58 protein-coding genes (2 of these 58 running past the window's edge) are annotated in these 57,671 nt (G+C 61.6%); 42 read left to right on the top strand and 16 right to left on the bottom strand.

What is annotated here, in order from left to right:
- The 3 genes from V4529_06700 to V4529_06690 all read left to right on the top strand — a co-directional run.
- On the top strand, positions 1-39 hold the 3' end of the coding sequence (locus V4529_06700; GenBank protein MES2358019.1) for a tetratricopeptide repeat protein. It extends 1,101 nt beyond the left edge of the window; the window shows 39 of its 1,140 coding nt (coding positions 1,102-1,140); its start codon lies off the left edge, out of view; the stop codon is at positions 37-39.
- Positions 36-1,145, top strand: coding sequence for a hypothetical protein (locus tag V4529_06695; GenBank protein MES2358018.1), 1,110 nt, complete (start codon positions 36-38; stop codon positions 1,143-1,145). The genes V4529_06700 and V4529_06695 overlap by 4 nt, the downstream gene beginning before the upstream one ends.
- A 117-nt stretch (positions 1,146-1,262) precedes the next feature.
- Complete coding sequence (locus tag V4529_06690) at positions 1,263-3,890, top strand: pitrilysin family protein (protein ID MES2358017.1); 2,628 nt, start codon at positions 1,263-1,265, stop codon at positions 3,888-3,890.
- A 17-nt stretch (positions 3,891-3,907) separates the two neighbouring features.
- Here the strand turns inward: V4529_06690 and V4529_06685 are convergent, their stop codons facing one another.
- On the bottom strand, positions 3,908-5,440 hold the full coding sequence (locus tag V4529_06685; GenBank protein ID MES2358016.1) for a hypothetical protein: 1,533 nt from the start codon (positions 5,438-5,440) through the stop codon (positions 3,908-3,910).
- Between the two features lie 221 nt (positions 5,441-5,661).
- Between V4529_06685 and V4529_06680 the strand changes: the two genes are divergently transcribed.
- Together V4529_06680 and V4529_06675 are read left to right on the top strand one after the other, a co-directional pair.
- On the top strand, positions 5,662-6,198 hold the full coding sequence (locus V4529_06680; protein MES2358015.1) for a CDP-alcohol phosphatidyltransferase family protein: 537 nt from the start codon (positions 5,662-5,664) through the stop codon (positions 6,196-6,198).
- An 84-nt stretch (positions 6,199-6,282) separates the two neighbouring features.
- Entirely contained in the window at positions 6,283-6,867 is a 585-nt protein-coding gene (locus tag V4529_06675; protein MES2358014.1) for a hypothetical protein, read from the top strand.
- An 87-nt stretch (positions 6,868-6,954) separates the two neighbouring features.
- Here V4529_06675 and V4529_06670 read toward each other — a convergent pair whose 3' ends face one another.
- Together V4529_06670 and V4529_06665 are read right to left on the bottom strand one after the other, a co-directional pair.
- Positions 6,955-7,227 carry a hypothetical protein gene (locus V4529_06670; GenBank protein MES2358013.1) on the bottom strand — a complete coding sequence of 91 codons (273 nt, stop codon included), beginning with the start codon at positions 7,225-7,227 and terminating at the stop codon, positions 6,955-6,957.
- 58 nt (positions 7,228-7,285) lie between these two features.
- Entirely contained in the window at positions 7,286-8,161 is an 876-nt protein-coding gene (locus V4529_06665; protein MES2358012.1) for an alpha/beta hydrolase, read from the bottom strand.
- Positions 8,162-8,180: 19 nt separating this feature from the next.
- On the opposite strand from V4529_06665, the gene V4529_06660 reads away from it, so the two are divergent.
- Together V4529_06660 and V4529_06655 are read left to right on the top strand one after the other, a co-directional pair.
- Positions 8,181-9,026 (top strand): thioredoxin domain-containing protein, encoded by an 846-nt coding sequence (locus V4529_06660; GenBank protein ID MES2358011.1) that lies wholly within the window; start codon positions 8,181-8,183, stop codon positions 9,024-9,026.
- 10 nt (positions 9,027-9,036) lie between these two features.
- Entirely contained in the window at positions 9,037-9,471 is a 435-nt protein-coding gene (locus V4529_06655) for a vitamin K epoxide reductase family protein (protein ID MES2358010.1), read from the top strand.
- 22 nt (positions 9,472-9,493) lie between these two features.
- Here the strand turns inward: V4529_06655 and V4529_06650 are convergent, their stop codons facing one another.
- Together V4529_06650 and acs are read right to left on the bottom strand one after the other, a co-directional pair.
- Entirely contained in the window at positions 9,494-9,871 is a 378-nt protein-coding gene (locus V4529_06650) for a hypothetical protein (GenBank protein MES2358009.1), read from the bottom strand.
- Entirely contained in the window at positions 9,868-11,832 is a 1,965-nt protein-coding gene (gene acs / locus V4529_06645) for an acetate--CoA ligase (GenBank protein MES2358008.1), read from the bottom strand. The genes V4529_06650 and acs overlap by 4 nt, the downstream gene beginning before the upstream one ends.
- Before the next feature lie 68 nt (positions 11,833-11,900).
- Between acs and dut the strand changes: the two genes are divergently transcribed.
- The gene (gene dut, locus V4529_06640; GenBank protein MES2358007.1) at positions 11,901-12,422 is read left to right on the top strand and encodes a dUTP diphosphatase; all 522 of its coding nucleotides are present in this window, start codon (positions 11,901-11,903) and stop codon (positions 12,420-12,422) included.
- Between the two features lie 18 nt (positions 12,423-12,440).
- Here the strand turns inward: dut and V4529_06635 are convergent, their stop codons facing one another.
- On the bottom strand, positions 12,441-13,091 hold the full coding sequence (locus V4529_06635; protein MES2358006.1) for a metal-dependent hydrolase: 651 nt from the start codon (positions 13,089-13,091) through the stop codon (positions 12,441-12,443).
- 266 nt (positions 13,092-13,357) lie between these two features.
- Here V4529_06635 and V4529_06630 point away from each other — a divergent pair, with 266 nt between their 5' ends.
- Complete coding sequence (locus V4529_06630) at positions 13,358-14,689, top strand: citrate synthase (GenBank protein ID MES2358005.1); 1,332 nt, start codon at positions 13,358-13,360, stop codon at positions 14,687-14,689.
- A 121-nt stretch (positions 14,690-14,810) separates the two neighbouring features.
- On the opposite strand, the gene V4529_06625 is transcribed toward V4529_06630, so the two are convergent.
- The gene (locus V4529_06625; protein ID MES2358004.1) at positions 14,811-15,239 is read right to left on the bottom strand and encodes an OsmC family peroxiredoxin; all 429 of its coding nucleotides are present in this window, start codon (positions 15,237-15,239) and stop codon (positions 14,811-14,813) included.
- Between the two features lie 214 nt (positions 15,240-15,453).
- Between V4529_06625 and V4529_06620 the strand changes: the two genes are divergently transcribed.
- Positions 15,454-16,098 (top strand): hypothetical protein, encoded by a 645-nt coding sequence (locus V4529_06620; GenBank protein MES2358003.1) that lies wholly within the window; start codon positions 15,454-15,456, stop codon positions 16,096-16,098.
- A gap of 498 nt (positions 16,099-16,596) precedes the next feature.
- On the opposite strand, the gene V4529_06615 is transcribed toward V4529_06620, so the two are convergent.
- Positions 16,597-17,877, bottom strand: a complete 1,281-nt coding sequence (locus V4529_06615; GenBank protein ID MES2358002.1) for a VWA domain-containing protein — start codon at positions 17,875-17,877, stop codon at positions 16,597-16,599.
- 38 nt (positions 17,878-17,915) lie between these two features.
- Here V4529_06615 and V4529_06610 point away from each other — a divergent pair, with 38 nt between their 5' ends.
- The 3 genes from V4529_06610 (at position 17,916) to V4529_06600 (ending at position 21,181) form a co-directional block, all read left to right on the top strand.
- Complete coding sequence (locus tag V4529_06610; protein MES2358001.1) at positions 17,916-19,139, top strand: MFS transporter; 1,224 nt, start codon at positions 17,916-17,918, stop codon at positions 19,137-19,139.
- Positions 19,140-19,222: 83 nt separating this feature from the next.
- Complete coding sequence (rpiB, locus tag V4529_06605; protein ID MES2358000.1) at positions 19,223-19,654, top strand: ribose 5-phosphate isomerase B; 432 nt, start codon at positions 19,223-19,225, stop codon at positions 19,652-19,654.
- A gap of 195 nt (positions 19,655-19,849) precedes the next feature.
- A complete protein-coding gene (locus V4529_06600) occupies positions 19,850-21,181 on the top strand; it encodes a ferric reductase-like transmembrane domain-containing protein (protein ID MES2357999.1) in 1,332 nt (443 codons plus the stop codon).
- A gap of 26 nt (positions 21,182-21,207) precedes the next feature.
- On the opposite strand, the gene V4529_06595 is transcribed toward V4529_06600, so the two are convergent.
- Entirely contained in the window at positions 21,208-22,587 is a 1,380-nt protein-coding gene (locus V4529_06595) for a DHA2 family efflux MFS transporter permease subunit (GenBank protein ID MES2357998.1), read from the bottom strand.
- 141 nt (positions 22,588-22,728) lie between these two features.
- Between V4529_06595 and V4529_06590 the strand changes: the two genes are divergently transcribed.
- From V4529_06590 to V4529_06550, 9 genes are all read left to right on the top strand, one after another.
- A complete protein-coding gene (locus tag V4529_06590; protein MES2357997.1) occupies positions 22,729-23,184 on the top strand; it encodes a cupin domain-containing protein in 456 nt (151 codons plus the stop codon).
- A gap of 119 nt (positions 23,185-23,303) precedes the next feature.
- Positions 23,304-26,276 (top strand): M14 family zinc carboxypeptidase, encoded by a 2,973-nt coding sequence (locus V4529_06585; protein ID MES2357996.1) that lies wholly within the window; start codon positions 23,304-23,306, stop codon positions 26,274-26,276.
- Positions 26,277-26,390: 114 nt separating this feature from the next.
- Positions 26,391-26,597, top strand: coding sequence for an AbrB/MazE/SpoVT family DNA-binding domain-containing protein (locus tag V4529_06580; protein MES2357995.1), 207 nt, complete (start codon positions 26,391-26,393; stop codon positions 26,595-26,597).
- Positions 26,594-27,007, top strand: coding sequence for a type II toxin-antitoxin system VapC family toxin (locus V4529_06575; GenBank protein ID MES2357994.1), 414 nt, complete (start codon positions 26,594-26,596; stop codon positions 27,005-27,007). Before V4529_06580 ends, V4529_06575 begins: the two co-directional genes overlap by 4 nt.
- A 162-nt stretch (positions 27,008-27,169) precedes the next feature.
- Positions 27,170-27,802, top strand: coding sequence for a hypothetical protein (locus V4529_06570; protein MES2357993.1), 633 nt, complete (start codon positions 27,170-27,172; stop codon positions 27,800-27,802).
- Positions 27,803-27,816: 14 nt separating this feature from the next.
- Positions 27,817-28,365, top strand: a complete 549-nt coding sequence (locus tag V4529_06565) for an AraC family ligand binding domain-containing protein (protein ID MES2357992.1) — start codon at positions 27,817-27,819, stop codon at positions 28,363-28,365.
- A gap of 152 nt (positions 28,366-28,517) precedes the next feature.
- Positions 28,518-28,946 (top strand): DUF1801 domain-containing protein, encoded by a 429-nt coding sequence (locus V4529_06560; protein MES2357991.1) that lies wholly within the window; start codon positions 28,518-28,520, stop codon positions 28,944-28,946.
- Positions 28,947-28,977: 31 nt separating this feature from the next.
- Positions 28,978-29,415 (top strand): methyltransferase, encoded by a 438-nt coding sequence (locus V4529_06555; GenBank protein ID MES2357990.1) that lies wholly within the window; start codon positions 28,978-28,980, stop codon positions 29,413-29,415.
- A 121-nt stretch (positions 29,416-29,536) separates the two neighbouring features.
- Entirely contained in the window at positions 29,537-29,926 is a 390-nt protein-coding gene (locus V4529_06550) for a VOC family protein (protein ID MES2357989.1), read from the top strand.
- An 89-nt stretch (positions 29,927-30,015) separates the two neighbouring features.
- On the opposite strand, the gene V4529_06545 is transcribed toward V4529_06550, so the two are convergent.
- From V4529_06545 to V4529_06535, 3 genes are all read right to left on the bottom strand, one after another.
- Positions 30,016-30,861 carry an alpha/beta hydrolase gene (locus V4529_06545; GenBank protein ID MES2357988.1) on the bottom strand — a complete coding sequence of 282 codons (846 nt, stop codon included), beginning with the start codon at positions 30,859-30,861 and terminating at the stop codon, positions 30,016-30,018.
- Positions 30,862-30,960: 99 nt separating this feature from the next.
- A complete protein-coding gene (locus tag V4529_06540) occupies positions 30,961-31,449 on the bottom strand; it encodes an SRPBCC family protein (protein MES2357987.1) in 489 nt (162 codons plus the stop codon).
- Positions 31,427-31,792: a metalloregulator ArsR/SmtB family transcription factor gene (locus tag V4529_06535; protein ID MES2357986.1), complete on the bottom strand. Its 366-nt coding sequence runs from the start codon at positions 31,790-31,792 to the stop codon at positions 31,427-31,429. The genes V4529_06540 and V4529_06535 overlap by 23 nt, the downstream gene beginning before the upstream one ends.
- A 413-nt stretch (positions 31,793-32,205) precedes the next feature.
- Here V4529_06535 and V4529_06530 point away from each other — a divergent pair, with 413 nt between their 5' ends.
- From V4529_06530 to V4529_06490, 9 genes are all read left to right on the top strand, one after another.
- Complete coding sequence (locus V4529_06530) at positions 32,206-32,550, top strand: HigA family addiction module antitoxin (GenBank protein MES2357985.1); 345 nt, start codon at positions 32,206-32,208, stop codon at positions 32,548-32,550.
- A gap of 64 nt (positions 32,551-32,614) precedes the next feature.
- Positions 32,615-33,094: a cupredoxin domain-containing protein gene (locus V4529_06525; protein ID MES2357984.1), complete on the top strand. Its 480-nt coding sequence runs from the start codon at positions 32,615-32,617 to the stop codon at positions 33,092-33,094.
- Between the two features lie 93 nt (positions 33,095-33,187).
- The gene (locus V4529_06520) at positions 33,188-35,125 is read left to right on the top strand and encodes a multicopper oxidase domain-containing protein (GenBank protein MES2357983.1); all 1,938 of its coding nucleotides are present in this window, start codon (positions 33,188-33,190) and stop codon (positions 35,123-35,125) included.
- 109 nt (positions 35,126-35,234) lie between these two features.
- Positions 35,235-35,453: a DUF3185 domain-containing protein gene (locus V4529_06515; protein MES2357982.1), complete on the top strand. Its 219-nt coding sequence runs from the start codon at positions 35,235-35,237 to the stop codon at positions 35,451-35,453.
- 135 nt (positions 35,454-35,588) lie between these two features.
- Entirely contained in the window at positions 35,589-35,753 is a 165-nt protein-coding gene (locus V4529_06510; GenBank protein ID MES2357981.1) for a hypothetical protein, read from the top strand.
- A 345-nt stretch (positions 35,754-36,098) separates the two neighbouring features.
- Positions 36,099-36,680 carry a dihydrofolate reductase family protein gene (locus V4529_06505; GenBank protein MES2357980.1) on the top strand — a complete coding sequence of 194 codons (582 nt, stop codon included), beginning with the start codon at positions 36,099-36,101 and terminating at the stop codon, positions 36,678-36,680.
- A 160-nt stretch (positions 36,681-36,840) separates the two neighbouring features.
- Positions 36,841-37,473 (top strand): DUF4440 domain-containing protein, encoded by a 633-nt coding sequence (locus tag V4529_06500; GenBank protein MES2357979.1) that lies wholly within the window; start codon positions 36,841-36,843, stop codon positions 37,471-37,473.
- A gap of 238 nt (positions 37,474-37,711) precedes the next feature.
- A complete protein-coding gene (locus V4529_06495) occupies positions 37,712-38,257 on the top strand; it encodes a dihydrofolate reductase family protein (GenBank protein ID MES2357978.1) in 546 nt (181 codons plus the stop codon).
- Positions 38,258-38,362: 105 nt separating this feature from the next.
- Entirely contained in the window at positions 38,363-39,667 is a 1,305-nt protein-coding gene (locus V4529_06490) for an aminotransferase class V-fold PLP-dependent enzyme (protein ID MES2357977.1), read from the top strand.
- Positions 39,668-39,721: 54 nt separating this feature from the next.
- Here the strand turns inward: V4529_06490 and V4529_06485 are convergent, their stop codons facing one another.
- Positions 39,722-40,114 (bottom strand): nuclear transport factor 2 family protein, encoded by a 393-nt coding sequence (locus tag V4529_06485; protein ID MES2357976.1) that lies wholly within the window; start codon positions 40,112-40,114, stop codon positions 39,722-39,724.
- Between the two features lie 185 nt (positions 40,115-40,299).
- Positions 40,300-40,950: a hypothetical protein gene (locus V4529_06480; GenBank protein ID MES2357975.1), complete on the bottom strand. Its 651-nt coding sequence runs from the start codon at positions 40,948-40,950 to the stop codon at positions 40,300-40,302.
- 256 nt (positions 40,951-41,206) lie between these two features.
- On the opposite strand from V4529_06480, the gene V4529_06475 reads away from it, so the two are divergent.
- The 4 genes from V4529_06475 (at position 41,207) to V4529_06460 (ending at position 46,627) form a co-directional block, all read left to right on the top strand.
- Positions 41,207-43,009 carry an amidase gene (locus tag V4529_06475; GenBank protein ID MES2357974.1) on the top strand — a complete coding sequence of 601 codons (1,803 nt, stop codon included), beginning with the start codon at positions 41,207-41,209 and terminating at the stop codon, positions 43,007-43,009.
- 182 nt (positions 43,010-43,191) lie between these two features.
- Complete coding sequence (locus V4529_06470; protein MES2357973.1) at positions 43,192-44,130, top strand: sulfite exporter TauE/SafE family protein; 939 nt, start codon at positions 43,192-43,194, stop codon at positions 44,128-44,130.
- Positions 44,127-45,248: a cis-3-hydroxy-L-proline dehydratase gene (locus V4529_06465; protein MES2357972.1), complete on the top strand. Its 1,122-nt coding sequence runs from the start codon at positions 44,127-44,129 to the stop codon at positions 45,246-45,248. The genes V4529_06470 and V4529_06465 overlap by 4 nt, the downstream gene beginning before the upstream one ends.
- Before the next feature lie 185 nt (positions 45,249-45,433).
- On the top strand, positions 45,434-46,627 hold the full coding sequence (locus V4529_06460) for an MFS transporter (GenBank protein MES2357971.1): 1,194 nt from the start codon (positions 45,434-45,436) through the stop codon (positions 46,625-46,627).
- Between the two features lie 70 nt (positions 46,628-46,697).
- Here V4529_06460 and V4529_06455 read toward each other — a convergent pair whose 3' ends face one another.
- Entirely contained in the window at positions 46,698-47,732 is a 1,035-nt protein-coding gene (locus tag V4529_06455; GenBank protein MES2357970.1) for an ornithine cyclodeaminase family protein, read from the bottom strand.
- A gap of 38 nt (positions 47,733-47,770) precedes the next feature.
- The gene (locus V4529_06450) at positions 47,771-47,950 is read right to left on the bottom strand and encodes a hypothetical protein (protein MES2357969.1); all 180 of its coding nucleotides are present in this window, start codon (positions 47,948-47,950) and stop codon (positions 47,771-47,773) included.
- Between V4529_06450 and V4529_06445 the strand changes: the two genes are divergently transcribed.
- The 7 genes from V4529_06445 to V4529_06415 form a co-directional block, all read left to right on the top strand.
- The gene (locus V4529_06445; protein ID MES2357968.1) at positions 47,949-48,566 is read left to right on the top strand and encodes an RNA polymerase sigma-70 factor; all 618 of its coding nucleotides are present in this window, start codon (positions 47,949-47,951) and stop codon (positions 48,564-48,566) included. The two genes, V4529_06450 and V4529_06445, sit on opposite strands and share 2 nt — an antisense overlap.
- Before the next feature lie 79 nt (positions 48,567-48,645).
- Positions 48,646-49,815: a FecR domain-containing protein gene (locus V4529_06440; GenBank protein MES2357967.1), complete on the top strand. Its 1,170-nt coding sequence runs from the start codon at positions 48,646-48,648 to the stop codon at positions 49,813-49,815.
- Between the two features lie 87 nt (positions 49,816-49,902).
- On the top strand, positions 49,903-52,731 hold the full coding sequence (locus V4529_06435) for a TonB-dependent receptor (GenBank protein MES2357966.1): 2,829 nt from the start codon (positions 49,903-49,905) through the stop codon (positions 52,729-52,731).
- A 44-nt stretch (positions 52,732-52,775) separates the two neighbouring features.
- Positions 52,776-53,954 (top strand): PepSY-associated TM helix domain-containing protein, encoded by a 1,179-nt coding sequence (locus tag V4529_06430; protein ID MES2357965.1) that lies wholly within the window; start codon positions 52,776-52,778, stop codon positions 53,952-53,954.
- 43 nt (positions 53,955-53,997) lie between these two features.
- Positions 53,998-56,547 carry a zinc-dependent metalloprotease gene (locus V4529_06425; GenBank protein MES2357964.1) on the top strand — a complete coding sequence of 850 codons (2,550 nt, stop codon included), beginning with the start codon at positions 53,998-54,000 and terminating at the stop codon, positions 56,545-56,547.
- Between the two features lie 152 nt (positions 56,548-56,699).
- On the top strand, positions 56,700-57,587 hold the full coding sequence (locus V4529_06420; protein ID MES2357963.1) for a hypothetical protein: 888 nt from the start codon (positions 56,700-56,702) through the stop codon (positions 57,585-57,587).
- Positions 57,588-57,611: 24 nt separating this feature from the next.
- A protein-coding gene (locus V4529_06415) for a prolyl oligopeptidase family serine peptidase (GenBank protein MES2357962.1) crosses the window boundary here: on the top strand, positions 57,612-57,671 show its start. It continues 2,112 nt past the right edge of the window; 60 of the gene's 2,172 nt are visible here — the first part of the coding sequence; it begins with the start codon at positions 57,612-57,614; its stop codon lies beyond the right edge, outside the window.

The following is a 57,671-nucleotide window of genomic DNA, read 5'->3' as shown; positions in this document are numbered from 1 at the left end:
GGGAGCGCCACGGCGGGACTGCTGCGCATCGATAGGTGACGCCCTCCGATAGAGCTGCCGCTCAGGCTGCCCTGAGCGCTGGCCGGGTGGTCTACGCCCGGCTCGACCAGATCCGCGGCCCGGAGGACGCGGCAGCCGACATAATGGACCTCTGGACAGTCGCGGAAACCGCCATGCGAGCAATGCTTGGCGGTTCCACCCTTGCCGGTCAGGCCCTGGTCCGCGAGCTGCGCCAGCGCGGAGTTCTCAATCTCGAGAACGCGAATACCATCGCGAGCTTCTGGGATGCCAGGAACCGCTCCGATGATGTCGCGTACAAGCCGACGTTGACCGACGTCGGCTTTGCACGTGCCGGCTACAACGAGCTCACCCGCGTCGCAAACGAGCCGCCGACGACAGCAGCGCCGAACGCAACAGCCGCTTCGTCGACCTCCACTTTCGCGCCAGGCGGTGCGGCAACCGGTGCGGCAACCGGTGCGGCAATGGGTGCGTCGAGCGGTGCGACAGCCGGTTCATCCGCAGCCCCGCGAACTACTGGTTTTTCAGTAGATGATGCGACAGCCGCGCAGTCGCGCATTCCCGCGCGTGCAAGGAAGATTTCGCGTCCCATGATGATCGGTGCTGGCGTGATCCTGGTGATCATCATCGCGGCGGCGGCGTACCTCACGATGGGTGGCAATTCCAAGTTCGACGGCGAGATGAGCACTGCCATCGATCTGATGACCACTGGCCGCACCGAGGCGGCGCGTGCTGCGTTCGGCGCCATCGCACACGAGTACCCGGACAGAGCAGAGCCGCACGTCTTTCTCTCCCGGCTCGCGCGCAGCGACACTCCGCCCGACATGAACACAGCGCGGCAGGAGCTCGTCACGGCAATCCGGCTCGATCCGGCTTACGAGCCTGCTCAGCGGGAGATGGGGATATTCCAGCTCGCGGATCACAATCCATCGCTGGCCCGCAATTTTCTCATTCGTGCGGCTCAGCTCAATCCTGCCGACAGTGCGGCACAGGGCTACCTTGGGTGCGCGCTGATGGGACTGAACCGCGCGGCGGAAGCGCAGAAATTCTTCGCGCGTGCCGGCACGGGGACATGGTCTTCGTGCGTTACGATACAGCCCAATCCAAACGCGCCAGCGGGTCCCTGACACGGTACGCGCCTCAGGCTTCAGCTTCGACAATGATCCTCGGCCGCATAAGATTTGCGGCCGAGCTTTTTTCGTCCGTCGTGGCTCAACCCTGCTTCATCCTTGCTTCATCGAGAAATGACGACGTTCATCAATGCAGACGCAGTAACGCGCACGGTGCTCGCAAACGGCCTTGCCGTGCTCATCTATCAGAATCCGGCAGCGCCAGTTGTCGCCGTCAATACGTACGTGAGGGCTGGCTACTTTGACGAGACCGATGACGTCGCGGGAATCGCGCACGTGCTGGAGCACATGTACTTCAAGGGGACGGCGAAGTACGGAGTCGGTGAGATAGCGAAGGCAACGAAAGCGGCGGGCGGATACCTCAACGCTCACACGATCTACGACCATACGAGCTATTACGCCGTGCTGCCGGCGAGCGGATTCGACGAGGGTCTCGCGGTTCAGGCGGATGCGTATGCCAACTCGGCGATAGAGGCCGACGCGCTCGCGAAGGAGCTGGAGGTGATCATCCAGGAAGCGATGCGCAAGGAAGACAACGCGGGGGCGGTCACGACGGAGACGCTGCACGCGCTGTTGCACGACCGGCATCGCATCCGGCGCTGGCGCATCGGCAGACCGAGCGAGCTGCGCGGATTCACGCGCGACGACGTTTCGCGCTTCTACCGCAACTTCTACACACCGTCGAATACCGTCCTTGCGATCGCGGGCGACGTAGATCCGGTGAGAACCCTGGAGCGTGTGAAGGCACTGTACGGCGCACTGCCCTCAGGTGAGCCGGTACGAACGCCCGGACCGCCGGAGCCAGCGCATTCCGGGTTTCGCTACGAGGAGCTGAGCGGCGACGTGGAGCAGACGCAAGTCGAGATTGGTTGGCGCACCGTGCCGAGCGAGCATCCAGACGTTCCGGCGCTGGATCTCGCGGCGGCAGTGCTGGGAAGCGGTCGTGCATCGCGGTTGTATCGTGCAGTAAGAGACCGGAAACTGGCTGGCAGCGTCGGGGCATACAATTATTCACCCGCTGAAGTCGGCGTATTCGTCATGTCATCCGAGGGAGATCCGGCGACCGCGGCCGATGCTGCGCGTGCGATGTGGGCGCAGCTTGCGGCAGTGCGCGCGGGCGAAGTCTCGGCCGACGAAGTCGAGCGTGCGCACAAGCTGTTCATGTCGCGCTGGGCTCGACATCTCGAGACGACGGAAGGACAGGCGGCGTATCTCGCCGAGTGGGAGTCGCTGGGCGGATGGCGAAAGGGACAGGAGTATTACGACTCGTTCATGCGTGCGGACGCGAAATCGGTCGTCGCGGTCGTACGGAAGTATCTGAGCGAGGATCTCGCTGGCGCGGTAGTGTATCGTCCGCGCAACGAGGCTGTGATGGCAGTCGATCCAGCCGCATTCCACGCTCTCCTGAACAGCGGGAACGTTGCACCGCTCGATGCATCGGCGCCGTCAGTCGTGGAAGTTGCGCCGTCGCGTGCAACAGCCAGGTTCGTACGCGACGAAGCGGGCGTACGCGTGTACGAGCTCGAATCGGGAATTCCGGTGTTGATCAAGCATCGCGCAAATGCGCCGATCGCGCACATCGGTGTGTACGCTGCGTCCGGATCCGCGTACGAGCCGCGCGAGCGGGCGGGTATCTCCGCACTCGGTGCACGCACTGCGTCGCGCGCGACCAACTCACGCACCTCGCTTCAGATTGCGGAAGAGTCGGAGCTGCTGGGTGGCAGCATCGGAGCGTCGGTCGGCTCCGAGACTTTCGGCTGGTCGTTCTCGGTTCCCGCCGCGAACCTGCAGCCGGCGCTCGCGCTTCTCGGCGACGTGATACAGCACGCAACGCTTCCGGATGACGCGCTCGTGACCGAGCGGTCGGCGATGCTGACCGACGTCGCTCGGCTGCGAGACGACATGTATCGCTACCCGATGCGTCTCGCCACCGAAGCGACGTATGACGGGCACCCGTATTCGATTCCGGCGGGCGGAACGGAAGAGTCCCTGCGCTCGCTCGCGTTCAGTGATGTGCGCGATTGGTATCGCACCGCATTGCTACGCGCGCCGTTCGTGATCGCGCTGACGGGCGACATGAGTGCCGACGAAGTCGCCAACATCGTGGCCGATAATTTCAGCGAGCTGTCGCTCGCTGCACGGGAGAGTCTGTCCGTTCCGGAATGGCCATCGGAGTCCGTCGTGCGCCGTGTCGCGCGCGACAAGAACCAGAGTGCCCTCGTGCTCGGATTGCCATCACCGTCGCGTACGAATGACGATCGGTTCGCTGCGCACGTACTGGCTTCCATTGCGAGTGGCCTGGGCGGACGGTTCTTCGAGGAGCTGCGCGACCGTCGCTCGCTCGCCTACACGGTGCACGCATTCGGTAGCGAGCATCGGCTGAGCGGCGAATTCATGGCCTACATCGCGACGTCACCGGAACGGGAGGAAGAAGCACGCGATGCACTGATCCAGCAATTCACCAACCTGCGTACTGCACCCGTGACGGACGAGGAACTGACGCGCGCAAAACGTTACATGCTCGGCATGCATGACATTCGACAGGAAAGTGGTGGCGCGGTTCTCGGCGACATCATCAACGCGTGGCTGCTTGGAGCGGGCCTGTCGGAGCTGGACAGTTACGCGGCGAAGATCGCAGCGGTGAGCGCGGACGACATCCAGCGCCTCGCGCTGGACTACTTCGATACGACTCGGATCGTCGAGGGCGTCGTGCGTGGTGAGCCTGCCGGCATCGCCAAGTGATGCACGAGCAACTGCGACTACTGACTGGCTGACTCGCGCTCGGCATCGATCGAGCGCATCAGCTCCGCGAGCGCCGGACGAAAGCGGCCGTCCGGTGCTCGAAGCCCGCGTTGGGCATCGTAGTCTCCGGCGTCCGTGAATACGACGCCGCGGACTGCCGGCTGTGAGGTGGCCCACGCGAGCACTCCGCGCAACGCCATGACCTGACTGTTCTCGCCATGAGCGACTGGATAGCCACCAGCCGCGAGTATCCAGTGCGGTTTGGGACGAGGAGTGGCGCGGAGCCAGCGCTGCGCGATGCGCATGTGCGTGTCCAGCGACGTTGCACCATTGAAGCCGGGCATCAGCGAGAATCCGAGTACGTCGACCGGTGACCCACGCGCGGCGGCCCAGCGATACACGACGCTGTCGCGTGCGCCGAAGCTCGCCGCTGCGACTGCAACGCGAATGTTCGGATTGACGTGGTGCACGATCGCTGCAGATCGAGTGATGAAGTCGATCCAGTAGTCCGGCGTTCTCACCCCCAATGCTCGTGCACCTTCGCCGTAGGGCTCGTACGCCGGTACGATGATGTTGGGCCGGAGCGCGCGCGCAAGACGATTCACGTCGGCCAGCCGGTCGTTCATGTACGCTGACGGTGAGCGGTTCAGCGCTGCACGCGCGCCGCGCGGATACCCCAGCGTGACGATGAGCACCGTGCTGTCATCGCGAACGTTGTCCAGCGAGTGTACCAGGGAATCGAGCGCCTTTCCCCGCGCACCTTCCGGGTCCACGACTATCGAGATTCCGTCGACGCCGAGCGAGTCGGTGAGCTGAAAATCATTGTTGATCGCGACGGGTGGCGGCGCGGCACGCAGATCGGGAAATACCTTGAGGGCGAACTGAAAGTCGCCAGCTCCGCGAGCGGTGAGCGCGTCGTGCTGATAGCGGTTGTAGCTGCTTATCGTCTCGCTGGCGCCGGGAAGCTCCACCAGCACGAGTGCAGTGGCGATGCTCGCACCCAGCGTGAGCGCATAGCGAATTACCACGCGTACGCGTGAGTGCGACGGCAAGGCGGGCGAGAACATGGGGACCAGCAGCCAGGTCGCACGCGCCAGGGCGGCAGAGCCGGCGACGACGCCAAGTGCGTCCGACTGCGCGGCGGAGAGCACCAGCGAGAAATACGGCGGAGCAACTCCGAGCGAGTTCATGTATCGCGCGATCGAGACGATGGCGATCATCAGGTCGTACGCGACTATCGGAACGCCGAGCATCGACCCCACGCGCCCGGTCGAGAGCGCGGCGACGGCCTGGATCACGAACAGCACCGTCACGAGGGGCCAGAGCCACGCCACATGTTGAATCGCGCGTCCGTACACCAGCGAGGCGTCGGAAACCGTGACGACGAGGCCGGGCACGAGGAGCAACGCGGCAAAGCTCGTCGCGAGGGTAGAAACGGATGGCGACCGGCGGCCCCGAAGGATCAGAGTGGCCGCGGCGATGTTCCACAGGATGATCGCGGCGCCGAGCCCGAAATAGCCTGTCAGAAGCGCGCGGTACGTCGAGAGCATCGCGCCGAAGCTAGGGAGTGGACTCGGCGCTGGCAACCAGGCGGGCAGCGTCCCAGGATCGTCGTTCCCGCGAAAGCGGGAATCCATCCGCTGCCGACCAGCCTTCCTGCTCCTGTCGCAACCAGAGACTTATAACCTGGATTCCCGCTTTCGCGGGAATGACGGCTGAACAATGACGGCTCCGATTCACTCGACCGCACCAAAGCCCGATATAATTCGCCATGAACCGGAGCACGCGGTTGTGGAACGTACCGAATGTGATCTCATCGTCGCGCGTGGCGCTCGCGGTCGCATTCGTGCTGGTAAACGATACTCCCGCCAGGATCGTGCTCATCGCGGTCGCGGCGCTGACCGACTTTCTCGATGGGCTGGTCGCGCGACTTTCCGACCAGCGCAGTGTCGTCGGCGCGCTGCTCGATCCAATTGCCGACCGGTTGTTCGTCCTGGCGGCGGTTTCCGCGTACCTGTTCAACGGGCTGCTCACCACGGGCCAGTACTTCATCTTCATCTCGCGGGACATTGCGACCGCGGTTGGATTCATCGTCGCGCGGATCATTCCGTGGCTACGGCCTGTAACATTTCGTGCGCGTCTGCTCGGCAAGGCGGTGACGGTTCTCCAACTCGCGACGCTGATGGCGGTGCTGCTGCAGCCATCGGCTACACCCTGGTTGATCGTCGCCATTGCAATCCTGTCGGCCATGTCGATTTTCGATTATACATTGGCACTGTGGCGCGCGCGTGTTCGGTCGCCTGCATGAAAGCGCTTGCACACGAGCCTGCACAAACCGTCACGAGCAATCAGCGCTCGCCGTCACACCGTCAACGCAAGAGGAACTCCAACAGTGATGATTCACCGCGCGGCCGTCGTCGCCGCACCAAGAGCGTCTAACGAGATCGGTTTGCCGCGCCGTTGCCGGCGACTGGCGCCAGCGCTGCGGCAAGCGGTTCTGTCAGCCGCAATGATTCTCTCAGCATCGGCTGTCGCTCCGCACATCGCATCAGCCCAGACTCAGCAGGTCGCAGTTGCGGTCTCCTACATTCCGTCGCTGCGACTGGACGTGCTGGGCGGCAACCCGACGGCGCTTCAGGCGGGCGCGGGGATCGCGTTCCCGTTCAGCAATTATTTCAGCGTCGGCGGCACTGTCGGCGCTGGAATCAGCTCGACGGGCTTCAGCGGCCGCGGTGACGCATATGGTCAGTTCTCGCTCGATCCGTATCACCAGTACGAATGGGAGCCGTACGTGGGCGGTGGCGTCACGGTGCGCGGCGATGGCGGTGGGCCGGGCACGCGCACCTATCTGCTCGGCTTCATCGGCGCAAACGGGCCCAGCACCGGCAGCATCGCTCCCGGTGTCGAGCTCGGATTCGGCGGCGGAGTACGACTGGGCGTCACGATGCGATTCACGGGCAAGCCCGCTCATCGCTAGCGCTGCAACTGACCGACGAGCAGCGAGCGTGATTTCGCGCTCGCTACATGACTGAAAAACATAACGGGCGCCAATGGCGCCCGTTCGTCAAACAGCTTGTTTCGTCTTCAGCGGCTGAGCGAAACGCTCGCCCAACGTGCGGAGCTGTGTAAGCTCGAGCTTTGTAAGCTCGGGATACCGCTCAGCGAAGTACGCAATCGTCGCGTCGAACCACTCCTGCTGATGCTCCTGTTCGGCGCCAATGACGCCGCACCGCATGATGTGCTGAAATAGCTCGTCACGCGCCTCGTCCAACGGTGACTTCTGACTCGTTGGCGCCGAGTGCGCCTGGTATCTCGGTGAATTCTGCTTCTTGGCCATTAAACCCGGTTAAGAAAAGTCGCCCTGCTACAACACTCTAATTTAACTAATCCGTCGGTCATTTAATAGTGGATGCACTCGATCGAGAATCCGCAACCGCGCCCGCTGATCCGATGAATTCGAGCAGCTGTTCAGCCAGATTGTCCGGACTTTCTTCAGGGATCAATCGCGCCACTCCGGCCATGCGATGCAAGGTCGCGCGCGGAATGTCGGCTGCGAGTCGGTTTGCGACGTCCCGGCTCAACCACTCGTCGTGATCGCCGCGAATTATCAGCGTCGGTGCCCTGACGTCCGAAAGATCCAGATCCTCGATGTCCGAGCGCCGGATCGCGGCGCCGAGCGTCAGAAGGTGACTCACTCCATCGCGACCGGCAAACGGGGCCAGATATCTGGCCAGAAGCCGGGTGGGCATGTGGTCCGGCAGCGCGACGCTCCCCTCGAGAAGCGACTGGAGCAACGTCGTGGCGCCCAGCACTCCGCGCGTCACCTTGAAGGCGAATCTGGCCGTGCTCCGCTGCATCACGCCGATGTCGCGTGCGGGCAGCTCGTCGTACGCTGGAACGTTGATCAGGACGAGCCGGGCGACGCGATCCGGGCGTGTGGCCGCCAGCCGGAGTGCCACGTCGCCACCCAGGTCGACGCCGACGATGGTCGCGCGGGCGAGCCGCAGCGCGGTCATTGCCGCGTCGAGATATTCAGCCTGCGCCGCGATCCCGAAATCCGCGTCTGGCGTCCGGTCCGATTCACCGTGCCCGAACAGGTCGATGGCGTAGGCCGTATGGCCCGCCTCGGCCAGGATCGGCGCCACGTAGCGCCAGAGGAAAGTGCACGTGCCGAAGCCGTGCAGCAGGACGATCGGCACGCCGCCGTGGCCGTATCGCTCCACGTGCACCGCGCCGGGCCCAACCGGAACGCGTAAGACGTCAGCTTGCATCTGGAGATAAATTCACGGGATGGCGAATAATAATCCTCCCAGGAACGCAAAAAGCGCGGCAGCGAAGCCGTCGTCCAATCGCGGGGCATTCTACGGAATCCTCGTCGCAATAGTGATCGTCGGCATCGCCGCGATCCTCTACCTCAAGTCCAGTCCGCCCTCGGCCGATAGCGGCGCGGAAGCGCAGGCCGCATATGCCGCCATGCAGCGGGATTACGCGAAGGCCGGTCCGCCCAGGCCCTACGTGATGGGCGACAGCACCGCGCCAGTCGTGATCGAGGAGTTCGCCGACTTCGAATGCCCCGTGTGCGGATCGTATGCAACGGTCACGGAGCCGGACGTTCGCAGGATGATCATCGACACGCATCTGGCGTACTACAAGTACTACGATTTTCCGCTGCCGATGCACCACAACACACAGTCGGCATCGAATGCTGCCGCCTGTGCGGCCGATCAGGGCAAGTTCTGGCAGATGCACGACCAGCTGTTTGCAGGTCAGGATGCGTGGGGACTCAATCCCGACGGCGCCACGCAGGTTACGGACAATCCGAAGTCTGTCTTCATGGGGTACGCCAAGGCGATCGGGCTCAATACGTCGGACTTCGAGCAGTGCTACGACAGCAAGAAGGAGCAGGCTCGCGTCAACGCAAACGCGGCTGAAGGCTTCCGCCGCAACGTGAATCAGACACCCACGTTCTTCATCAATGGAAAGATGTTCGCCGGCTCGATTCCGTACGACGTGATGAAGAAAGCAGTAGACGACGCAGCGGCAGCGAAGAAGTCAGCTCCGGCAGCAGCGCCTGCGACGACACCAGCAGGAACCCCCGCGGTCAACCCCGCAGCAAAGCCAGCGGCGTCCAAGTAGAGCTGGCGATATGAGACGGATGGTGATTGCCGCGCTCGCGCTGATCGGCGTGTTCGTGGCGCTGTATCTCACGCTGTACAAGATGGGCGTGATAGGACATCTCGCATGCGGGCTGGGGGGGTGCGAGCGCGTCAACACGAGCAAGTGGGCGATATTCGCCGGCGCGCCGGTGGCCGCGTGGGGGGTGGCGTTCTACACGGCGACGTTCGTGGTTGCACTGGTCGGAACGTCGCCGTCGTGGATCGATCGCCGCGAGATTGCCTACGTGCTCGCGGGGATGTCGTTCGTCGGCGTCGCGTTCACCGCGTGGCTCACGTATCTCGAGCTGTTCGTGATAGAAGCGATCTGCAAGTACTGCGTGACGTCGGCGGTGATCGTGACGGCGATCTTCATCGTGAGCATCGCCGACGTGGCGATGGGGAATCGAGTGCAGCCCGGCGAGTAGTAGCGAGGTAGCTACGCTGTAGTTACACCCGCCGTATGGAGCGTTGACGTGCGGCCGCGTCGTCCAGACGGACACGCGGTTTCACTTCGACATCTTCCTCGCCTTCCTCGCGCGCGCGACGGCGGAACGGGACCAGGTCGCGCCCGAGGGTTACGAGCGCGCGCGTTGCAACCGCGCTCGCCAGCGGCTCCGGGATCGCCATCACGCGGATGTACGTGTCGATTGCGCGATCGAACGACAGGTCCTCCGCCAGCGTGTCCACGAACATGAGCGCGTTGTCGACGTGGGCGCGAATTATCGTCTCGTCCGCGCGGGCCTGGGCCAGCCGCAGACGCCGCTCCGCGTTGGGATGCAGCCTGCGGCCAAAGAGTGCTTCGGGAAACAGCGATCGAAAAATCATGGCTCCAGTGATTCGTACTGCTGCTTGAGGCCCTCGACGACTGCGGCATCCGCAAGCGTCGTGGTGTCGCCGAGCGCGCGACCTTCGGCGATATCACGCAATAAACGGCGCATGATCTTGCCGGACCGAGTCTTGGGAAGGTCGGCGGCGAAGATTATGTCGTCCGGCCGAGCTATCGCACCGATCTTATCGGCCACGAATTGCTTGAGCTCGGTGGCCAGCTCCGGCGACGACTGATGGCTCGCGCGAACTGTCACGAACGCTGCCAGCGCCTGCCCCTTGAGCTCGTGCGCCTTGCCGACCACCGCGGCCTCGGCGACAGCCGGATGCTCCACGAGGGCTGATTCGACTTCCATCGTCCCGATTCGGTGGCCAGCGACGTTGAGGACGTCGTCCACGCGACCCAGGATCCAGTAAAAGCCGTCGTCGTCACGCTTGGCGCCATCCCCCGGAAAATACAAATCCGGCCGGCCGGGCCATTTGGAGAAATACGTCTTCTGATACCGCTCGTCGTCGCCCCAGACGGTGCGGAGCATCGACGGGATGGGCCGAGTGAGGGCCAGAAGGCCACCGCCGACAGGTATCGAACGACCGTTCGAATCGAGTAGATCGGCGCTGCAGCCGGGGAGCGGGAAGGTCGCGCTGCCGGGTTTGGTGGAGGTGATGCCCGGAAGCGGCGAGATGACGATCGAGCCGGTCTCGGTCTGCCACCAGGTGTCGACTATCGGGCATCGGTCGTGGCCGATGTGTCTGGAATACCAGATCCAGGCTTCCGGATTGATGGGCTCGCCCACGGAGCCCAGCAGTCTCAGCGAGGAGAGGTCATGCCGAGCGGGGTACTGGTCGCCCCATTTCATGAAGGCGCGGATGGCGGTGGGCGCCGTGTAGAGGATCGTGATCTTGTGCTTCGCGATCAGCGCCCAGAAGCGGTCTTTGTCGGGCCAGTCGGGGGCGCCCTCGTACATGACGCACGTCGCGCCGTTGGAGAGCGGACCGTACACGAGATAGGAGTGGCCGGTCACCCAACCCACATCGGCCGTGCACCAGAATACGTCGTCCTCGCGCAGATCGAAGACGTTGCGTGTCGTGCTGGTCACCGCGGTCATGTAACCGCCGGTGGTGTGCACGACGCCCTTGGGATTTCCGGTAGTTCCCGACGTGTAGAGGATGTACAGAATATCCTCGGCGTCCATGGGGACCGGATCGCCGCCTTCCGGCGCCTTTTCCATCAACTCGTGCCACCAGAGATCGCGTGGCTGCTGCATGGAGCAGGAGATCTGTTCGGTGGATGTTCCGTGGTTGCGCTGCACGACCACGACGTGCTCGATTGATGGAGTCGCGGTCAAGGCTTTGTCGGCATTGGCCTTGAGCGCGACGACGCCTCCGCGGCGATAGCCACCGTCGGCGGTGATGAGAACGCGGGCCTTCGCGTCGATGATTCTGTCGCGCAGCGAATCGGGGGAGAATCCGCCGAACACGACCGAGTGGATCGCGCCGATGCGTGCGCACGCGAGCATCGCGACTGCGGCCTCGGGGATGAGCGGCAGATACACTGCGACGCGATCGCCTTTCGTCACGCCGAGTGACTTGAGGGCATTCGCGAAGCGCGTTACCTCACCGTACAGCTCGCCGTAGGTGATGGTGCGCTTATCGCCTGGCTCACCTTCCCATATGAGCGCTGGCTTGTCGCGTCTTGGGCCGTGTGCGTGCCGGTCGACGCAATTCGCGGCGGCGTTGAGCTTTCCGCCAACGAACCATTTGAAGTGGGGTGGCGTCCAGTCGAGAACCTGCGTCCATGGCTGGATCCAGTCGAGGCGAGCAGCTTCACGTGCCCAGTATGCTTCCGGATCACGTGCGGCTTCGTCGTAGATTGCCGGGTCGTTGACCACGGCGTTGGCGGCGAATTTTGTCGGCGGCGGAAATTTCCGCTCTTCGGTGAGGAGCGCGTCGATCTCGTTCATGAGTCTGAAAATACAGCTTCCGCGCCCGTGCGCGACGGCTGGTCCGGGCGAGTGGCTAGATTGGCCGCATGGATTCAGAGCGCAAGAGCATCCGTTTCGAACGACTCCGGGACGGGGTCGAATTTCCGGTTCGTGCGACCGCGCACAGTGCCGGCTACGATCTCAAGGCATTTCTGCTTGGTGATCCGACAGTCAAGTTGAGCCTGGGCGGCCGCCAGTACGAGGGCGTGCCGAAACCCACAGCTGATGGCGCGTCGCTGCAGCTGTTGCCGGGTGAGCGTGCGATAATCCCGCTCGGGTTTCGCGCTTCGCTGCCACCGGGTTACGAGGCGCAGATCCGTCCTCGGAGCGGCACCAGCTTCAAAACATCGCTCGCCATCGCGAACTCGCCCGGCACCATCGATCCCGACTACAACGGTGAGTGGGGCGTGCTGGTTAGAAACGACGGTGCGGAGCCCATCTTCATCACGCATGGCGAGCGCATCGCGCAGATGGTGATTGCGAAATACGAGGTGCTCGAATTCGAAGACGGAGATGTACGGCAGACAACAGATCGGGACGGTGGATTCGGCAGTACAGGACACAAGTAATTCGGGGGCATCCCGAGGTCAGATTCGCTCGCGATGACGATCCACCCAGTAGCTCCACGGCACGAACAGCCAGAGTCCGAGTGCGGTCCACGCCACTGCACGAGGACTGGGCGGCGGCGGGGTCACGTAGCCGCTCGCGAATATGAGCAGCAGCACCAGCACCATTGACCACAGACCCCAGGTGCCAACGCGATCGCGCGTGCGCGTCTGCCGAATGTAAAGCAGCAGACCGCCGCCGAATATTCCGAGCTCGAGGATCAACGTTGCAGGAATCGAGTCCCACAGGCCCAACCCGACGCGCGTGGATCCTCCCGGCCATAGCGGCAGATCTGCCGTGTGCACGGGAAAGTCCAGTATCCAGTGGCTGATCACGACGAGTGCGATGACACAGGCGGTGCGACGATTTCGCCGCGCGGCATAATGGATTGCGCCGATGATCGCTCCCCACAACACGGCCATGGCCAGACTGTGAGAGAAAGGATACGACGTGAACACGAGCGGATTGCTCGATGTCGAGCCTGGTGCAATACGCACCTGCTCGATGCCGAACAACAGAAGGATTGGCCACAGCTCATCGAGGAACTGAGCCGCGAATGCGAGCGTCCCCAGCGACGTATCCGGCACAACCCGCTTGGATCCGAACGCAATGCCGTAATGCCCGAGAAACATTGCTGCGATTCCTGGAATGGTGTGTGTAATCGTCGACCGACGGGACGGCCCGGAAGTGGCCGTCGCCGCAAGCTCATCCATAAATATGTGCGACGGGCCTGCTTGTTCGACCGTCGCGCCCGCTGCCGGTTTGGCATCGCTCCCGGTCTTCCATATGGCAACCGGCAGACGACGCCTGGTCCCTCGATTTGCTCCCGGCGTTTTCGATGCGGAACCCACCCGCTAGATTTCGCATCGAAACCCCTACCAAGAACGGCTCATCCGAGATGACCACACCCGGAACCACTCAGTCCACAGACAAGACCGCTGGCGATCTTTCGATCACCGACAAGCGGACCAACAAGAACTACGACCTTTCGATCAAGGACGGCGCGATCAGAGCCGCCGATCTGCGACAGATAAAGACCGCCGATCGTGACGACGTTGGTCTCCTATCGTACGATCCGGCGTTCATGAACACTGCCTCGTGTCGCAGCTCGATCACCTACATCGACGGCGACAAGGGAATCCTGCGCTATCGCGGATACCCGATCGAGCAGCTGGCCGAGAAGGCGTCGTTTCTCGAGGTAGCGTGGCTGCTGCGTCACGGAGAGTTGCCCAATCAGAAGGAGTACGACGGTTTCGTGCACGACATCACGTACCACACGTACGTGCACGAGAACATCCGCAACTTCCTGCAGGGCTTCAGGTACGACGCGCATCCGATGTCGATGCTGCAGAGTTCCGTCGCGGCGCTGTCGTCATTCTATCCTGAAGCGCGCAACATCTTCGATCCCGAGCAGCGCAACATCGCCGTGATCCGGCTGCTGGCCAAGACGCCGACGATCGCGGCTTTTTCGTATCGTCACTCCAAGGGTCTGCCGGTCGTATATCCCGACAACTCGCTGTCGTACGTCGAGAACTTCCTGTCGATGATCAACAGGATGACGGAGCCGCGCTACGAGGCGAATCCGACCTTCGTTCGCGCTCTGGAGATTCTGTTCATCCTGCACGCCGATCACGAGCAGAACTGCTCGACCAGCTCGGTGCGCATGGTGGGCTCGTCGCACGTGGATCCATTCTCTGCGATGTCCGCCGGCGTCGCGGCTCTGTTCGGCCCGCTGCATGGTGGCGCGAACGAGCAGGTGCTGCGCATGATCGAGGAGATCGGCACCATTCAGAACGTGCCGGCATTCATCGAGACGGTGAAGAGTGGCAGCGGCAAGCTGATGGGCTTCGGCCACCGCGTGTACAAGAGCTACGATCCGCGTGCCAAGATCGTGAAGCAGCTGGCGGACAGCGTGTTCAAGATCACCGGCGTCGATCGCGGCCTCGAGATCGCGCTGGAGCTGGAGCGCATCGCGCTGCAGGACGATTACTTCGTCTCGCGCAAGCTGTACCCGAACGTCGATTTCTACACAGGTCTCATCTATCGCTCGATGGGCTTCCCGACGGAATTCTTCACCGTGCTGTTCGCGATCGCGCGCATGGCGGGGTGGCTGTCGCAGTGGGAGGAGATGTTGCTGGACAAGGAGCAGAAGATTGCCCGTCCGCGCCAGATCTTTACCGGGCATGGCGAGCGCAAGTTCGAGCAGACCATCAACGTCGGTATCAAGTAGAAGCCGGTTCGGCACCAGGTGAAACAACGGGCGCGCCGAGAAATCGGCGCGCCCGTTTGACTTTCATGATCTGCGGCCGCGCAGGCGCCGCTGGACATGCGGCGCGCAGTCGGATGCGGCTTTAATTCAGCGTTGCCGTCAGCGTGATGTTCACGTTTCCCTTCAACGCCTGCGACACCGGGCATCCCTCCCTGGTGCCTTCGGCGATCTGTTGAAACTTCGCGTTGTCGATTCCCGGGACCTTCGCGTTGACCACCAGGCTCATCGTGGTGATCTTGAAGCCGTCGCCGGACTTTTCGATGGTGCATGCTGCGCTGGTCTCTACCTTGTCGGCGGGCGTGCCGTTCTTCTCGAGGCCCAGGGCGAGTGCCATCGAGAAACAGGCGGCCTCGGCGGCTGCCAGTAGCTCTTCGGGGTTGGAGCCGGCAGCGCTCTCGAAGCGGGAGCCGAATGAGTAGTTGCCGCTGATCGTTCCGCTTTCGCCCTTGAACGATCCCTTTCCGTTCTGAAGACCCTTCTCCCAGATCGCGCTTGCCTTGCGTGTGGGCATTTTTTCTCCGTTGATGGTGACGTAATGCAGTCTAGCGAATCGTCGCACGATATGCGCCGCGGACGCTTGTGGGCGGGTGCAGGCGCCACGTTGGAGTCCGTCCCTACTCCGTCCCTACTCCGTCCCCGCGCCGGCAAACAAGCGATTTCTCTCGTAGATTTGCGGCTGGAACGATGGTGTAACGCGTCGCGCGCAAATCAGCTCAGGAGCTTCAATGTTCAGCTACAAACCGAGCCGCAGGGCTTTCGTGACTCATCTCGCCGCGCTCGCTGGTGCCAGCGCGTTACTTCCGGACGTATCGCTCGCGGGCGTCGCGCCCGAGCCCGGCGACGAGCCGGAGGCGTGGCTCAAGGCGTTGACCGGGAAACACCGTCAACTGTTCCACGCGCATGACAAGTGGACCAAGGGAATCGAATACTCCATACGATACAAGACGGCGTATCCCACGGAATACGGCGTGAATCCAAACGACGTCAACGCCGTGCTCGCCGCTCACGGGAAGACGGGAGCTACCACGTACGTCGATGCGGCGTGGGAGAAGTACGGTTTCGGAAAGATGTTCGACGTGAAGGATCCCAAGACCAAGGACACGGCAACGCGGAACGTGTACTACGCCGGTGACGACGAGAATCCCGGCATTCGGGAGGCGCTCGCTGCTGGCGTCGTGGTGCTGTCGTGCAGAACGGCGCTGCGGGGAATCGCGAGCGAGCTCGCGGATCAGAAGAAATTCGGCAGCAAGGAAGAGATCGAGCGGGATCTGACGGCGTCGCTCATTCCGGGTGTGGTGCTGGTGCCCGCGATGATCATCGCGGTTGGGCGCGCGCAGGAGCAACACTGCACGTACGTGTATACGGGGTGATGGTGGGGGGATGGGGACATCGCATGAAACATCGTTTCCACGAACGATGACGACTCCATTCGACGCGCCGATCCGGTACGCCTGCGTAGGGCGCGGATTCTTCCGCGCCTGGCCCATTTACGCGCGATCGAACGCGAATGAACGCATCGTCAATTCTGGAACACCGCGTATCCAGCCATTACGATTGACGAAATTCGGATGATGGAATTTGGATCCCGCGCCGCTGCGGCAGCGGGCGTCATACGCCATCCCGTCATCCCCACCAGGCGCTGCGTGATGACATTTAACGACACCGGTGAATATCCAATTCCGATCCCACGTAAATGGGCCAGGCGCGGGTTTATCCCACGAATATCCAATTCCGATCGCACGTCAATGGGCCAGGCGCGGGTTTATCCCACGAACATCCAATTCCGATCCCACGTAAATGGGCCAGGCGCGGAAGAATCCGCGCCCTACGCAGGCGTACCGGATCGGTGCGTGGATAGCGTCGTCTTCCTACGAAACCGTTCTCGTCTTCTTCCGCAAAAAGTCCATCAGGATGAACTGGCCCAGCGTCATCGTGTTCGTGAAGTAGGCCTTGCCCTTCGCGATCGCTGATACGCGCTTCACGAATTCCACCAATGCCCGATCGCGCGCCAGCATGAACGTGTTGATGACGATCCCCGATCGGCGGCAGTCTGCCACTTCGCGCAGCGTCTCCGACACCACGTTCATGTCCAGACCCATCGAATTCTTGTAGATCTGACCGTTCGGAAGTGTCAGGGCACTCGGCTTTCCGTCGGTGATCATCACGATCTGGCGCATGTCCTTCTTCTGCGACAGAAGAATGCGACGCGCAAGCTTCAGACCTTCGGCCGTGTTGGTGTGGTACGGGCCAACCTGCGCGCGCGCCAGCGCGGAGATCGGAATCTCTTCCGCCGAATCGTGAAAGAGCACGATGCGGATGGTGTCGCCGGGAAACTGGGTGCGGATGAGATGCGTCAGCGCGAGCGCGACCTTCTTGGCGGGGGTGAAGCGATCCTCGCCGTACAGGATCATCGAGTGCGACGTGTCCAGCATCAGCACGGTCGCGCACGACGAGCGGTACTCGGCCTGGTGCACCATCAGGTCGTCGTAGTCCAGATCCATCGGCACGGTCAACGAGCCCGTGCGCGCCATGGAGCGCTTGAGGGTCTCGTTCACGTCGAGGTTCAGGACGTCGCCGAACTCGTACTGCTTGCTCCATCCGTCCGACTCGATTCCGGTGGCCAGATACGGAGTGTCGTGACTCCCGAAGCTGGACTTGCCGAGGGAGCTCATGATGTGCCGGAGCGCCTTGTAGCCCAGGAAGTCGACGCCCTTGTCGGTGAGATTGAACTGGACCGATTTGGAGGCTGCGTGGGAGAGACTGCCCTTGCCCTCGACCTGCTGGTGGCCGGCCGGCATCTGGGGCGGAGCTTCGAGGTTGAGGTAGCCTTCTTTTGTGAGGCGCTCGATCAGCTCGTCCAGGAACTTCGCGAGCTTTTCCTGCGCGTCCTCGTCGCCGTTGCCGCGCAGAGCTTCGAGCATCTCCGGCGTGAACTGGCCGCTCTCGATCATCGCGTTGAGGATCGCCTCGCGCAACGCGTCCACGGAGCGGTCGGCGTCCTCGCCAGTCATCCCCCAGTAGGGATTGAAATTCTCGCCGCCGGCGAAGCCGGACTGGAGGAGGAAGTCGGCCATCTTATCCAGGAGCGACTGAAGATCGACCGCGTCGGCCATCTCCGGGCTGAACCTGGAGTATGTATGGAACCGCATATCTGAATAATACACCCGGTACGCAATACATTTCCCGCGTGCAGAAGGCCGCCGCCAACAATCCGTTTCGTCCGCTCAAACATCGGAATTTCCGGATATTCTGGGGCGGGCAGACGTTGTCGCTCGTGGGCACGTGGATGCAGTCGGTGGGCGAGGGGTGGCTTGCGCTGCAACTGTCCAACAGCGCACTGATGGTCGGAGTCGTGGCTGGTGCGTCCGCGCTCCCGGTCCTGTTGCTCTCCCTGTACGGCGGCGTGGTTGCCGATCGGAACGACAAGCTCAAGCTGGTCAGAATCGCGCAATCGCTGCTGCTTGTGCAGGCGTCCGTGCTGTGGTGGTTCACCGCGTCCAACCATCTCACGATCAACTGGCTGATCATCCTCGCGACGCTCAACGGGACCATCAGCGCTTTCGAGATTCCGGCGCGACAGAGCTTCATAGTCGAGCTGGTCGGCCGCGAAGACCTGGTGGATGCGATCGCGCTCAATTCCGCCGGTTTCAACCTGGCGCGCGTTATCGGCCCGTCGATCGCCGCCGTAGTCATCGGCACGCTCGGCCCCAAGTGGTGCTTCGCGCTCAACTCCATGAGCTATTTCGCGGTGCTCACCGGGCTGTTCATGATCCAGGTCCCCAAGTGGCAGCGCGTCAAAACTCGCGTGTCGCCGATCGAGGGAATGCTGGAAGGTTTCCGCTACATGCGCGATACACCGCTGGTGAGCGTGCTGGTACGCGTCGTGGGAGTGACGTCAGTCTTCGGGATGCCGTTTCTCGCCATGATGCCTGTGGTGGCGCGTGACGTCGTGCATGCGGGTGCAGCGGGTTACGGGATTCTGCTCGCCTGCGTAGGACTCGGCGCTCTGATCGGTGCTCTTTCGATGGCGGCACTCGGCCAGCACATCGCTCGGGGGAAGCTGTACGTATGGTCTGCATATGGATTCTCCGCAGGCCTCATGGTCTTTTCGCTGATGAGCAGACTTCTGCCAGCAGCGGTGATCCTCGTGTTCGTAGGATTCGCGATGCTGGTGATGGGCGCGCTGGCGAATGGATTGCTGCAATCCATCGCGCCGGATGAATTGCGGGGCAGAGTGGTGTCCGCGTACGTATTCGTCGCTGTTGGACTGGTGCCGGTGGGATCGTTCATCTCGGGCGCACTGGCGCACGTCGTTGGGGTCGATTGGGCGATCGGCGGATGCGCGGTCATCGTGTTCGCGCATTCGGCATGGGCATTCGCAAAGAATCCGGCCTTGCGGACCGTTCGCTAGGTGAGCGCGCGCGAGAGCGTTAGGTCAGATGCAGTTCGTGCTATAGTTAGTGAACATCGTCAAACCAACCTCACAGCCATCAAATGCGCATCGCAATCGGATCGGACCACGCGGGCTTCCGTTACAAGGAAATGTTCAAGGCACGCCTCACCGAGCTCGGGCATGAAGTGAAGGATTTCGGAACTGACTCAGAGCTGCCGGTGGATTATCCCTTGTTCTGTCATCCTGTCGCCGCTGCCGTTGCGAACGGCGACACGGAGCGAGGAATAGTGATCGGCGGCTCGGGGAACGGCGAGGCGATGGTCGCGAATCGCGTGAAGGGTGTACGCGCCGCTCTCTGCTGGAACCTGGACTCGGCTGAGTTGGGACGACGGCACAACAATGCCAACGTGCTTTCGATCGGCGAGCGGATGGTGTCGGAGGAGCTGGCGATCCAGATACTGGAGATGTGGCTGAATACGCCGTTTGATGGCGGCCGGCATCAGAGGCGGATCGACGAGATCGACGCCATGTAGGTCCCCATAGGAGCGTTGAACAGCACTCTCGTCTGGCAGGCCAGCGGTCGCCACTGGATGCGATCGAGGGCGCGCTCCGTCATGGTCTGACGCGACCGTGGGAGCATGATCCATGCGTAAGGCCGGTCATGCAGTCGCCTCTTCCTCGGATTACGGGGTCTCACGGTGAGGCGATTTCCACATCGGGCTGGGGAAATGACGCGCATCAAGGTCAGCTTCTGGGTACTGTGCATCGGCATCACGGCTCTGTGGATCGCCGCCGATCCGATCCTGCTGCACACCGCTCCATTCTCGCAGGTGCGGCTGTCGCTCATCAACTACACTGGCATCCTCGCCATGGGCGTGATAAGTGTGGCGATGATACTGGCGGTACGATCGTCGAAGGTGGAGTCCTTCATCGGCGGGCTCGACAAGGGCTACCGGCTGCACAAGTGGCTCGGCGTCACCGGCCTCCTCATGGCGATCGCGCACTGGCTGTGGATCAGCGGACCAGGATGGCTCACCGCCCTTGGCGTGATGGCGCCGGCCGCGCGCCAGCCGGGACGTGCCGCGGCGAGTGCAGAAGGGCCGGCGCTTCTCCGCACGCTGCAGAATCCGGCGCGATCCGTTGGTCAGATCTGCTTCTACGCGCTCGTCGTCCTCGTGGTACTCGCGCTGCTGCGCTGGTTTCCCTATCGCTACTTCCTGAAGATTCACCGGCTGCTTGCGATAGTATTTCTCCTCCTCGTGTTCCACGGCGTGGTCCTGCTGAAGATCTCGTACTGGTCCCACGCGATTTCGTACGTGATCGTCGCACTGATGGCGGCGGGGACAGTGTCAGCGATCCTGATGCTGTTTCGCAGAGTTGGACACACGCATCGTGCTGTTGGTGAGATCGATGAAGTCACATCGCGCGCGGATGTGGGTATTCTGCAGGTCAGCATCCGTCTCAAGGACCGTTGGAACGGTCACAATGCGGGGCAGTTCGCATTCGTGAACTTCGAGGATGGGGAAGGGCCGCATCCGTTCACCATTTCGTCCACCTGGAAGGGCGACGGCCACCTGCTTTTCCTTATCAAGGGACTGGGAGATTACACGCGGTCGCTTCCGACAACACTGAAGCCAGGCACGCTTGTCACAGTCGAAGGCCCGTACGGCCGCTTCACCTTCGAGGGTGAAAGCCAACGTCAGATCTGGGTGAGCGCAGGAATCGGCATCACGCCGTTCGTCTCCCGGATGCAGGAACTCGCAGCCCACCCCGACGGAAAGGCCATCGATCTGTTCCACGCGACGGGCTCGCGTGACATCGCGCCTGTCGAGCAGCTACGCGCACTCGCGGAATCCGCGCACGTACTCCTGCGCGTCTGGGTCGCCGCCGAGGATGGACGAATGACCGGAGAAGATATTCGCAGAGTCGTGCCGGAATGGAAGTCTGCGGACATCTGGTTCTGCGGGCCGGTGATATTTGGGAAGGAATTGCGCGAGGACTTCGTCGCGCACGGATTCTCCGGAAGTGCTTTCCATCAGGAGCTCTTTCATCTGCGATGATGCCGGACGCAGCGCAGCGCTGCTTCCTAACGTTCTGGTCGGCCGCTCATCGTGAACAGCGATATCACGCTACCAGCCGCACACAACCCAGCGCAGATGAACATCGCGCGCGTGAATCCATGCGCCAGTGTCGCGCCAGACAGGCTCTGTGCGCCACCGAGTCCGGCAGCCAACGGGATTATCGCGGTAGCCAGCAATCCGGCGACGCGTGCAACTGAATTGTTCACACCGGATGCGAGACCCGCACGACTCTCACCCAGTGAAGCGAGTGCGACAGTTGTGAGCGGTGTGACGAGTGATGACAGTCCGACTCCGAACACGATTGCGGCGGGCAACACCGAAGTCAGATAGCTAGCACCAGGACGCACCAGAGCGAACAGCAGCATTCCAACTGCCGCCACAAACGCCCCGGCGGTCATCGGCAGCCGCGCTCCCCATCGTTCCGAGATTCGTCCTGAAAATGGCGAGATGATCAGCAAGAGAACATTGATCGGCATCAACGATGCGCCGGCCGCGAGCGCGCTGTAGCCGAGTACGTCCTGGAGCTGGAGCATGAGGAGGAAGAACAGGCCCGTCAGCGCGGCGTATATCGCAAACGTGGCAGCGTTCACGCCGGCGAACTTCTTCGATCTGAAAGTATTCGGTGGAAGAAGCGGCTCTCTCGTGCGATTCTCGACGACGACGAATGCAACGAGCAATAGAATACCCGCGACGCCGAGCGATATCGGGTAGAGCGTCGTGAATCCGCGATCGGGTCCCAGCATCAGAGCGCCGACGATCGCTGCAAGGCCGAGCGTCATGAGTGCGGCGCCTGGGTAATCGACGGTCGTTGCGGACTTACTTTCCTTTGCGGATCTGCCAGCGACCGTCACTGCGATGGCGCCTGCGATCGCGAACGGCACCATTATCACGAATACGAATCGCCACGACGCTGCATCCACGATCCATCCGCCGAGCAGCGGCCCTATCGCCGTAGATACTGCCGACCACGATGCCCAGTGTCCGACGGCGGCGCCACGCTCCTCGCCCTCGAACGTCGACTCGAGCAGAGCGAGGCTGTTCGGTATGAGGATGCCGCCGGCGATTCCCTGAAGCACGCGCGCTGTCACGAGCAGAAGCAGATTCGGCGCCACCGCGCACGCCAGCGAGGCGACGGCGAATGCGACAAGTCCCCACGCAAATACCTTGCGGCGCGAGAACCGGTCGCCGAGTGCACCGCCGAGCAGGATGAGCGCGCTCAGCGTGAGCAGGTAGCCGTTCATCGTCCACTGCAGGCCCGTGATTCCGAGATGCAGATCGCGCGCGATGGCCGGCAGCGCGACGTTCGTCACGCTCCCCTCTATGAAAACCGCACCGGAGCCGAGTATCGATCCGATGAGCGTCCAGCGCTTGGCGGACTCAGTCAATTGGACACGCGGGTTCGAGTGGACTTCCGGAATTTACCGCGACCTGGTGAAGAGGATACTCATGCCAGCAGACTGCCCCATTTTTTGCTACCATATCGTGATCGCACAGGACGATCACATTCATAGTGCTGGAGATGGATCATGAAAGCTGGAGTGAAGTACGATCGGGTAATCCGATTTCTCGGTAACAACGAGATAAACGTGCTCGTTTCAAGTGAGGAATCGGGTGGCGCGTACTGCATCATGGAGTTGGTGGTTCAGCCGCGCGGCGGCGCGACTGTTCTGCACACCGACCGCTGGCTCGAAACGTTTCACGTGATCGAGGGCGAGGTCGAGTGGACGCTCGAGCGGAACGGCGATCTCGTCACGTGGTTGGCGAACCAGGGAGAGACCATCGTGGTGCCGCCTGGAATTAAGCACCGGTTCGCAGGCGCAGGCTACGCGCCATCACGGATGCTCACCATCGGACCGCCTGAATACGAGCAGTTCTTCCGCGCGCTGGCTGCGGCATGGCAGGGCCCGTACGACCGCGAGAAGACGCCGCAGGCAGTCGGCCCGGTGTTCGAGAAATTCGGCATGCGCATCTGCTCGGCATAGTTTCGCCGGCGATCGCCGTGTCCTAACGCCGCTCCCTGGGTTGGCGTATTATATCGCACCCTCCACGTACGACCCGGTGCCTCCCGGCGCCACTCGATCCAACCCGAGAGGAAGACAGGATGTATCAGAAGTCGATCCGGAAGTATCTGACGACGTGCACGCTGGCCGGTGTAACGGCCGCATCCGGCGCGCTCGTGCTCCCTTCGATCGCTGGCGCGCAGCAGGCCGCGCATCAGGCGATCGACTCCGTGTACACAGCGCAGATCAGGAAGGATCTGGAAGATCCGCGCATCACGACGGAGCTCGTGGATTATCTGCCCGCGTCGTCGACAGTGCCAACGCCGCTCAAGTTGCTCGGGCACATCATCGGCGCGCCGGGCGAGCTGGATCGCTCTGCAGACATCTACAAGTACTTCGACGCGCTGGCCAAGGCGTCGCCGCGCGTCAAGGTATGGCGCATCGGCAAGACGGAAGAGGGGCGCGAGATGATCCTCGCGGCGATCGGCGATGAGGAGACGATCAAGAACATCGACAACTATCGCGGCATGCTCGCGCGGTTGAGCGATCCGCGCAAGACGACGCAGGAAGAGGCGCAGAAGCTGATCCACACTGCCAAGCCCATCTACTACATCACCAGCGGCATCCACTCGCCCGAGTTCGGCGGCCCCGAGATGTTGATGGAGCTGGCGTACCGGCTCGTCGTGGATTCGTCTGCAATCGTTTCGAACATTCGAAACAACGTCATCACACTGATCACGCCGGTGATCGAGCCCGACGGCCGCGACAAGGCTGTCGACACCTACTACTACAACAAGAAGCTGCCCAAGGGCGCCGAGCGGTTGCCGCTGATGTACTGGGGCAAGTACGTGCAGCATGATAACAACCGTGACGGAATGGGTCAGTTCCTCAAGCTGACGCAGCACACCACGCAGGCCGTGCTCGACTGGCATCCTACTGTGCTGCACGATCTGCACGAAGCGCAGACGTATCTGTACGCATCGACCGGTACCGGCCCGTACAACGAAGCCGTCGATCCGATCACGATCGACGAGTGGTGGATGATGGCCGAGAACGACGTGATGGAGATGACGAAACGTAACGTGCCGGGTGTGTGGACGTACGGATACTACGACGGGTGGACGCCGAACTATCTCTTCTTCATTGCGCACACGCACAACGAGATCGGCCGGTTCTATGAAGTGCAGAGTTACGGGCCGGATAATTATGTAGTGAAGCCGCGCAACACTACTACAAGCCGCGAGTGGTTCAGGCCCAACCCGCCGCTGGACAGCATCAACTGGGGGCCGCGCAACAACACCAATATCCAGGAGTCCGCGATCCTGTTCGCGCTCAACAACGTCGCGAAGAACAGGGACCAGTTCCTGGACAACTTCTGGCGCAAGGCGCAGCGCGCGGTGGACAAGGGAAAGACAGGGCCGATCTTCGGCTGGGTGATCCCGGCGTCGCAGCGCCGCAAGGCCGATGCGGCTGACGCGGTGAACGAGCTGCGGGCGCAGGGACTCGAGGTGGATACCGCAACTACTGCTTTTACAGTTGGTAAGCTTTCGGTCAAGCCCGGCGACTACATCGTGCGTGGCGATCAGCCATATCGCACGATCGCAGACATGTACTTCGCTCTACAGCATTTCGCGCCCGGTAACCCCGCGCCGTATGACGATACGGGCTGGACATTCCCTTTGATGCGCGACATCACGATCGCGGCCGTGAACGACAGGAGTCTGTTGACGCAGCCGATGACGTTGCTCACTGCCAACGCTGTCGCCGCTGGCGGGATCTCGGGCACCGGCAACGTCGTAGTCGTCGACAACACGGCCGACAACAACATTGCTGCATTCCGCTTCAAGTTCGCGAAGACGAAGATGTCGGCCGCGGAAGAGGATTTCGACGCCGACGGTCATCACTTCCGCGCCGGCGCGATGATCATTGCGAACGCCAATCGTTCGGCGCTGGAGCCCGAGCTGAAGAAGCTCGGCCTCTCTGCCTACGCGATGTCGGCAGCGCCGAGTGTGAAGACGCACGATCTCGACGTTCCGCGCATCGGTTACGTCCACAGCTGGTCGCGCACGCAGGACGAGGGGTGGGTTCGTGCTGCGCTCGACACTTACGGCATTCCGTACTCGTACTTCGGCGACATCGATCTACGTAAGGACAACCTGCGCCAGAAGTACGACGTGATAATCTTCCCGCACATCGGTGGTACCGTGCAGACGATGGTGAACGGGATCCCGAAGAACGGCGCGACTCCGCTTCCATACAAGAAGACCGCCGAGTTCCAGGCACTCGGCACACCCGACGCGTCGGATGACATTCGCGGCGGGATGGGGCTCGATGGTGTGAAGAATCTCGACGAGTTCGTGCGGCAGGGTGGAACGCTGATCGTCGAAGGATCGACGTCGACGATAATGCCGAGCTACAACCTCACGCCCGGCGTGACGATCGAGGAGCCGGACAGCCTGTTCGTGCGCGGCAGCATCATGCGCGGAGTGATCAGCGACATGAAGAGTCCGATCGTGTATGGATACGGGCACGACCAGATCCCGGTGTACTTCAATCAGGGACCGGTGATTCGCGCGGGTGGTGGCGGTGGTGGATTCGGCGGGTTCGGACGCGGTGGTGTGAACAGCCAGGACATCACGCCGATGGCGACGGTGCAGCAGCTGTCGCCGTGGAATCCGGATGCTGATGCGTCGGCTGGTGAGGGGGCGCGTCGTCGTCCTGCACAGCCTGGCGCTGCTGCGGGTGCTGGCGAAGCTGGTGCGCAGCGTGGTGGGCGCGGAGCTGCGGCTGGTAATGCTGATACTGACGGACCGCGTGTGATTCTGAAATTCCCGACGAGGCCCGCGGACATGTTGTTGTCGGGGGTGTTGTCGGGTGGTGAGGCGCTGTCAGGGCGCGCGCAGGTTGTTGACGAGTCTGTAGGGAAGGGGCATATCGTGATGTTCGCGATAAGGCCGTTCTGGAGATGGCAGACGCAGGGGACTTATATGTTGGGGTTCAATGCGATCATGAATTGGAATGATCTGGGGGCGGGGAAGGCAACGGCTCCGGAAGTGCAGGCCGGCGGGCGGTAATCTCGCTTCCATTGACCGGCGCGGGCCTCCGCGCCGGTCTCGTTCTGGTGGGTATGTCGGATTATCGATAGATTGAGATATCGTCATACGATAGCGCTATCGATCGAGGTCGCAATGGACGTAGTGACTGTTTCGCCCAAATTTCAGGTCGTGATCCCGCTCGCCATTCGCGAGCGGCTGGGGCTGGAGCCTGGGCAGAAGGTCCAGGCGCTTGCGTACGACAATCGGATCGAGTTCATCCCGGTGCGCTCGCTCAAGAGCATGCGCGGCTTTCTTCAGGGTATCGATACGACGGTGCGCCGAGAGCGCGATCGCGTGTGATCGCACCACGCAAGCACACCGGGCCGAATGTCGTCGATTCTTCGGCGTGGCTGGAGTACTTCGCCGATGGAGCGGGGGCGGTGCACTTCGCGGGAGCGATCGAGTCTGTCGGTCGCCTTGTGGTGCCGGCCGTATGTCTGCTCGAAGTGTTCAAGGTGGTCTTGAGGCAGCGCGGTGAGAGTGACGCGCTGCAGGCAGTTGCATTGATGCAGCAGGGAACGGTGATCGATCTGGACGCGTCGCTGGCACTTGCTGCGGCGAAGGTTGGCGTTGACCACGAGTTGCCGCTTGCGGACAGTATCGTGTATGCGACTGCGCAGAGCGTCGGTGGTGTAGTGTGGACTCAGGATGACGACTTCGATGGGCTGATGGACGTCGAGTATTTTCGTAGGGGCGGCGGGAAGTCGTAACACGTTTGGCGCGGGCAGGTATCACGTTGTGCCCTTCCTTCTGAATTCGCGCATCAGGATGGTGAAAATAGGGTCAGAGTGCACTTCTTGTGGTGAGTGCCGCTGACTGTCCGCGTCAGGATGCTTCGCAAGAAAGTCCACTCTGACCCCGGTTTGACGCAAATGAGCATTCCCGAGTTCGTCTCGACGGTTCTAGCGATTCCATCAATCGTAGACGAAGCCGCTTCTCCTGATGAAGCCTGGAGGAATCTCCGGTCCAGAGTAGGTGCGAGGTGGAACTCCGCTTCCGAAGTTCTGAAGAGCGGTATCAGTCGGGAAACCAAACTGATCGTCGCTCAGTTGCGAGAGGTCTTCGCCGAGGCTCCGCCTCCATCGAACTTGCAGTTATTGTACTTTGGCCTCTTTACCGGTGTCAACCCAGATACGTCCCAGCAGGTCGCTGGCTACTACGTTTCCGGCACCACGCGAGCTGTACCATTGGTTGATTCGAGCTCTGAATTGTCGGGTGGTATTCTCGACTATTTGTCGGAGAACAAATATCTCTGGAGTCCAATTCTACAACGGATCAAGGAAGCCGCCCTAGCCAACGAGTCTCAGCACGACGAGTACGATTATGCGCTGATGCTTTGCACTGCATCGATCCTCAGCTACTTCGCGGTCAGGCAACTTGACATGAGATGTCGCATAGTCGTGGGTTTTGACTCAGGCGACGCCGTGGAGTTGCCGACGCCCCTCCGCGGCTCAGCTCAATCGTTGGGCGGACGCCTGTCAACACAGCGAGGAGTAAAGTCATGACGGTAAATTGGCTTGTGATCGCCGCAGTGCTCGCCATATCGACCACTGGTTCAGCAAAGTATGATGCGCCAACTCAAGCCGCAGCGACTGCTGCCACTTTCGTCAGCGCAGGAGAGATCAAGGCAGCGGTGCAAAAAAGCGACAGCGGTGCGTTTTCAGATTCTCCGCTCCGCGTAGTACCGATAGAGTCAAAGTACAACGTTGGGGTGGCCGTGATTCGTCGGACAAGAATCGGTGGCCGCATGCTGCCCGATGCACTGATTCATGACGATGTTGCCGAGGTTTATCAGATTATCGAGGGTGAAGGAGTTCTGATCACGGGCGGGACGCTCAGGTCGGCAAAGCCTCTGACCGCTGCCGCTGTCGTGGGTGAGATTGGTCCGAGCTCAGCGGGTCAGTCCATCGCTGGAGGAACATCGCGTCATGTAGTTCCCGGCGACATCGTCATTATTCCGCCGCACGTACCGCACGGCTTTGTTGACATCACGACGCCACGCATTGTGTACACGATCATTCGCATTGACCCGCAGAAAGTTCTTGAGCTACGCAGCAAACCGCAATGAGTGTGCGTCACATGCCATCGACCAGTCGATCATGGCAAGCCGCTTATCCGTAGCGTCAGGTAACGGTGTGAATCCCGCAAGTTCATGGAAATAACCGCGGACCGCACACCACATGCGTAGCAAACCGAGATGACCCGGGACAGGAGCGAGACATGAACGTAAAGGCGCAGATCAACGACTACCTTGCCGCTCAGCCGGAGCCGAAACGCGGTGACATGCAGACGCTGCACGGCATGATACTGAAGCTGATGCCCCACTGCAGGTTGTGGTTTCTGGATGGCAAGGACGAGAGCGGTAAGACGGTTTCCAACCCGAACATCGGGTATGGACTCCGGACCATAGCCTACGCCGATAAGCGAACCCGGGAGTTCTATCAGATTGGCCTGAGCGCCAACACCAGCGGAATCTCCGTCTACATCATGGGGCTCGATGACAAGACGCATCTGGCCAGGACCTACGGCGGTGACATCGGCAAGGCGAGTGTGACGGGGTACTGCATCAAGTTCAGCGCACTTCGCAACATTGACCTGGCCGTGCTCGAAGCGGCGATCCGCGACGGGATTGCGCAGACCAGCGCGTGACGACGCAAGGCAATTTAACCGAGGATTCCGTGTGCTGAGAAAAACGCTTTCGCTGTGCGGATTCGTGGTGGCAGCTGCGGGCACGTTGTGGCTGTTTGCCATTCATCATCTGTTTGCGACCAACCACGTGCTGCTAGTAGTTCAAGCGTGTGCCGTTCTTCTCATGCTTTGGGCACGCGCGACGTTTGGTCTTCGCAGCTTTCACGCAACGGCTAACACAACCGGCGGCGGCCTTGTTACAACCGGGCCGTACCGCTATTGGCGGCATCCCATTTATGCCTCCATCATCTATTTCGTGTGGGCTGGCCAGGTGGAGATGCCAACCATGGTTTCTGTTTTGCTGGCAGTCGCAGTAACTGCTGGGCTGGTGGGCCGAATGGTGCTCGAGGAGCAGTTCCTCGTCACCGCGTATCCCGAATACTTGGAGTACATGCGTCACGCGAAACGCTTGGTTCCATTCGTCTTTTAGGCGCTCGAGTCGCCGCCTGACAATTCATTCAAGCGTGCGCCTTCGACGAAAGTATCTGCGTCAGAACGCATAAACGGACGACATCTTCCGGAGGCGTATAGTGAGTGCTTCTCTTCAAGCCGTGCATCCTGTTCTTGGTGCTCGCGATGTAAGTGACGTAGTACGGTTCTACGAGACTCTCGGGTTCGTGATTGTCTTTCAAGACGACCTGAAGAATCCGAAATACGTCGGCATACAGCGAGATGAAGTGCAGTTGCATGTTCAGTGGGCTGATGCAGAGCAATGGGCGTATCCGATCGATCGCCCTGCGTTCCGCTTCATGGTCAGCGATGTCGACGCGATCTTTGAGGAATTTCGTGAGAGCGGAGCCGTCCGCCCGGATACGAGCGACGGCAGCCCATGGGCCGTACCTGCTGACACACCATGGGGCACGAGAGAGTTTCATCTCCGCGATCCGAGTCGCAATAGCCTGCAATTCTATCGTCCGCTGCCCGAATTGAGCACGAATTGAGCACGAATTGAGGGTCAGATCCCGCGCGGTGCACAGCGCGCGTGCATCAACTCCGATCTGACCCCGAATTGCCAAAGTGCCCCCACGGCCTAAGGCTTGGCGTCGAGAAAGTCGTTCACCATCGGGACGATGATGGGTATGCGCTGCATCAGTGTCACGTGAGTGGTGTTGGGCAGAATTGCCAGTCGCGATGCGGAGCGTTGCTGCATGTCGCCGTGGACCTCGCCACCCTTGAGGCGAAACATCTCCGCGACGTGCGCGAGCCGTATTCCGTCAGCGTCACCGAAGATGAAAAACATGGGCGCCGTGGTGGCCTTGAGGTTGTCGGCTCCGAGGTCGTACCCTTTCGCGGCCGTGGCGGCGAGTCGCTTGACGAACTTGGGAAAGTCGTCCGGAGTGGGACTCAGCTTCTTGTACTCGGTCTCGATGGGCGAGCCTTTGAAATCGTCAGCCGTGAGATTCCGGATGGCCTGGACCGCTGCCGGGGCCATGCCGTCAGTGCGGAACGTTGACGAAATGATGACTGCCTTCCGCACTTTGTCAGGGTGTCGGATCGCACACTCCATCGCCACGGTTCCGCCCATGCTGTAGCCGATAAGGTCCGCTCGCGGGATCTTGAGATAATCGAGCAGTCCAGCCACGTCGTCGGCGAGGTTTTCGTAGGTGATATCTCGTGCGACGTCCGCCGTCCGGCCGTGACCCTGCATTTCGATGGCAATCACTTTCCGCGTTTTGGAGAGCTCCTCGATCCACCCGCCCCAGTTGTTGGTGATGGTCATGAACGCGCCATGAAGCAACACCACCGGTTCGCCGCTGCCGTGGATTTCGTAGTACATGTTGATTCCGTTGACTGGTGCGTAGCCGCTCGTTGATTCCCGCTGCGCCGACGCGGCGGTCGCCGCGAGCGTCATCAGGAGGAAAGCTGCTGTCCGCATGCTGGTGTAATTCCGTTTCATCCAAACACTCCTTGGTAATCACCCATTACGGGAATCTCTGGTGGACGATTGACTGCGTCATCTTGTCTCTGTGTTCGATCACAGGCTGGCGAGAAGCTCGTCGAGCTGGTCCAGCGCCTCGGGCAGCGCACCCGTCGATCCGGTGTCGACAGCTTCTGCCGATGGATAGACATCGTGCACTACCAACAACGTCTTGCCGCCCTTCTCCTCGAAGGTCACCGTGGTGATGGTCTTGCCGGCGTCTCCTTCATCATTGGTCCAGACGAGGCGTGAGTGCGGTGTCACTTCGACGTACGTGCCGAAGAACTCCATCGTCGAATCTTCAAAGGGAAACACCAAACGATACTGCCCCCCGACGCGAACATCCATCTCGCAGGAAAGCAGGGTCTGCCCATACGATTTAGGCACCCACCACCTTCTGAACAGTTCTGCCTTCGTCCACGCCTCGAACACGATGCGCGCAGGAGCGTTTACGGTTCTTGTGACGACGACTTCGCGGTCGGACTTCCGTTCCAGCGTCGTGTGATTCTTCGTGGGCGTGGCCTCACTTTCTCTTCTTTCGTCCATCGACTCTCTCCTTGTGTTTTAGTTCGTCCACAACGTTGTCCAACTCGTCGAAGCGTGCGCTCCAGAGCTGGCGGTACTTCTCGATCCATGCCGCCTCTTCCTGCAGTCCGCGGACGCCGAGCCTGCAGGTCCGCACGCGGCCGACTTTCTCCGTGGTGACGAGGCCCGCCTGCTCCAGGACGCCTACATGTTTCTTCATGCCCGTGAGGGTCATGTGAAACCGCTCGGCGAGGGTCGAGATCGAAGCGTCCGCACGCCCCAGTTGCTCCAGAACGCCGCGTCGGGTGGGATCCGAGAGCGCGCCGAACGAGGCGTCGAAGTGGCTTTGGAAATACTGAACCATATGGTTCAGTATATAACATGAGGTGACGCCACACAAGGGGGGCTGCGGACCAGCAGCGTTGCCGGCAATCCACGTGGACTCAGGAAACTCGACTCCGATTCCGTTTTCGGCGTCGGATCGGGCGCGTGGTATCACGCGAAGAGAATCGATACGGTGGCTGTGGTACTGACCACATTCCGGTATTGATGTAGCCGCCGGCCTTTGCTACGTATAACGGTATGCGTTATACTACGACGTTGTCGCTCTTCGGTCGCCGGCGTGATTAAGTCTTTCGCAAATGCCGGCACGGAGGACGTGTTTAACGGCATCGATTCGCGGGCCGCGCGGCAACCAGAAATTCCGGATCTGTTTTGTCTGGGCATCGGATGGCCCGCGCGAGGTCGAGATAGTGAACTACCATTAAAGAGGAAAGCATGGTTCGCATTCCAACACATCGTCCGCCCACACATCCTGGAGAGATGCTCATCGAGGAATTCCTCAAGCCGCTCGGTTTGACGCAGACCGAGCTCGCGGATCGCCTCGGCGTATCGTATCCGCGTGTCAATGAGCTCGTGCATGGAAAGCGCGACATGACGCCGGACACTGCACTTCGCCTGGAGAGGTTGCTTGGTGTCGAGGCGCAGTTCTGGCTGAATCTCCAGTTGGCGTGGGATCTCTATCATGCGAAGCATTCGGTCGCCGCAAAGGCGATCGCAAAGATTCAGCCGTTGAAACGTCGTGTCAGATTGAATGCTGGAGTAGGATCACGAAGCGCGTAACGGGTTACGTTTTTCGCCACGCGTTCGCGACGCGTGTCGGTTTAACCAACAATCCACACCGGTAATGAAAACTCTTCCAATTCTTGCGACTCTTGTCGTGGCCGCGGCGTGTGCGCGCTCGACTCCACCAGTTGCGCGCGCGGCCTACACTCCGCGTACGCGCGCCATCACCATAACGACGGTGCCGCTGCTCGTGAAGGAAGAGCAGAGCATGTATCCGTTTCTCAAACCAGCCTTCGCCAAGGGCGGCGTTCTCGACGGAAAGGAGGTCTACGCTTTTTCGCCGAGCTCCATCACGGTGGTCGAAGGCGACACGCTCCGGCTCGACATCATCAATCCCGAAGATGACGCGCACTCGTTTGTGCTGCCGGATTTCGCCGTTTCATTGCCCGGCGGAACGGCCACCCAGGCGACATACGTTGCGAAGCACGCCGGCATCTTCACCATCCAGTGTGCCGTGCCGTCACACCTGCCGATGATGGCGGGGCAGTTGATCGTGCTTCCCGCTGCGACGATGGCGGGCGTCGCGCGACAAACATCTTGACACCCGCCGCCAGCCGCGGCAGGTTCTACCGCGTCGAGTTGGCGTTCCTTGCTGTAAACTCCTGTGTTGCTCCTCCGTTCACCGGTGTTCTGAATGCCGACGTCACGAATGCGTCATGCAGCCGCCATCGCGCCTCTCCTGATTCTTGGGACGGCGTCGTCAAACCGTACACCCAACAGATGGAACGCCGGCGCAGCGCCACCGCCAGTCGCGTTCAACGACAATCGCGTTTCAGCCGGAGTGGTTCGAGCCGGCGTGCTCGACGTGCATCTCGAGGTGGACACGGGTGAATGGCATCCGTATTCCAAGGACAGCGCCGGCGTTCGGATCCTTGCATTCCGCGAGGCGGGACATCCGCTCGAGACGCCGGGCCCGATGCTGCGTGTGGTTGCCGGTGAGCGAATCCATGCATGGGTCACAAACCGCGCCGCCACCACGCTGGTGGTGCATGGGTTGTCGTCACGTCGCCGCACAGTCATGGACACGCTGGTCGTGCCGTCCGGCGCAACCCGCGACGTGGAATTCACCGCCGACGCCGAGGGGACGTACTACTACTGGGGCTCGACGACGGGTACTGATTTTGAGAAGCGGCTGTACCAGGACGCCCAGCTCAACGGCGCACTCATTGTGGATCCCACGGACGCGAGCCGGCGAACGCCCGATCGTGTCTTTGTCATTCAGTGGTACATCCCGGGACACGACTCGGCGGGCAACCCGGACCGGTCGAACGGAGTCTTCACGTTCAACGGCCGGCCGTGGCCGAATACGGAGCGCCTGTCGTACCAGCAGGGCGACAGCATTCGCTGGCGAATCATCAACGCAAGTGCGGACGTGCATCCGCTGCATCTGCACGGCTTCTTTTATCAGATCCGCGCCCGTGGAGATGTTCAGCAGGATTCGGTGTACTGGCCGGAGCAGCGCAGAATGGCCGTCACCGAACTTCTGCTCGACGGCACCACCATGGACCTGGCCTGGTTCGCCGACAGACCCGGCTCGTGGCTGTTTCACTGTCATCTGAACTGGCATGTGGTGCCGAATCCAGCTGTCGGAGCGGAGATGCAATCCGACTCACTCCGCGACCATGAACTGCTCGTTGGCCCCGTGATGCACGACATGATGGACCATGCGCGCACTGGAATGGGTGGCCTGGTGCTGGCGATCAACATTCATCCCAGAAAGGGATGGCATGATTATGCCGGACCACGCCGTCAGCTCCACCTCTACATCGAGAGTGACTCTGCGTCCGCGGACACCCTGCGCCGCTTCGGGTATGTTCTGACCGAAGGCAACGCCCCCGAGCCACACGGCGCCGCGATACAGTGGCCAGGACCCACGATCGTGCTGCACCGCAACGAACCGACGAGCATCACGGTCGTGAACCGTTCGCCAGAACCGTCGCAGGTGCACTGGCATGGGTTGGAGATCGACAGCTACTACGACGGCGTGGCCGGCGTCAGCAGTGACGCGGGCAAGATGGAGCCGATGATCATGCCGAACGACTCCTTCGTGGTGCACATCACGCCGCCCAGGACAGGAAGCTTCATGTACCACACGCACATCAATGATATCCGGCAGCAGAGTCACGGCCTGTATGGCGCGCTCGTCGTCCTGGACAGCGGCCAGAGGTGGAATCCCGACGCGAACCGCATCTACATACTGAGCACGAACGCGCAAGACGAACCCATTGTGAACGGCGGAGACATGCCGCCTGTCGCGACCTTCCAGGCGGGCAGGACGTACAGGCTTCGGCTCATGAATATCACGCTGGACTCGCCTGGACTGGAATTTCGCCTGGTGCGGGACGGCGCACCTGCCGAGTGGACGCACGTGGCCAAGGACGGATTCTCTCTGCCAGCGTGGCAACGCGAAAGCAGCCGCGCACTGCAGCGCGTGAGCATCGGGGAGACGTATGACATGCAGGTAGAGTTTCCCAAACCGGCCGAACTGACACTCGAGGTGCGACGGAGTGATGAGAAGGTGATTGCGCGGCAAGCCATCCGGGTTGTCGCTGCGGCAACCGCGAGCCGATAGTCGCGGAATAGCCGCGGGGAGCGATCTTCCCGATCTACTCTTCCGGCTGGCGGAAACTCTCCCGCAGGCGCAACTTCCTCGGAACACTCACCGATGCGGGAGCTGACGTATGGTACGAATCATTGGAATAGTCTTGATTGTCGGTGGCGTGATCGGCCTGGTTTACGGCGGCATCACATATGGAAGTCACCGCGACACGGTTCAGGTCGGCCCGCTCAGCGCGAGCGTCACGCAGCGTGATACGTTCCCCGTGTCTCCTGTCGTTGCGGGACTTGCGTTGATTGCGGGCATCGCACTACTTGTGGTTGGCAGTCGGCGAAAGATCTGATTTTGATGCGTCGCAACGGTGTCTCGCGTCTGATCCCAGTTCCCTCTTTCGCGCAGGAGTCGCGGGGCATGCACACATCGCCGCGGAGTATAGAGTGTCGTTCGATACGCGTAAGGCGTCAACAAGCAGACTCGAGTGTCACGTAGCTCCAACCTGAGCCGCGCCGGCTATCTCTTCATCGCCGCAGGATGCGTATTCTTCGTCGCTGCCTTGCTGGGCAAGCAGGTGGCTTTCACTGGTGTCGGTGTGGCTTTCATCGCCATTGGCGCTTCCTACCTGGTGCGGGCGAAGCGTAGCTAGCGTCAACGCGCAAGGATCAGTACATGCCGGCATTTGAACACCTGAGTGTTCTCGTGTCGATCGTCGTCGGCATGGCGGTTTCCCAGCTACTGTTCGGTCTCGGGCAGCTGATGCGCAGGCAGCTAGAGAGTGGATCCGGTTTACATCCTGGCCAACGTCGTCATCCTGCTGGTGCTGGTTGATTCGTGGTGGTCGGCCTTCTCGTGGCATGCCGTTCCCGATTGGTGATACGCAAGAACCCGATCAGACAGGCTCGCCCAAGCAATCGGCGGCGATCGATTCGCTCGTGATGAGCGCGTTGCTGATGCGACGGTTCTAACCTGGGATACGCCCATGGAGGTTCAAATGCGAAAGCTCAGACTTATTGAACACATCTCGCTGGACGGCGTGATCCAGCATTCCGCGGACGAGAACGGTTTTCCGTACGACGCCTGGACCACGCCCTACCGAACCACAGTGGGCCGTGACGCTGTCCTCGCGACACACGGCGACAGCTTCGATCTGCTGCTCGGGCGTCGCACATACGACATCTGGTCGGGCTTCTGGCCGAAGGCGCCGAGCAGTCCGTTTGCGGACGGGCTGAACGCGGCGACGAAGTATGTCGTCACGCACCATCCGGACAGTCTTTCGTGGGGACCGTTCGAGGGCGTTGGACCGGACGTAGTCGATGGTATTCGCCGGATCAAGTCGCAGAGCGGGCCGGATATCGTGCTTTGGGGCAGCTCGACGCTCACGACGACGGTGCTCGAGCATGGGCTGGCGGATGAAGTCGTCCTGATCGTGTATCCACTGGTGCTCGGGACGGGAAAGCGAGTCTTCGCGGAGGGAGCGCTGGCACAGAAGTTCGAGCTCGTCAGGACGACTACAACGCCGACAGGCGTCCTGATCAATACCTACAAGGTTGCCGGGGAATTGAAGGTGGAGTAGTTTCGCGCACCACCGACTTCTGACCAGGAGCAACACCTTGAAGCTGGCCCTTGTAGTCGCCCTTCTCCTTGCTGTACCCGTTCGTCCGTGTGCAGCGCAAGCGACGGCCGTCATCGGCCGATCGAACGCCGACACCATCCTTGAACGTGAATTGCGAAAGGTGGCGCGCGAAAGGATACTGGCGTTCGACAAGGGGGATACGGCCCTGTGGTCGCCGTACGTCGATGACGCGTATATCATTGCCACGCCTTCGGGAGGAATCAGGACGAAGAAGCAGGTGATGCAGGGATTTCGACCGCCGCTCGCCGGATACCGTGACGTGTTTCAATTCGAGGATGTTCACATCAGGCGTGCCGGCGACGTGGCGATGATGAGCTACATCATCGACGAGCACGAATTCTGGGATGACGAGAGATACGACATACCGAAACTTCGCAAGACTGACACATACATCCTTCGCGGCGGCCGCTGGCTGATCCTCGCTTCCCAGGAGACGTTTGTCCCGCCGGAGCACAAGGCCGTTCGGATCAACCCGAAGACGTATGATGCATACGTCGGGCGGTATCAGCTGATGCGCTCGCTGGTGTATTCGGTAACGAGAGATGGCGACAAGCTGTTCATGCAGGAGGTCGGCCAACCCGATCGGCGAGAGCTTCTCCCGGAGTCGCCTACGGTATTCTTTTCCCGAGACGAGAGCGGGGAGATCATTTTTGCGAAGGATGCCAAAGGGAAGGTGACGCACCTGATCATTCGCGACAACGGCTACGACATCAACGTCAGGAAGATCAAGTAATCATCGCGAGCAGGACGGAGTGGGGACGGAGTGGGGACGGAGTAGGGACGGACTCCGGCGGAACTTTCTGCCGGGGGGACGGAGTGGGGACGGAGTGGGGACGGAGTAGGGACGGACTCCGAATTACTTCGGAGCGTTAGCTATCGCCGGGCTCAGCCTGCGCTCCTCCGAGCCGTCAGAACCACTTTTGTCCCAGTGTGCGCGATTCTATCGGACATCTATGCGGAGGCATGAGGACATGGGCAAGCTCGTATTCGGCATGATGCAATCCCTCGACGGCTACGTCGATGGCGTCGATGGGAAGCTGGAATTGCCTCCGCCTGGCGTTGCGCTTGGCCGTCATTTCACGGATCACGTCCGCGGTCTGTCCGGCGCCTTGTATGGTCGACGGATATACGAGATCATGCGCTACTGGGACGAGGATCGGCCGGAGTGGGATGCGGGTGACCACGAATTCGCTGCGGCATGGCGCGCGGTCCCGAAGTGGGTCGTATCACGTACGCTCAAGTCGGTCGGCGCGAACGCCACACTCGTCGGCGATAACGTCGATGCGTTCGTGCGCAGACTGAAGACGGACATCGAGGGTGACATCGACGTCGCGGGGCCCATCATGGCGGCGAGCCTGACTGACCTCGGTCTGATCGACGAGTATCGTCTCTACTTCCGCCCCTTCGTGCTTGGCGGCGGCAAACCGTACTTCGCCGGCGCGCGGCCACCGCTCCGCATCATTGCCAGCGATCGCGTTGGCGAGGACGCGGTTCGGGTGACATGTGTCCCGGCCTGAACGCGCTATTCCCCGCGCTGCACGCCAGTAATGCGTGGCTGGTCGTCCCACTGGACGAATCCACCGCGCCGAGCGAAGTTGGGTGCGTCTCCAGCCCTCACTCCCATGCCTGACCGCCGCACGTTCCTCGCGTCCATGCTCGGCGCGAGCGTCACAATGCCCACTGTCCTGCCCGCCATGCGGGCCGACGCATTTCGGCACCTTCGGCGTGCCGACGAGAGAGCGCGCCGCGGTCCGCCGGCAGCCACCAGTGATGACGAGTCTTACTGGGGCGAGATCCAGCGCGCGTTCGACATCGATCGCACGATGGTGAATCTCAACAACGGCGGTTGTTCGCCCGCGCCCACGCACGTGCTGGAGCAGATGATCCGCGACCTTCGCTTCTCGAACGAGCTCCCCGTGGATCACATGTGGCGCGTGCTCGAACCCCGCATCGAGTCGGTGCGCCGAGATCTCGCCACCGAATTCGGATGCGATCCCGAGGAGATGGCGATCACGCGCAACGCGTCGGAAGCCAACGAGACGATGATCTTCGGCACCGACCTCGCGCGCGGCGACGAGGTCGTCTTCACGACGCAGAACTATCCACGCATGCAGAACGCGTGGCGGCAGCGTGAGCGTCGTGAGGGCATCGTGCTGAAGCCGGTGAAGATCGAGACGCCGGTGCAGAGCACGGCGTCATTCGTCGATCACATCTCGGCCGCGATCACGCCGCGCACCAAAGTGATCGAGGTGATGCACGTCAGCTACCAGACTGGATACATCGCACCCGTGCGCGAGATCGTCGAGCTGGCTCGGCCGCACGGGATCAAGGTGTTCGTGGACGGCGCGCATGCATTTGCGCACTTCCCGTTCAAGCGCGACGATCTGGGATGCGATTACTATGGCACGAGCCTGCACAAGTGGATGAACGCGCCCATCGGCACCGGTTTCCTCTACGTTCGGCGCGACAAGGTCAAGTCGCTGTGGCCGCTGATGGCAGGCGGGGTGGAAGAGGAGGACAACATCCGCAAGTACGAGGAGATCGGAACGCATCCAGCCGCGAACCACAACGCAATCTCCGTTGCCATCGCCTTTCACCGATCGATCGGGGCGGAACGGAAGATCGCGCGCCTGCGGTTCCTGCGCGATCGGTGGGCGCGTCAAGTGCTCGCGTCGAGCGACCGTGCGCACATGATCACGAAGATCGGCCCCACTGAAAGCGGAGCCATCGGCGTGCTGGCGATCGATGGGATGGATATGGGCAAGCTCGGTGGGTGGCTGCTGGACAAGCATCACATCGTCACGACACCCATGGTGACCGACGAGTTTCAGGGAATCCGCATCACACCGAGCATCTATACCACTCTGGACGAAGTGGATCTGTTCGCGGACCGTGTCTCGCGGGCGATCAGGACGGGCATGGCATAGCGACGCGGGCCAACGCCGCGTCGCTACACCAATTCCGTCTTGCGCGATGTTCGATTACGCGAGCAGCCGCGTCCACTGTTCAGTGTCCGTGTACTGATGGAACGACGCGATCCCGTCGCCATCGAAGCGATAGACGTGACAGAACGGCGCGTCCAGCCTGGCGCCTGTGTGCTTCATCGTCCCACCGTAGCGGCCGAGCACGATGATGCGGTCGCCGCCGTCCACAAAGTGATCGGGCGCCACGCTGAAGTTGTCGATCGCGGCGAGCAAGCGGCCGAACACGCCTTCGCCTACCGCCTGCGGGCCGACGTACGGATTCTGGTCGGACAGCGGGCTGCCCGCCGCCTCCCACCAGTGAATGTCGGGCGCCATCGCGCCGAACAGCACCGAAGGATCGTTCTTCGCAAACGCGGCATAAGCCGCCTGAACGGTCTGCACTCTCGACATTGGCTGCTCCGGCTCCAGATGATGATTTCAATCAGGAAGTGCGAGTGATAACGTCAATCCGTGCGTTCAACAAGGGGCGGGGACGGAGTGGGGACGGAGTAGGGACGGAGTGGGGACGGAGTGGGGACGGAGTAGGGACGGACTCCGCACGGAATTGATGATGCGTGCCCTCGCTCGCGCCTCGCCTAAACTATCTGCGCCCGCGGCTTCGGTACGAATTCGAGATGCGGATCCGGGACACACGCCTTCACTTCCTCCCGGACCTGCCCCTTTACCGACCAGCACTCGTCGAACACCGAGCAATAGCAGAATTCGACGCTCAGGCGCTTTGCGTTCATTGCGTGGTCGAACATGTCCCAGTAGCGTGCGTTCGCTTGCGTCTTGTCGATATGGAAGATCAGCCCGTGGTCCCTGGACGCGATGAACCGCGTGGGCTCGTCGTCGTACACCGGCGTCAGAAGCTCGACTGCCTTGTCGGCCTCGGCGGACCCGACTGCGGTGCGGATAAGGTCCTTAACGTTGGTGACGTACTGGTCGCCGAGTCTGATCTTGAGACTCTGTTCGTTGGCGGGGCCGACGCCGTTGTTCAGCAGCTCGATGGTGATGCTCTCGGGCCCATTCGGTCCGGCGAGCTGGCCGTCACTGATGCCGGCGACGAGATACGGATAGGAGTTGGCCTTGAGAAGCCGTGACTCGATGCGTGCGTTGTAGATCGCGATGCCGATCGAGCAGACGGAGATGATCAACGCCGAGATGGCGGTCGTCCATTCCAGCCAGCGCGGCAGACCGGACGGCTTGTGCGAATGATGCGGCAGTTCGGGGATGTCAGGCTCCATGCGACTGTCTCTGATTGTTTTTCGTATTTACGAAGGACCACAAAAAACGAAAATCGCTGGTCACTCGAGGCTTCCTCACGGATGCTGTTTTATAGCGGCGGTCGAACGGGCGCCATCCATAACCTAACAAAAACCTAACAAAGCATTCCCCGTGGACGCCACGCCGGGTTTTCTACCCCTTACCAACTCGCGCTTCACGCGCGATTCTCTGCATGCGTAAATCACCCCTCCCAATCACAGCCATCGGAGCACTGCAGTGAGCAATCCCGAGGACCTGTTGGAGCAGTATCAGACCGATCTGGAATCTTCCGACTTCGACGCAGAAAAATTCGGGATCGATCGCCGTCAGTTCGTCTTCTTCTCACTCGCTGCCGCGGCAGCCTCTGCGCTCGGGGTCAGACCTGCGCTCGCTGAGTCCAGCCTCGGGACTGCCGCCGGCTCTCTTGGGCGACCGCAGCTCCTCCAACAGGAGACCGCGCTCGCGCTCGGCAACGGCGAAGCTCCGGCACTCCAGTTTCAGCCATACCCGGGCGGCACCGGTGCGCTCATGGAAAAGCTCGTGCGTCAACGCGGTGCTGCGGCGTTCGACCGCGGCACGTATGAGCCCGAAGCGTGGACCGGTGCGGTGCCCGCCTCGGACGACGACATCGCCTTTCTCCCCGCGCACCAGCTCTCCGCACTCATCAAGGCTCGGCGGATCACATCGGCGCGCCTCACCGACATCTACCTCGCGCGACTCAAACGCCTCAATCCAACTCTGCTCTGCGCGGTCACCATCATGGAAGACCAGGCGCGCGCCGAGGCCGCGCGTGCCGATGCGGAGCTCGCCGCCGGTCATTACCGCGGACCGCTCCACGGACTTCCTTACGGTGTAAAGGATCTGTTCGCCACCAAGGGCGTGCCAACTACCTGGGGTGCGAAGGATTTCGAGAATCGCATCATCGACATGGACGCTGAAGTTGTCGTGCGTTTGCGCGACGCTGGCGCGGTATTGATCGCGAAACTCGCCACCGGACTTTTCGCGCAGAACGATCAGTGGTTCCGGGGACGCACCAACAATCCGTGGAATCTGTCGCAGGGTTCCAGCGGTTCGTCCGCCGGTCCGGCATCTGCTACAGCGGCAGGCTGTGTTGCATTCGGAATCGGCACAGAGACATCGGGCTCGATCGTATCGCCGACCATCCGCTGTGGCTTGAGTGCGCTTCGTCCCACGTTCGGCAGTGTAAGTCGTTACGGCGGCATGGTGCTGGCCTGGTCCCAGGATCGCGTGGGACCCATCGTGCGTAGCAGCGAGGACGCTGCCATGGTGTTCAACGTGATTCACGGTGTCGATGAGAAGGATCCGTCCACGGTGACGATGCCGTTCCAGTTCAACCGGAGCATCGATGTCGGTGCACTCCGCATCGGTGTGGACGACAAGGCACCAAAGGAGCTGGTGGACAAGCTGAAGGAACTGGGAATGAAGCCCGTGACCATCGGAGCCCGTCCGACCGTACCTGGTCTCACCGGCAGTGGCGGACTCGACGTCGAAGATGCAGCGGCGTTCGACTCGTACGTGCAGACCAAGGCAAAGGAGATCGGACTCGATCTCAACAACCTGCCGCCGTTGCCGGTGCGCGGCAGCGGCGAGGGGCGTGATAATCGTGCGACAGCGCCAACCAATCCGATGGCGCCAGCGGACTGGAATCCCCGGTTCGTCAACGGGCGGCGCATAGCGGGACTGGAGTTCCTGCAAACCGAACGTCGTCGCTACGTACTGGTGACCAAGTGGGCGGAGTTCCTCAAGGATCTGGACATGTACATCGGAAGCCCGTTCGCCGACATCGGCGCCAACGCGCAGACCGGACACCCCAGCGCCGTTCTACCGTACAAGTTTGGCGTACCGCAGCCCGCCGGTGGCAGACCTGGCGCCGCACCAGCCGCGCCGGCGCCGCAACTCAATCCGCAACCCATCTGCGGTCAGATAATCGGCAACCTGTACAACGACGATCTGATCCTGTCCGTCGCGCACCAATTCCAGATTCACGACGACACCGTGCGGCGGCACCCGACGCTGTAGCAAAGCAAGGAACGAGCAGGGTTGGCATCGATTCACCGAGCACCACTACCGGTGACGGAGGGCGCGCGAGCGTGTCGGCGGTGGAAGACCAGCTCGCCGGCACCCCGCCGCCGGACCGGCGGGTGTCGATCCGGCGGGGTCGAGGACACGGCCTTACCGAGTAACCGGATATTGGATAAACTATCCGTGGCGATTCCGGGAATCGCCGTCGGGGCCTGTATCATGATCCCCGACTCTCGCTGGCAATCACGGCCGCGCGGTATCTCGCGTTCCGTGAACGGCGCGGAATTCACACTTGTTCTGGAGCGTTGATGACAACACCGGCCAGTAGCACTACTCGTCACACTTCGATGCCGCTGCTGCTCGGAGTTGGCGCAGCTGCAAACTTCTTCGACACACTCGGCATTGGCTCGTTCGCAACGACGACCGCTGCACTGGTACTCGGGCGCATGGTGGAGGACGACGACATACCCGGGACACTCAATGTCGGGATGGCGCTCCCGACTGTTTCAGAAGCGATCATCTACATCATTCTGCTGGGAGGATTGATCGATCTGCCGACCATCACAAGCATGGTGATCGCGGGCGGCATCGGCGCGTGGTTCGGCACCGGCATCGTCGTCCACTGGCCGCGTCAATTGATGCAGCGCGCGATGGCGATCGCGCTGCTGATCACGGCGGGATTCATGGCCGTGCGCATGCTGGCGAGTCTTTCGCTGAGCGTCGGGACCATCGGTCTCTCCGGCATGGCACTTGTCATCGCGGTCCTGGGCAGCGTGCTGATAGGGTCGCTCACCAGCCTCGGGATCGGCAATTATGCGCCAACGATGGCGATGACGTACATGCTTGGCATGAACACCAAAGCGGTGTTCCCGATCATGGCCGCATCCGCGGCGCTGATTCTGCCTGCTGCGGCGATCCGCTTCTATCGCTCCGGCCGCTTCGACCGTCGCACCGCGCTCGCCTTCGCGATTGGCGGAGTGCCCGGAGTGCTCGTCGCCGCATTCGTCGTCAAGGAGCTGCCGCTGGGTGTTGTCAAATGGGTAGTGGTCGGCGTCCTTCTCTACACATCCGCCACGCTCTGGATGTCGTCTCGCAATCCGAGGAATGTCGTCGCATGAAGATCTCTGCAATTCGCGCGTACCAGATCGACCTGCCGCTCCACGAAGGCAAATACAGCTGGTCCGGCGGCAACGCCGTGTCGGTCTTCGATTCGACTGTCGTCTCTGTCGAGACCGATGAGGGACTGACTGGCTGGGGCGAGGTCTGTCCGCTGGGGCCTGCGTACCTGCCTGCATATGCGCGCGGTGCGCGCGCAGGTATCGCCGAGCTCGCTCCCCAGCTGCTCGGTACGGATCCGCTTGCGCTGGGCGAACTGAATGAGTTGATGGACCGGTCGATGCGCGGTCATCCGTACGTCAAATCAGCGATCGACATGGCGTGCTGGGATATACTCGGCAAGGCGAGCGGGCTACCGGTCGCAACGCTGATGGGCGGACACGTAGGGCAGGACTTCGCGCTGTATCGCGCTATTTCGCAGGAGTCGCCGGCGCAGATGGCGAAGAAGATCGCGCTCTACCGCAAGCAGGGCTATCACAAGTTCCAGCTCAAGGTGGGCGGCGATCCCGACACCGACATCGACAGAATTCGCGCCGCCGCCGCAGAGCTGTCGCGGGGCGACGTACTCATCGCCGACGCGAACACCGGGTGGACGCAGCACGCCGCGATCCGGGTCGCTGATGCGGTGCGTGACGTGGACGTGTATATCGAGCAACCGTGCATGACCTACGAGCAGTGCCTCGCGGTGCGCCGTCACACCGACCGGCCGTTCGTACTCGATGAGGTCGTGGACGGAATCGACATGGTAGTTCGTGGTGTTGCGGATCACGCCATGGATGTCATCAACCTCAAGATCTCAAAGGTGGGCGGCCTCACTCGCGCGCGTCAGATCCGCGATCTCTGCGTGTCACTCGGCATCGCAATGACGATCGAGGACACATGGGGCGGCGACATCACCACGGCCGCCATTGCACACCTCGCTCACAGTACGCCTGAGCGCTTCCTCTTCTCGTCAACAGATTTCAATTCATACGTCACCGTTGCATTCGCCGATGGTGCGCCGCACCGGCTCAAGGGCCGGCTCGCGGCGTCGCGTGAGCCAGGACTGGGTGTTCGGCCGAATCTGAAGTTGCTGGGCAAGCCCGTAATAGATATCGGCAAGGCGCAACGACGGAAGTGATACGGCAGGGGACGGAGTGGGGACGGAGTGGGGACGGAGTGGGGACGGACTCCGTGTGAATTAGCTTAGTGAGAGTCGGGCAGAGTGCACTTCTAGTGGAAAATACCGCCAACTGTTGGCATCAGGTGAGTCCGCAAGAAAGGTCAGTCTGATCCCAATTGTTCCCCGGCGATGCCTCGCATTTGATGTCCAAGACCTTTCAGTCGCTCGGCAACCGCAACTTTCGTCTGTTCTTCATCGGGCAGTCCATCTCGAACAGCGGCAACTGGCTGACGAGCATCGCGCTGACCCTGCTCGTGCTGCGGCTGACGGGGAGTGGAATTGCCGTCGGCTGGCTCGCGGCATGTCAGTACGGGCCGATTCTGCTGCTTTCTCCCTGGGGTGGCGCGTTCGCGGACCGTTCGGACAAGCGTCTGCTCCTCTTCATGACGCAGGGGCTGGAGATGGCGCAGTCGATCGGGCTCGCCATTCTCGCCTTCCAACCGCATCCGTCGTGGATCGCATTGTACACGCTCGCGATCGCGGGCGGAGTGGTGCTCTCGCTCGACAATCCACTGCGCCGCTCCTTCGTGACGGAGATGGTGCCGGAAGAGCACCGGCAGAACGCGGTGGTCCTGTACAGCATGATCGTCAACCTGTCGCGAATATTTGGCCCGGCGCTCGCAGGGCTGCTCGTGACGACACTGGGCTACGGCTGGTGTTTCACCGTGGATGCGGTGACGTACCTCGCGGTGATCGCCTGTCTTGCGATGATGCGTTCCTCGGAGTTGCTGCGCGTGCCGCCGCATCCGAGACGCCCGGGAGAAGTGCGCGAAGGGCTTCGCTACCTGCGCTCGATCCCGGCGCTCTGGATCACCTACGCGATGCTTGCAGCGATCGGATCACTCGCCTACAACTTCAACGTGACGCTGCCGCTCTTCGTGACACGCGCGCTGCACGGAAGCGACGCGGAGTTCACGATGGTCTACTCGATTCTCAGTGTCGGGAGTCTCGCGGGCGCGTTCTGGGTGGCGCGTCGGGGCCGAGTGTCGGTGCAACATGCGATCGTCGGCGCAGCGGCGCTCGGCGTCACCCTGCTCGGGCTCGCCACGACTCCGAACGTCCGGATCGCCTTGCCGGTGGCGTTCGCTGTTGGAATCGCGAGCATTCTCTATACGACTTCGACGACCGCGCTGGTGCAGGTGCGCGCGCGGCCGGACATGCATGGTCGGCTGCTCGCGATTCAGACCATGTTTCTCGTCGGGAGCTCCGCGGTCGGCGGTCCGATCTCGGGCTGGATAGCCGATGCGTTCGGGACGCGCGCGCTGATCGCCATGGGAGGCGTGGTGTGCGTCATTGCGTCTGCGCTGGGCTACGTCGCCGCGCGCGGGACACCGTGAAAACCGGGGTCGGAGTGCAAGCAATCACGCGCGACCGGTCGGCGAGATCGGTCCAATCGAACCGGGTTCTCTAGCGGAAGAAGTCCATCATGGTGCCGCGACCGCCTGCAATTGCCTTTTCGTAGGTCAGTGCTGCCGCCGCTGCATCCTGGAGTGCGGTGCCGGTCGAATCAAAAATCGTTATCTCGTCGTGCGACGAACGTCCACTCGACCGACCAGAGATGAGATCACCCAGCTCGGCTTTGACATTCGCAACAGTCACGATGCGGCGATCCAGCGCGTGATGCAGCTCGCCGACGTGCGCGCACTGCTCGGTGATGTCGGTGAAGACAGTAGCGCCGCCCATGATTTCCGGGTCCAGTTCCTGTTTGTCCGGACTATCCGCGCCTACGGCGGCCACGAACGTGCCCGGCGCAATCCACGATCGCTGGATTATCGGTTGTCTGCTGGGCGTGCAGGTCACCACTACGTCGCTCTGCTCGAGCGCGATCGGAAGCGACCCCGCGGGCTTGACCGATATTCCCAGTTCTGACGACAACTCCGACGCTGCAGCGGCGGCGTGATCCTGATTCCGGCTCCAGATGAACGCGTTCTTCAACGCCACTGTGTTGCACAGCGCTCGTAGTTGAATTCGTCCCTGCCGTCCGGCGCCGCAGATGGTAGCGGTGCTCGCATCGTCGCGTGCAAGATATCGGGCGGCAATCGCTGTCGCGGCGCCAGTGCGGAGCGCAGTGATGTAGAGCGAATCCATGATTGCCAGCGGGAAGCCATTGGATCCATCGGCCAGGTAGATGATGCCGAGAATATTGGGAAGACCGTTGCTGGCTGCGTTGCCGAAGAAGCCTCCGTTCGCCTTCAGCGCGAAATAGCTTTGCTTATCCATCATCACGCCACCGGCCTTCACATGAAACTCACCGCCAATCGATTCGATGTGCAGGAGGCCGGGCGCCAGTGACCGTCCGGTCGCATGCGCAAGAAATGCGGCCTCTACTGCATCGGTGCATTCGGGCAGTGTGAGGAGCGACATGACGTCGCTCCTGTTGAGCAGAAGTGTTGCTGGCGGTGTTGCCGAGCGTGTTGCCGAAGGTGTTGATGCAAGAGTCATTGTGCTACCGGTTGCACTACAAGACCCCGCGGTTCCGTTTAACCCTGTATCGGTGCTACGATATTCTGGAACGCGCGCAGTCGCCGCGACGCACGGTCACCGGCCGGCAGCTGATCGACGATGGACTTGTCTTGCGACGGAATGTACTTGGTGCTAAGGTAGGCGGTGAATTTGCGCGGAACCCATCCATCATCACCAGAGGCGCTGTAGCCAGCCATGCGAGCGAGCTGGGCAAGACGTCCGTCACCCGCGTCCGGTACGCCGGACCGGCGCGCATCCGCGATTGTCTCCCAGGATCTGGAGCTCGTGCGGCGTGTTCGTCTTGGGGATGAAGGAGCATTCGAGCAGATCTTCCGCGCGTATTACGCGCGGCTCGTCTCCTTTGCGCGCACAGGCATCGACTCGCAGGATCTCGCAGAAGAAACGGTGCAGGAAGTGTTTCTGCATATATGGATGCGGAGAGAAACATGGGTCGTCGAGCGATCGCTCGCGGCGTACATGTTCCGCGCAGTGCGGAACAGAATCTCGAATGCGCGGCGCTCGCTCAGACTCGAGACGTCCTACAACGCCGATATCGCGCGCGAAACCGACGGCGGACTGGATGTGTCGGGCGACGGGCGACTGCACGAAGCCGAAATCGAGGCGGCGCTGGCCAAGGCGCTTGCGTTGCTGCCCGATCGGGCGCGCCAGGTCTTTCTCCTGAGCCGGCGCCAGCATCTGACCTATGCCGAGATCGCCGAGGTGATCGGCATCAGCGTCAAGACGGTGGAGATGCACATGGCCAGAGCGCTCTCTCAGCTCCGGCTCGCCCTCAGCGAGTGGCGCCAGCCGTAGCTTAGCGGTCCGTGTCGTTCCATCCCGTGCCCTTCGAGGGCGATACAGGGTAGGGCGTGCGGCGCGTGACCTTGTACGTATGACGCGGTCCAAGGACTTCGACGCGGCGATGGCCGCGCGCTATCTGTCTGGTGAATCGACGCCGGCCGAATCGGCGCTCGTGGACGCGTGGATCGCGAGCGATCCGGGGAAGCGTGCTGAATTCGACGAGATTCGTCGAGCATGGAGTGCGTCATTCCCTCTTGAACGATCGATCGACGTGGATGAGGCGTGGGCACGCACGGCCGCGCGCATGCATCGATCGGAACGGGCCACGCCGGCTCCGGCTCACGCCGAACACGCACTGGTCCTGCACACCGCGCCGGTGCGCTCCGACGCGTTTGCAGATGAGAAACCCCGCAGGAGCCGGAGACCGTACAGCGGTGTCTTTCGGCTCACGCATGCAGATAGATCCATTGGACTCCGAGCCGCGGCTGCTGCAGTCGTACTGGCCGGTGCCGGCGTCGCTTACGTGCAGCTTGCTGCACGCTTGCGTGACCGTGACGTTCCGGCACGAACGACTCGCGAATTCGCCGCCGCAGCTGGACAGCGCGCCATCATAGATCTTGGTGATGGAACGCACATCGTTCTGGCGCCGTCGAGCCATCTCAGGATGTCGATGCCGGTCCGCGGAACCGGTCTGCGTGAGGCGGTGCTCGACGGCGAAGCGATGTTCACCGTGGCGCACGATACGGCGCGGCCGTTCGTGGTACGCTCGCGATATGGAAACACAGTCGACATCGGAACTGCCTTCGCAGTGCGGGCATACTCCAACGAGCCTTATCGTGTGTCAGTGCGCGAAGGGCAGGTCGCACTCGATCAGTTGACGCCCAAAGACTCGAATCGGCGCTCGCGCATGACGAGCGGCGTTGTGCTCGACGCCAGCGCACCGGTTCTTGTAGCGGGCGACGTTGCCACACGTAGCAACGACGGACGGATTACGATCGCGCATGCCCAGGACGTCGCGCAGATGCTCGACTGGACGAGCGGGCGACTGACTTTCGACCATGAGCCGTTTGCGGAATTGGTCCCGGATCTCGAGCGATGGTACGGCGTGGACATTCACATCGAGAGTCCTGTGCTTCGGACGAGGACTGTCACCGGACAGTTCGACACGGAATCCAAAACCGAAGCCTTCAACGCTCTGGGCCGTGTCCTCGGCGCGAGGCACAGAGTGGATGGCAGGCGAGTGACGTTTTACGTGCGTTGAAATGCAGTAGTGATGCAGTAGTGACGCAGTGGCGGCATGCATGCAACGGTGTTCCGAAGTACTGGCTCTCCTCTCAGGGATGTAGTGATGATCAAAACAGGTCGATCGGCCGGCTGGTGTCTCGCGTTGGTGTTTGCGGTGATGGTTCCTCCGCTCTCCGGCCAGGCTTTGGGTCGCGGATCCGCGGTCGCGGAGTCTGCATCATATCGGTCGGCGAGCGCCGCTCAGTTACAGGCGACCACGATATCTCTCGATCTGGACGATGTTACCGTCAGAGCTGCGTTGCGCGCAGTCGCGGACGACGCAGGACTCCGCGTTCTGGTGCGAGACGATATCCTGCCATCGGGTCGGATTTCGGCGCACATCCATGATGCATCCGTCGAGGACGCCGTTCGCCAGGTTCTTCTTGGTACGAACCTGGTTGCTCGCATCACATCGACCGGACTGATCGTAGTCACGACTCAGTCGAGCATCGCAGCTGCTGCAGCGCCGGGATCCATCGCAGGAACGATCGTGGATGCAAGTACGAAGCGACCCATCGTCGGAGCCACCGTCACGCTCGATAGCTCGGAAAAGGTGTTGATCTCAGGCGATGATGGAAAATTCCGGTTCATCAATGTCACGCCGGGTGAACACACGCTGGCAGTGCGCCGGCTCGGCTACGTCCCGTCCACCCGGCGGGTGACGGTTGGCGACGGCGTCGCGGCAACGCTCAGTATCTCGCTTCAGGTCGCTGCCAATACTCTGGATCAGGTCGTGGTGACCGGCACCGTCGTGGCGACGGAACGCAAGGCTGTTCCCAATGCGATGACTGTCATTACCGCTCAGGACATCGAGCGTCGCGGCGTCACCGACTTCGACCAGCTGTTTCGCGGTGAGGTACCGGGCGTCTTCGACCAGAGCAGGGGTGCGGGCGGAACATCCACGAACGGTTACGGGTTGAGTTACATGACCGCGCGTGGGGTGAGCACTGTTGGAAGCACGGCGATCGCGACCGTCACACCAATCAAGACTTACGTGGATGGGGTGGAAATAGCGTACCCGTTCTATCTGTCGGCAATCGATCCGCGCACGATCGAACGTATGGAGCTGATTCCGGGCCCACAGGCGAGTACGATCTACGGATCCGGCGCGCTGGGCGGCGTGCTGCAGATATTCACGAAGCGCGGCGATGGTCCGGCAGGACGCCCCAAGGTCATGCTGAACCTGCAGACTGGCGCGATACAGAGCAGCTACAGCAACTCTCTCACGCCGCGCCACGACATCTCGGGCCAGTTCTCCGGTCAGGACGCAAGCGGGTTCTCGTATTCGGGCGGCGGTGGCTACAAGTACACTGGTCAGTGGCTTCCCAATCTTTACACCCGCGACGCGAATGGCTATGTCGCAGCGCGGTATGAGCCGAGCAGTACGCTCAGCGCCGACGTGTCGGTCCGTGCGTCTCAGCGGGCCAGCGGCGGCAATTCATACACGTTTCTTGTAGAGGGCCAACGCGCCGGACTGTACGCCTACAATCCCGGCAGTTTCGCGCCGAGCAACGTAACCTACTCGGTCAAGACGCAGACGGCCGGCGTGGGTCTGTCGTGGAAGCCAACTTCCTGGTGGCAGCATCGCGTCAATGTTGGAACCGACGAGACGAACCAGGCATCCTACAAGAATGCGCCGACATTCCTCACCGCGTCGGATACGTTCCAGACGGCGGTACTCATTCCTGTGCGGAAGCAGACCGTTCAATACAGCACGACCGTACAGGGGCGATTCAACGATCAGGTTGGAGGCAACCTGACGGCCGGTGCCGACGCGATGCAGTACGAGACGACTACATCCGTGGCGACGACGCCCTCGTTGACCGGTACGCTCAGCGGAGGTGCAAGTGCACCTCCGTTCATCTCGCGCACAACCGAAACCAACCGCGGCGCATTCGCACAGACGCAGCTGGATTTCTGGAAGACGCTGTATCTCACGGCCGGACTCCGTGCAGAGAAGAATTCCAATTACGGAAGATCGTATGGTGTGAACTACGCGCCACGTTATGGAGCCAGCGTGGTTCACGCGCTCGGGCCTGTCACGGCGAAGCTCAGGGCGGCATACGGAAGGGCAACTCGCGCACCGTCATCCGGCGCGCGACAGGCGGTGTTCCTGACCAATGCCACGTATGGCACATATCAGTCGCAAATCGCTGCACCGCAACTCGCACCCGAATTCCAGGCTGGTACCGAAGGCGGTCTGGAACTGTACTTCTCCGGGCACGGAAGCCTCCAGATCACGCGCTATGACCAGCACGTCGACAATCTCATCATCGGGATACCTGTCGATAGTGTCCGGTCGCTGAACCCGAATACCGCCGGGAATTATCTGTACGCAACGGTATCACAGCGCATGAACGTGGGTGCCGTACGCAACACCGGATGGGAAGGACAGGGAACAGTCAACCTTCCTGCAGGGCTCAGCATGACCGGCACGCTGTCCAATACGATTACACGCTTCCAGCATCTCAACTCATCGTACCAGTGTGCCGCCGCCGGAACGCCAAGCGGGGACCAGTGCCTGTATCCCGGTGCGGGACTGTTCAACATGGCGGAGCATACCGGTGCGCTCTCGGCCAACTATGCAAACGCGCGCATCAATCTCAATACGTCCATGTCATACATCGGGCCGCGACATTTTGCGTATGACATCGGCGACTACTATGCCGCGACGAGCGGAAGATTGTCGACCAGCACCTTCACGTATGTGCCAGTGACCGCTCCGGGCTATGAGACGTTCGATGTACGCGGTGCCTATCAGCTGACGCCGAAAATGCAGGCTACCGTCACGGTTCAGAACGCCGGCAACAATCACGATGGCGATTACACCGGCAGGCGCTTCCTGCCGACCATCGGCAGAACTACGATGTTCGGCATCCGCATCACGAACTGAATCACGGCGGGTTCGTCAGGGCATAAAGCTGCATCGTAGAGTCGGTGACGTCGTCAGTGGACCGGGAAGGCGGCGCAGGAACGGTCGCTCGTGTGCGCGGTGTGCGGCGCGGGCGACTGTGGTCCGTCATGTTTCTGCTGCACCAGGTGCTCGGGATCGCGAGCGGGCTCATCGTGGCGGTCGTCTGCCTCACCGGCGCGATTCTCGTCTTCAAGGTCGAGATCATCGCAGCGATGCATCCCGCGCGAGTGCACCTTGCGTCCGGCGGCATTCGTGGCGGAACCGCACTCGGAGTCGATGCCCTCGCCGACTCGGTGTCGCGCCAATCGCGATCACATCTCGAAACAGTGACGCTGTATTCCGGCCCGCAAAGGCCGGAGATCTTCACGCTTGCCAACGGCCGCCGGATGTACGTGAACCAGTACACCGGTCGTGTCGTGGATGTGCAGCGTGGAGACGAGCGATTCTTCGTGATCACCGAGGCGATACACCGGCGCTTGCTGGCCGGTGAGATCGGGCGGAGAGTCGTCGGTATTGCTACAGTCTGCTTCGTCGTCATCCTGATGAGCGGAGTCGTGATCTGGTGGCCCCGCACGGTGCGCATGCTCCGCACTCGTCTCACGTTCAAGCATCCCACCGGCTGGAAGCGGCGCAATTACGACCTGCACGTCGTGCTCGGCATCTATTCGACCGTGATTCTGCTTGTTGTCGGCGCAACTGGACTGGTCTGGTCATTCAGGACTATCGGCAATGCGGTCGATGGAATGACGCCGCGCGGGAAAGCCACGCCGACACCTCCGCATTCGATGCCATCATCGGGTGGCACGCCCATCTCGCTCGCGAACGCATTCCGAGCAGCCGGTGTCGCACTCGGGCCCACGACGACGCTCGTTCTCTACCTCCCCGAGACGCCGCGTGATGCGTTCACGGTTATGGGGCTTCCACCCGACGCTCCATATCGTCAGGCGATGGACATAGTGTATCTGGATCAGTTCAGCGGACGCGCACTGCGGGTAGATCGATTTCGTGATCGCCCCCTGGGTGAACTGCTGCGCCGCGGAACGAACCCGGTGCACGTGGGAACACTGTACGGGCTGCCGAGTGAAATCGCGGCGTTTCTGGCCTGTCTCATCGGAACCATCGCGCCGATCACGGGCGTCATCATCTGGATAAACCGCCGCTGGCCGCGCGCGTTCAATGCGCGGCGCGCGAGTCACACATGACGGATACCGCAATGTATTCGTGCGCAGCTTCGAATCAATTCTGATGAGGAACATCCTCCTGAAATCACATGCTGTTCGCCCCCTTGCGGCTTCGCTGCTCGGTATGCTCGCTCTTGGAGGCTGTCACGCCTCGCGGCCGCCTGGAGTTGCACCGGCAGCCGTCAGGAGCGAGTCGCCCGCGCGGCCAGTTGCGACATTGTCTGCATCCGGCATCGACTCCGGTCACAGCGCCAGCGGCAATACGAGGATCCGGCCCTACAGCGCCGTCGTGATGCGCGGTGCCGTGACACGCTCGGGCTTCTTCACCACGCACACGGTGGGCGACCGGCTGCTCTTCGAGATTCCCCGGTCTGCGATGAACGTCGACATGCTGCAGCTTGGCCGCTTTGCCCGTGCAGCCGCAGCCGTTCCGTCCAGCGCATCGGAATATGGCGGTGATCAGTTCAGCGAACGCACCATTCGCTGGGACAGAATAGGGAACCGGGTCTTTCTGCGCTCACCGTCGTATTCGATAATGGCGGACAGCACGCTTCCCATATACCGCGCAATACAGGGAAGTAACTACCCGCCGATAATCGCCGCATTCGACGTACTTGCATACGGACCGGACAGCGCCGCCGTGATCGACGTCACAAAGCTCTTCACGACTTCAGTTCCGGAATTTGCGGCACTGCACGGCCAGATCGATCCGCAGCGATCGTTCATCGAGCGCGTGGTCGCGTTTCCAGACAACGTGGAAGTCGAAGCGACGCAAACGGTAACGCCCAACAGTTCCCAGCTCACGTCGCTGGCACGTACTGCGGTGCCCACGCGAAGCGTACTTGCACACTGGAGCATGATCCGGCTTCCGGAGCATCCGATGATGCCGCGGCTCGCCGACGATCGCATCGGTTTCTACTCGCGGACGCGCGTCGATTTCGGAACCAGCGCCGACCGCGCCGTGGACCAGCGTTACATCGGCCGCTGGCGCCTCGAGAAGAAGTTTCCCGACTCCGCCGTTTCGGTGCCCGTGCATCCGATCGTCTATTACATCGATCCGGCGACGCCCGACAAGTGGAAACCCTGGATCAGGAAGGGAGTGGAAGCGTGGCAGCCCGCGTTCGAAGCGGCGGGATTTCGGCACGCGATCATCGCGCTCGATCCGCCCGCCAATGATCCGGACTGGTCTGCCGAAGATATCAGACACACCGTCATCCGATGGATGCCGTCTACTACGGAAAATGCCGCAAGCGATGGCACTCGCGACATTCGTACCGGCGAAGTGCTGAACGGATCCGTGCGCATTTTCCACAACATCATGAACATCACGCGCGACTGGTATCTCACACAGGTCGCGCCACTCGATCCCCGGGTGCAGCACGGGGAGTTTCCGGATTCGCTGATGGGTCGGCTGCTACAGTACATCGTGTCCCACGAAGTGGGCCATACCATCGGACTGTACCACAACCACAAGTCGAGCTCGCTGTATCCCGTTGACTCGCTTCGCTCGCGTAGGTGGCTGGCCAAAATGGGGCACACGGCATCCGTGATGGACTACTCTCGGTTCAATTACGTCGCGCAACCCGAAGATTCCATACCTCTGTCCGACCTCATCCCGCGTGTGGGTCCCGCTGACACCTACACAGTGAAATGGGGCTACACACCCATTCCCGGCGCCACTACGCCGGATGCGGAACGACCGACTCTCGATCGATGGGCACGAATGCAGGATTCGATTCCGTGGCTCCGGTTCGGTCACTCGACGGAAGTCTATACCACCGCGAACGTCGATCCAGGTGACGAGACGGAAGCCGTTGGCGACGCTGACGCCGTCAAGGCGACTGGTTACGGTCTCAGGAACATTCGCCGAATCGTGCCGATGCTGCTCGCGATGACGACAAAGCCAACCGAGGACAATTCACAGCTGCGGGAGTTGTACACTCGCCTCGTCAATCAGTGGCGCATCGAGCTGACGCACGTTGTGAATGTTGTCGGTGGTTCCGACGTTCAGACGAAATACGGGAGCCAGCCAGGCCCCGTATACACGCCTGTGCCCAGGGCCAGGCAGATTGCAGCCATCCAATTCCTGAACCGAAACGCGTTCCAGACCCCGGCCTTCCTGTTCGACGAAAGCATCACCCGCCGGCTGGAACCCACCGGAACTCTGCTGCGCATCTCCTCGATTCAGGCTCGACTTCTCTCGGCGCTGCTCCAGAATGCACGACTGGCGCGGCTGCGCGAATACGCCGCGATGGACCCTGCGACCTCCTATTCACTCGATGAGATGCTCGGCGATGTTCGCCATGGCGTCTGGAGCGAACTCTCAGCACCAAGGGTATCGATCAGCCCGGAGCGCAGGGCTCTCCAGCAGAGCTATCTCATCGACCTGGCAGGCAAGGTCAATCCGCCGGCGGGTTCGGGCCCGCGGGCTGGCACGACCGGCGCCCTGACCGACGCGCCGAACGAGCCGGACGTTCAGTCGATCCTGCGCGGAGAGCTGGTCGATCTCAGACGCGAGATCGAGCGGGCGCTCCCGCGAGCGTCCGACCGTGATACCCGGCTGCACCTGCTCGATGCCCGGGCCCGTATCGGGCGCATTCTGGAGCCAAAATGATCTCCGGCCCACCGGTGTTACAGGGTATCACGCGACTGACGGGTCTGTCTTATGTACGGACGCGATGCTGCCACGGCCTCGCTCAATGGATGGTGAGTCGATCTCATGATCCGCGAGACCTGCCCAATTTCCTCGTCAATGGATTGTTCCGCATGAAGCCAATAGCCCTGGCGCGCTGTGTTCTGATTTCCACGCTTGTGACCCTGGCGGCATGCGGATCGGACAGCACTACCGGAGCGCCGGCAAAGCCGGCACTGGTCAGAATCGTCAATTCCGTTTTCCAGTACACCGATGCGACCAACGCCGCATCGAAAACACAACCCCGCTCGATCGACATGTTGATTGATTCGAGCGCCGCAGCGCCGAGCTTGCTCGCGATTGCGCCGACCTCCGTCGCGACACCGACCGGGGCCGATGCATCGCTGTATGAGCCGGTTACGCCGGGCGTTCACTCGTTCGTGGCCAGGCTCGCAGGCAGCAGCGGTCCGCTGTCGTCGTTCTACACCAACGCCAACAGCACCGAGTATCTGCCGCGCCAGTATCTCACTTCCGGAATTCCATATACGGTCGTGGTCGCTGGAATCGTACCGGTGACTGCAGCGTCCGGAGCCCCGCAGCTGCTCACTCCGCCGACTGCAGTGCCTTTCGCCATCGTCACCAACGATCCATTCTCGCCACCAATGGTGAATGGAAAGTACCAGGCGCGGTTCAGGCTCATCAATGCAGCGCCATTCGCGACCGCAACGGGGCTCGGGGCGACGGTGTCGATGTACCTCACCCCCGGAACCACTGCGCCGGCCACTCTCACTGGACTGACAGCATCGGCGCTCGCGGTCTATCGCAACGCGAGCATCTATGTAAACGCCGACGCGGGGCCGTACACGCTCACGGTCGCGGTCGGCAGCACGATCCTGGCTCAGGCTGCCGTGACGCTCGGATCCGGAGAAGTGCGTACATTCATTCTGCAGAGCAAGCAGTACGCGGCAGTTCCATCCACGGCGAACCACGTATTGCAGTCGCTGCTTGATTCGCAGTACTGATTCGTCGCGCCGCACCAGGTGAAGATGCGCGGAAACGACGCGACGTTGCGCGCCATCAAGGCTGGCCTGGCGCTCGTGGCGGCG

The organism is Gemmatimonadota bacterium (assembly GCA_040388625.1).
Taxonomy (GTDB): Bacteria; Gemmatimonadota; Gemmatimonadetes; order Gemmatimonadales; family Gemmatimonadaceae; genus Fen-1247.
The sequence above is the reverse complement of the archived record's forward strand: the minus strand, read 5'-3'. Positions and strand labels throughout refer to the sequence as shown.

What these genes read in the sequence shown, in the direction of transcription:
- V4529_06690 (MES2358017.1), top strand. Translation starts at nt 1,263, where the DNA reads ATGACGACGTTCATCAATGCAGACGCAGTAACGCGCACGGTGCTCGCA.
- V4529_06685 (MES2358016.1), bottom strand. Translation starts at nt 5,440, where the DNA reads ATGCTCTCGACGTACCGCGCGCTTCTGACAGGCTATTTCGGGCTCGGC.
- V4529_06680 (MES2358015.1), top strand. Translation starts at nt 5,662, where the DNA reads ATGAACCGGAGCACGCGGTTGTGGAACGTACCGAATGTGATCTCATCG.
- V4529_06670 (MES2358013.1), bottom strand. Translation starts at nt 7,227, where the DNA reads ATGGCCAAGAAGCAGAATTCACCGAGATACCAGGCGCACTCGGCGCCA.
- V4529_06665 (MES2358012.1), bottom strand. Translation starts at nt 8,161, where the DNA reads ATGCAAGCTGACGTCTTACGCGTTCCGGTTGGGCCCGGCGCGGTGCAC.
- V4529_06660 (MES2358011.1), top strand. Translation starts at nt 8,181, where the DNA reads ATGGCGAATAATAATCCTCCCAGGAACGCAAAAAGCGCGGCAGCGAAG.
- V4529_06655 (MES2358010.1), top strand. Translation starts at nt 9,037, where the DNA reads ATGAGACGGATGGTGATTGCCGCGCTCGCGCTGATCGGCGTGTTCGTG.
- V4529_06650 (MES2358009.1), bottom strand. Translation starts at nt 9,871, where the DNA reads ATGATTTTTCGATCGCTGTTTCCCGAAGCACTCTTTGGCCGCAGGCTG.
- acs (MES2358008.1), bottom strand. Translation starts at nt 11,832, where the DNA reads ATGAACGAGATCGACGCGCTCCTCACCGAAGAGCGGAAATTTCCGCCG.
- dut (MES2358007.1), top strand. Translation starts at nt 11,901, where the DNA reads ATGGATTCAGAGCGCAAGAGCATCCGTTTCGAACGACTCCGGGACGGG.
- V4529_06635 (MES2358006.1), bottom strand. Translation starts at nt 13,091, where the DNA reads ATGTTTCTCGGGCATTACGGCATTGCGTTCGGATCCAAGCGGGTTGTG.
- V4529_06630 (MES2358005.1), top strand. Translation starts at nt 13,358, where the DNA reads ATGACCACACCCGGAACCACTCAGTCCACAGACAAGACCGCTGGCGAT.
- V4529_06625 (MES2358004.1), bottom strand. Translation starts at nt 15,239, where the DNA reads ATGCCCACACGCAAGGCAAGCGCGATCTGGGAGAAGGGTCTTCAGAAC.
- V4529_06620 (MES2358003.1), top strand. Translation starts at nt 15,454, where the DNA reads ATGTTCAGCTACAAACCGAGCCGCAGGGCTTTCGTGACTCATCTCGCC.
- V4529_06615 (MES2358002.1), bottom strand. Translation starts at nt 17,877, where the DNA reads ATGCGGTTCCATACATACTCCAGGTTCAGCCCGGAGATGGCCGACGCG.
- rpiB (MES2358000.1), top strand. Translation starts at nt 19,223, where the DNA reads ATGCGCATCGCAATCGGATCGGACCACGCGGGCTTCCGTTACAAGGAA.
- V4529_06600 (MES2357999.1), top strand. Translation starts at nt 19,850, where the DNA reads ATGACGCGCATCAAGGTCAGCTTCTGGGTACTGTGCATCGGCATCACG.
- V4529_06590 (MES2357997.1), top strand. Translation starts at nt 22,729, where the DNA reads ATGAAAGCTGGAGTGAAGTACGATCGGGTAATCCGATTTCTCGGTAAC.
- V4529_06585 (MES2357996.1), top strand. Translation starts at nt 23,304, where the DNA reads ATGTATCAGAAGTCGATCCGGAAGTATCTGACGACGTGCACGCTGGCC.
- V4529_06580 (MES2357995.1), top strand. Translation starts at nt 26,391, where the DNA reads ATGGACGTAGTGACTGTTTCGCCCAAATTTCAGGTCGTGATCCCGCTC.
- V4529_06570 (MES2357993.1), top strand. Translation starts at nt 27,170, where the DNA reads ATGAGCATTCCCGAGTTCGTCTCGACGGTTCTAGCGATTCCATCAATC.
- V4529_06560 (MES2357991.1), top strand. Translation starts at nt 28,518, where the DNA reads ATGAACGTAAAGGCGCAGATCAACGACTACCTTGCCGCTCAGCCGGAG.
- V4529_06545 (MES2357988.1), bottom strand. Translation starts at nt 30,861, where the DNA reads ATGCGGACAGCAGCTTTCCTCCTGATGACGCTCGCGGCGACCGCCGCG.
- V4529_06540 (MES2357987.1), bottom strand. Translation starts at nt 31,449, where the DNA reads ATGGACGAAAGAAGAGAAAGTGAGGCCACGCCCACGAAGAATCACACG.
- V4529_06535 (MES2357986.1), bottom strand. Translation starts at nt 31,792, where the DNA reads ATGGTTCAGTATTTCCAAAGCCACTTCGACGCCTCGTTCGGCGCGCTC.
- V4529_06530 (MES2357985.1), top strand. Translation starts at nt 32,206, where the DNA reads ATGGTTCGCATTCCAACACATCGTCCGCCCACACATCCTGGAGAGATG.
- V4529_06525 (MES2357984.1), top strand. Translation starts at nt 32,615, where the DNA reads ATGAAAACTCTTCCAATTCTTGCGACTCTTGTCGTGGCCGCGGCGTGT.
- V4529_06520 (MES2357983.1), top strand. Translation starts at nt 33,188, where the DNA reads ATGCCGACGTCACGAATGCGTCATGCAGCCGCCATCGCGCCTCTCCTG.
- V4529_06515 (MES2357982.1), top strand. Translation starts at nt 35,235, where the DNA reads ATGGTACGAATCATTGGAATAGTCTTGATTGTCGGTGGCGTGATCGGC.
- V4529_06505 (MES2357980.1), top strand. Translation starts at nt 36,099, where the DNA reads ATGCGAAAGCTCAGACTTATTGAACACATCTCGCTGGACGGCGTGATC.
- V4529_06495 (MES2357978.1), top strand. Translation starts at nt 37,712, where the DNA reads ATGGGCAAGCTCGTATTCGGCATGATGCAATCCCTCGACGGCTACGTC.
- V4529_06490 (MES2357977.1), top strand. Translation starts at nt 38,363, where the DNA reads ATGCCTGACCGCCGCACGTTCCTCGCGTCCATGCTCGGCGCGAGCGTC.
- V4529_06485 (MES2357976.1), bottom strand. Translation starts at nt 40,114, where the DNA reads ATGTCGAGAGTGCAGACCGTTCAGGCGGCTTATGCCGCGTTTGCGAAG.
- V4529_06480 (MES2357975.1), bottom strand. Translation starts at nt 40,950, where the DNA reads ATGGAGCCTGACATCCCCGAACTGCCGCATCATTCGCACAAGCCGTCC.
- V4529_06465 (MES2357972.1), top strand. Translation starts at nt 44,127, where the DNA reads ATGAAGATCTCTGCAATTCGCGCGTACCAGATCGACCTGCCGCTCCAC.
- V4529_06460 (MES2357971.1), top strand. Translation starts at nt 45,434, where the DNA reads ATGTCCAAGACCTTTCAGTCGCTCGGCAACCGCAACTTTCGTCTGTTC.
- V4529_06455 (MES2357970.1), bottom strand. Translation starts at nt 47,732, where the DNA reads ATGACTCTTGCATCAACACCTTCGGCAACACGCTCGGCAACACCGCCA.
- V4529_06445 (MES2357968.1), top strand. Translation starts at nt 47,949, where the DNA reads ATGCGAGCGAGCTGGGCAAGACGTCCGTCACCCGCGTCCGGTACGCCG.
- V4529_06450 (MES2357969.1), bottom strand. Translation starts at nt 47,950, where the DNA reads ATGGCTGGCTACAGCGCCTCTGGTGATGATGGATGGGTTCCGCGCAAA.
- V4529_06440 (MES2357967.1), top strand. Translation starts at nt 48,646, where the DNA reads ATGACGCGGTCCAAGGACTTCGACGCGGCGATGGCCGCGCGCTATCTG.
- V4529_06435 (MES2357966.1), top strand. Translation starts at nt 49,903, where the DNA reads ATGATCAAAACAGGTCGATCGGCCGGCTGGTGTCTCGCGTTGGTGTTT.
- V4529_06425 (MES2357964.1), top strand. Translation starts at nt 53,998, where the DNA reads ATGAGGAACATCCTCCTGAAATCACATGCTGTTCGCCCCCTTGCGGCT.
- V4529_06420 (MES2357963.1), top strand. Translation starts at nt 56,700, where the DNA reads ATGAAGCCAATAGCCCTGGCGCGCTGTGTTCTGATTTCCACGCTTGTG.